Below are 44,328 nucleotides of genomic sequence, written 5' to 3' on the forward strand. Positions count from 1 at the left end.
CTTGTGGTTTTTTTATGGGCGATACTCGGCGAAGCGGCAACATTAAACGGATAAACGGCGTTTAGTTTTCATTAATTGGAATATTCAAAGTAAATGTTTAATCCCTCCCGCCTGACGAACCGAAAAATCCATACCAGATAATCGCCCCCTCCGGCAAATCCATCAAACAACCGAAAAACGCACCGCACTTTTTACTCAACATAAAAGTGCGGTGTGTTTTTAGCGAATTTTTTATCTGTAATTGTTAAAAAATTATAAAAAAGTCAGTAAAATAAACAACACTTATTTTCATTACGAAATTTAACAAGGAATTTATGGCATTATTAAATATACTCATTTATCCCGATGAACGTTTAAAGACAGTTGCCTCGCCCGTTGAGATATTTGACGAGGCACTGGATCAATTTATTGATGATATGTTTGAAACGATGTATCAGGAACAAGGCATCGGTTTGGCAGCAACGCAGGTTGACATGCATAAACGGGTGATTACTATCGATATTGAAGGAACGAAAGAAAATCAACTGGTGCTGATTAATCCCGAAATTGTGGAAAGCAGCGGTGAAACTGGGATTGAAGAAGGTTGTCTGTCTTTGCCGGGATTGCGCGGGCTAGTTCCACGCAAAGAAAAGGTTAAAGTGAACGCACTGAATCGAAAGGGTGAACCTTTTACTTTGGAAGCCGACGGTTTGTTGGCAATTTGTATTCAGCATGAAATTGATCACCTGAATGGAATCGTATTTGCTGATTATCTTTCTCCGTTAAAACGTCAGCGTATGAAAGAGAAGTTGCTCAAACTGCAAAAACAAATGGAACGACAACAATAAAGTGAAGAAAGTGCGGCATAATCAAGTGAAACAGACCGCACTTTTTTATGGCGCGGACGAAACCGATTGACCGCAGCCTATTCTCGGGTTACTTTTAAGCGCAGTAACTCTTACGACGCAGAACATTATGATGAAACCATTAAAAATTATCTTTGCCGGTACGCCGGATTTTGCCGCACAACATTTACAAGCTCTAATTGATTCCCCACATGAGGTTATTGCCGTTTATACTCAGCCGGATAAACCCGCCGGGCGCGGTAAGAAACTACAGGCAAGTGCGGTCAAAATATTGGCTGAACAGCACCATCTACCGTTATATCAGCCGAAATCTTTACGCCAACAAGAGGCGCAGCAACAGTTAAAGGCATTACATGCGGATGTCATGGTAGTCGTGGCTTATGGGCTGATGTTACCGAAGGCGGTGTTGGAAGCGCCGCGTCTGGGGTGTTTAAACGTACACGGTTCTTTATTACCACGCTGGCGTGGTGCGGCGCCGATTCAACGGGCGATTTGGGCGGGGGATGCGCAGACCGGCGTGACCATTATGCTGATGAATGAGGGGCTGGATACGGGCGATATGCTGCATAAGGTGTATTGTGATATTGCTGCTGATGAAACTTCCGCCAGTCTTTATCATAAACTAGCGAAAATGGCGCCTTCCGCATTGATTGCGGTGCTGAACGGCTTGGATGGCGGTCAATTTAAGCCGCAGCTACAAGATGAAGCGCTGACAAATTATGCCGAGAAATTGTCGAAAGAAGAAGCGAAGCTGAACTGGCAATTATCCGCGCAGCAGCTTGAACGCTGTATTCGTGCATTTAATCCGTGGCCGATGAGTTATTTATTAACCTGCGATGGACAAGGTAACGCGCAGTCTCTGAAAGTGCATCGGGCAACGGTACTGCCGCATCAGAATGCTGTGCCGGGCACTATTTTACAAGCGGATAAACAGGGCATCCAAATTGCGACCGCACAAGGCGTGCTGAATATTCTACAATTGCAGCCGGCGGGGAAAAAACCGATGTCGGCACAGGATTTATTAAACGGCAGAACGGATTGGTTTACTGTAGGTAAGGTGCTGGTATGACGCAGCGTTTAAAGCAAGCCGCGCTGTTGCGGGCGCGCCGCAACGAGAAATCTTCCGCAAAAAACACCGCACTTTCGGTTCGTGCTGTGGCGGCACAGATTGTTGTGCAGGTCCTTGATCAGAAACAATCGCTTGCCGTGCTGCTGCCGCACAATCAAGCTCATATTAATCCGCAGGACTTGCCTTTATTGCAGGAAATCTGTTTTGGTGTTTGCCGCGTGCTGCCACGTTTGGAACAAGTATTGCGAGCGCTGTTGGTCAAACCTTTAAAGGGGAAAGTTCGTATCGTACATTGTTTACTGCTGGTTGCATTGTATCAGCTTTTGTATATGCGAATCCCGGCGCACGCGGCGGTGGATGAAGCGGTTAATGCCACGGCTAAGTTAAAGGTTGAGCATTTTCGCGGGCTGGTGAACGGGGTGTTGCGCCGTTTTTTGCGTGAACAGGAGCAGATTCTGGCAAAGGTTGATCAACACTGGCAAACCTTACACCCGGAATGGTTGGTGAACCAACTGAAAACGGCGTATCCGAACTGGCGTGAGATTATTGATGCCAATAATCAAAAACCGCCGATGTGGTTGCGCGTGAACCCGCAGCGTTGCTCGGTCGCAGAGTATCAGGCGTTGCTGGCGCAGCAAGGTATTGAAAGTTACTGCCCACAGTCGGCGCAGGCGCTGTGTTTGGTACAGCCGCGAGCGGTCAGTGGGTTGCCGCATTTTGCCGATGGCTGGGTGAGTGTGCAGGATCTGCATGCACAATGGGCGGCACAGCTGCTGGCACCGCAGAACGGCGAATTGATTTTAGATGCTTGTGCGGCGCCGGGCGGCAAAACGACGCATCTTTTGGAATTGGCGCCACGGGCGCGGGTGGTGGCGCTGGATATTGAACCGCATCGTTTGCAGCGAGTGGCGGAAAATCTCACCCGTATGCGTCAACAGGCACAGCTGGTTTGTGCCGATGCGGCGACACCGGCGCAGTGGATTGCTCAGGTCGTTTCCAATGAAGGAGAAAGTGCGGTGCAATTTGACCGCATTTTGTTGGATGCGCCTTGTTCCGCCAGCGGCGTTATCCGCCGTCATCCGGACATAAAATGGCTGCGCCAAGAGACGGATATTGCGCAGTTGGCGACATTACAGGCACGGATTCTAGATGGATTGTGGGCAAAATTAAAACCGAACGGCGTGCTTGTATATGCAACCTGTTCCGTGTTGCCGCAGGAAAATTCGCAGCAGATTGCCGCATTTCTGGCGCGTCATTCCGATGCCGAATTGTTGCCGTTGCCATTTACGCCGCAAAAGAGTTGCATCGGTCATCAGTTTATTCCCCATGCCCAAGCTGGTGACGGGTTTTACTATGCAAAACTTAGAAAGTGCGTGTATTAGGCGGCAATGATACGCCGCAGTCAGCGCGCATCACCGCTGCGCGCGGATAACTTAACGGGCGTTAATTCGCGCGATGGTTGTGAGCGGCATTGAGATTGAGCCGGAATGTTTAGAGAACGAAGAAATGAAAATAATTATTTTAGGTGCCGGGCAGGTGGGTACCACGCTTGCTGAAAATCTGGTGAGCGAAGATAACGATATTACCTTGGTCGATAACGAATACGCACGTTTGGAAGCCCTACAGGATAAGCATGATCTGCGGGTAATCAGCGGCACCGCGTCTTCGCCGAGAGTGCTGCGCGAAGCCGGTGCGGCGGATGCGGACTTATTGGTTGCCGTTACCAATTCCGATGAAACCAATATGGTGGCATGCCAGATTGCGCGGACTTTGTTTAATACGCCGACCAAAATTGCGCGCATTCGCAGTTCGGCGTATTTGCGCGAAAAAGATAAACTATTCCAGCCCGATGTGATCCCCATTGATCATATTATTTCGCCGGAAAAACTAGTGACGGAAGAAATTTCCCGTTTAATTGATTATCCCGGCGCGTTGCAAGTTTCTCATTTCGCCGACGGGCATATCAGTATTGTGGTGGTGAAAACCTACTACGGCGGACCGCTGGTGGGCTACACCTTATCGGCACTGCGCGATCATATGCCCTATATTGATTGTCGGATTCTATCGATCCTGCGTCAGGATAAGGTGATTCGTCCGCAGGGTTCGACGATTATCGAAGCTGGCGACGAAGTTACCTTTATCTGCGCCACAATTCATATTAAAGCCGTGATGAGCGAATTGCAGCGGCTGGAAAAACCGTATAAACGGATTATGATCGTGGGCGGCGGCAATATCGGTACCGGTGTGGCGAAACGGCTGGAGGAACAATGTTCGGTCAAACTGATCGAACGTAACGCGGAGCGGGCGACGGTGCTGGCGGAGAAGCTGGCAAAGACGTTGGTGTTTTGCGGGGATGCTTCGGATCAGTCTCTGTTGTTTGAAGAACATATTGAGAATATTGATGTTTTCTTATCTCTGACCAGTGACGATGAAGCCAATATTATGTCGGCGTTGCTGGCGAAGCGTTTAGGCGCGAAGAAAGCCATGGTGTTGATTCAGCGTATGGCTTATATCAATCTGATTCAAGGCGGCACTATTGATATTGCGGTTTCTCCGCAGCAGGCGACGATTTCGGCCCTGTTAGGGCATATTCGCAAAGGAGATGTCACCAATGTGGTATCGCTGCGTCACGGTATTGCCGAGGCGCTGGAAATTGTCGCACACGGTGATGAAAGTTCTTCCAATGTGATCGGGCGTAAAGTGTCTGAATTAAAATTGCCGGTGAATGCGATTATCGGCGCGGTATTGCGCAACGGCGAGGTGATTATCGCCAAGAAAAATCTGGTGATTCAGGCAGAGGATCATGTAGTGGTTTATGTCAGCGATAAAAAACATATTCCGGAAATTGAGAAACTGTTTCAGCCGAGCGCGTTTTTTATTTAAAGATATGTAAAAGTACTGTACTTATTGTGTTTAATTTCTATAATGTGCGGTTTAGAATCCGCGCTAATATTTATCAATCGGATGAATCGTGGGTTCTAAATCACTTCGCTTAATTTAGGAGCATTTTATGAGTTTTATTAAAGAATTCCGCTAATTTGCCATGCGCGGTAACGTCGTTGATATGGCGGTCGGTGTGATCATCGGCGGCGCGTTCGGAAAAATCGTCAGCTCGCTGGTCGCCGATGTGGTGATGCCGGTGTTGGGTATTTTAACCGGCGGCGTGGATTTCAAAGATCTGAATATCGTATTAAAAGAAGCAGTCGGCGATGTGCCGGCGGTTACGCTGAACTACGGCGCTTTTATTCAGAACATTTTTGATTTCGTGATTATCGCGTTTGCGATTTTCTTAATGATTAAAGGCATTAACCGGCTGAAAAAACCAGAGCCGGCACCAGCGCCGGAAGAACCGTCCAATGAAGAAAAATTGTTGACGGAAATCCGCGATTTACTGAAAAAATAAGTGAATTTCCACATAAGAATCTTCTCGCATGAGAAGATTTTTTTTATCCGGAAATGCTACAATAGACCGATTACCGACAGAGGGAGAGTACAAATGACAGAGCTTGACGCATTACAGGCACAAACCCGCGAAATTATCGAGGATTTGCTCAGCGACGGCAGTGATCCGGCGGCGCTTTATATTATTGAACACCATATTGCCCATTATGATTTTGATAAATTGGAAAAAATTGCGGTGGAAGCGTTTAAAGCGGGATACGAAGTGTCCGAAGCGGAAGAATTTGAGGACGATAACGGACGGGAAATTTTCTGTTTCGATATTATCAGCGAAGTCGCGTTAAAAGCGGAAATTATTGATGCGCAGCAAAAAGAGTTACTGCCGCTGGTAGCGAAATTCGGCGGCATCTATGACGGCTGGGGCACTTATTTTGAAGATCCTGACGCCACTGATGACGAATATGGCGACGACGGTGAGTTTTTCGATGACGAAGAAATCGAAGAAAAGCGTTTGCATTAAAAACTTCAGCAAAAATGACCGCACTTTTTAAAGTGCGGTTCGTTTTTGAACTATTTTTCCCCGCGCTTGCCTAATCAATGATTATATTTAACCTAAGGATAAATTATGAAATTAAAATATGTTGCTATGCTGTGGGCGGCGTTGCCGTTTGCCGCTCCCGTTATGGCGGATAATCCGCTGGCATCGGATAATGTCGTCGTGTTCAGCGCTGAAGCGGAACAAGAGGTGGCGCATGATGCGTTACAGGTCGCCATGTTTATTCAGGTGGAAAACGCCAATTTACAGCAAGCCAATAACGCGGTAAACGAGAAAATAAATCAAGCGTTGGATATTGTGAAGCGCTATGAAGCGATAGAAATCCGTGACAATTCGCGCACGACCCATGTGCGTTACAGCGATTCCGGGAAACAGAACGGCTGGGTCGCGCGTGCGCAGCTGATGTTGCAAAGCCGAAATACTGAAGCGCTGGAAAAAGCCTTGGGCGAGCTGAGCGGTACGCTGGCTATCGAATATGTCAACTCTTCGGTGTCGTCGGCGGCACTTTCCGGCGTGGAAGATGAACTGGTTAAACAGGCGCTGCAAAAAGTCGAAGGTAAGGCTCGGATGATTCAGACTGCGCTACAGGCGAAAGGGTACAAAATTCTTGAGCTGAAAGTCATTACGCCGACAGGAAATAATGACTATGCGCCGTTGCCTTACGGCGTGATGGCAAAAGCCAATGGGTTTAGCGAAGGCAGTGACGGCGGTGTGCCGTTGGGAGGCGGTAAAGCAACCGTGCGCGCTCGTGTTGACGCGCGAATTGCGCTTATCAAGGATTAATGACAGTCTGTCATATTTCCTATACAATGAATGTGTTTTTTAACCGGCAATTGAGGTAATGAATGAAAGTTGCAAAAAATGTGGTTGTGAGTATCGCTTATCAGGTTCGTACCGAAGACGGCGTATTGGTGGATGAAGCGCCGGCGAACCAGCCTTTGGAATATTTACAAGGGCATAATAATTTGGTTATCGGTCTTGAGAATGCGCTGGAGGGAAAATCCGTCGGCGATAAATTTGAAGTACGCGTGAAACCGCAGGACGGTTACGGCGAATATAATGAAAACATGGTTCAGCGCGTGCCAAAAGAGGTGTTTGTCGGAGTGGACGAGCTGGTGGTCGGCATGCGTTTTATCGCCGATACTGATGTGGGTCCATTGCCGGTGGTGATTACCGAAGTGGGTGAAAACGAAGTGGTGGTAGACGGCAATCATATGCTGGCGGGACAGGAATTACTGTTTACTGTCGAAGTGGTGGCTACCCGCGAAGCAACATTGGAAGAAATCGCTCACGGTCATATTCATCAGGAAGGTGGTTGCTGCGGCGGTCATCATCATGACAGTGATGAAGAAGGTCACGGCTGCGGTTGCGGCGGTCACCACCATCACGGTCATCACCATGAGCATCATGCACATCATCACGCCCATGACGGCTGCTGTGGTGGCAAAGGCGGTTGTCAGCATTAATTAAAAACGATGAAAAATTATACCGCACTTTTGGCAAGCTGAAAGTGCGGTCTTTTTTTGCGTTGAATCTTTACATTGGTTTGCAGTGTAGTTATCGCCTTTTATTGATGAATTCTGTACAATTAAGCGTTTCAGTGATTATCGAGATTTTTTATGAGTTTAACCCCGAATATTGGTTTTGTAAGTTTAGGCTGTCCGAAAAATTTAGTGGATTCGGAACGGATTCTAACCCAGCTGCGCAGCGACGGATATAATATTATTCCGAGCTATGAAAACGCGGATTTGGTGATTGTTAATACCTGCGGTTTTATCGACAGCGCGGTGCAGGAATCGCTGGAGGCAATCGGCGAAGCGCTGGAAGAAAACGGGCGGGTTATTGTCACCGGCTGTTTGGGCGCTAAAGAAGATCGTATTCGTGAGGTGCATCCGAAAGTACTGGAAGTCAGCGGACCGCACAGTTATGAGGCGGTTATGACACAGGTGCATAAATATGTGCCGAAACCGCAATATAATCCGTATGTTAATCTTGTACCGGCGCAAGGGGTAAAATTAACGCCGAAACATTATGCCTATTTGAAGATTTCAGAAGGGTGCGATCATCGTTGTACATTCTGCATTATCCCATCTTTGCGTGGCGATCTGGACAGCCGCCCGATTACACAGGTGCTGGATGAGGCAAAACGGCTGGCAGATTCCGGTGTGCGGGAATTGCTGGTGGTATCGCAGGATACCTCGGCTTACAGCCTGGATCAGGGCAAAGAAAATCGCAATAAAACCGTGTTCTGGCATGGTAAGCCGATTAAAAATAATTTACTCAGCCTATGCGAACAGCTCGCCACCTTAGGCATTTGGGTGCGACTGCATTATGTGTATCCGTATCCGCATGTCGATGATTTAATTCCGTTAATGGCGCAGGGTAAAATTTTGCCTTATTTGGATATTCCGCTGCAACATGCCAGCCCGAAAGTACTGAAAGCGATGAAACGCCCGGGCTCAATCGAACGGACGCTGGAACGCATTAAAGCGTGGCGCGAAATCTGCCCTGAATTGACTTTGCGTTCTACCTTTATTGTCGGCTTTCCTGGCGAAACGGAAGAGGATTTTCAGCTGTTGTTGGATTTCTTGCAGCAGGCGCAATTGGATCGGGTTGGTTGTTTTAAATTCAGCCCGGTTGAGGGGGCGGCGGCAACGGATATGCCGAATCAGGTGCCGGAAGCGGTGAAGGAAGAGCGTTTTCACCGTTTTATGCAGCTACAACAGCAGATTTCCGCTCAGCGTTTGCAGCAAAAAATCGGCAAAACGCTGGCCGTTATCATTGATGAGATCGGCGAGCAAGGGATTATCGGACGTTCGATGGCGGATGCGCCGGAAATCGATGGGGTCGTTTATGTGGATAATCAATCGAATCTGGAAATAACGGTTGGTCAGATTATTTCCGTCACAATTACCGACGCAGATGATTATGATCTGTGGGGTCATTGCTAATTTTAAGGAACAGCTTATGTCAGACACCAAACAACCCAGCGTTCAGCGCTTTGAACACGCAGTCAGTGAGAAAGATTACGAGGCGGCCTGTGTCGAATTGTTAGAGATTTTAGGCAAGATCGACGGTAACTTCGGTACTTTACAGGGCATCGAAATTGATATTCCGGAACAAATCGCGAATTTAGAGCAGGATAAATCTGCCTATTTTTGTACCCGCATGGCGGTGGCGATCAGCACCTTATTTGCGGATCCTAAACTGGAGATTTCCGATTCCGGTGCGCAGCGCTTCTTCGGTTTTCAGCGCTGGATTGCCCTGATTTTTGCAACATCACCGTATATTAATGCCGATCATGTGCTGCGTACTTACAATAAAAACGAGCATGCAACGAATCCGAATGATATTCATATTGCGCCGACGAAAGCCGCGCTCATCAAATTTTGTATTCTGTATTTGCCGGAATCCAATGTGTCATTAAATCTTGATGCCATTTGGAATGCAGATCCCGAAATTTGCGCGTCATTATGTTTTGCCCTGCAATCGCCGCGTTTTATCGGAACCGCCGGCGCGTTTAATAAGCGCGGTACGATTTTGCAATGGTTTCCGGATAAACTGGCGCAAATTCAGAACTTAAACCGCATTCCAAGCAGTATTTCTCATGATGTGTATATGCATTGCAGCTATGATATTGCTGCCAATAAACACGATGTGAAAAAGGCGCTGAATCAGGTTATTCGCCGTCATTTGCTGGAAAACGGCTGGCAGGATCGCGAAATTTCGCAAATCGGTCAACGCGACGGTAAGCCGGTTATGGTGGTATTACTGGAACATTTTCATTCTGCTCATTCCATTTATCGCACTCATTCCACCTCCATGGTTGCGGCGCGTAAGCATTTTTATCTGATTGGTTTGGGCGGCGAGGCGGTCGACCAAGCCGGACGGGATGTGTTTGATGAATTTCAGTTGCTGGAAGGCAATAATATTTTCGAAAAACTGACTGCGATTAAAATGGTTTGCGAAAATAATCAGGCGGCGATCTTTTATATGCCGAGTATCGGCATGGATTTAAATACCATTTTTGCCAGCAACACCCGTTTAGCGCCGATTCAGGCCATTGCGCTGGGACACCCGGCGACAACGCATTCCGATTTTATTGAATATGTGATCGTAGAAGATGATTACGTCGGTTCACCACAATGTTTCAGCGAGACCCTGCTGCGCTTGCCGAAAGACGCACTGCCTTATGTGCCTTCCGCATTAGCGCCGAGCAATGTGGAATACAATTTGCGTGAACATCCCGATGTAGTAAATATCGGGATTGCCTCCACTACTATGAAACTGAACCCGTATTTCCTAGAGGTGTTAAAAGCTATTCGTGAGCGGGCGAAAGTGAAAGTGCATTTCCATTTTGCGCTCGGACAGTCCAGCGGAATCACGCATCCTTACGTGTCGCGTTTTATTCGCAGTTATTTGGGCGACAGCGCAACGGCGCACCCGCATTCGCCGTATCATCAGTATCTGGCGGTGCTGCAAAATTGCGATATGATGGTCAACCCATTCCCGTTCGGCAATACGAACGGCATTATCGATATGGTCACATTGGGGCTGGTGGGCGTGTGTAAAACTGGGCCGGAAGTGCATGAGCATATTGACGAAGGGCTGTTTAAACGGCTGGGACTGCCGGAATGGTTAATCGCCGAGACAGTGGACGATTATGTCGAGCGCGCCGTTCGTTTAGCGGAAAATCATGCGGAACGGTTGCAGTTACGTCGTCATATTATTGAAAATAATGGTCTGAACACCCTGTTCAGCGGAGATCCGAGCCCGATGGGCGAAGTCTTTTATGCAAAACTACAGGACTGGATGCAAGCTCATCAAATTGTCGCATCGCAGCCGATGTAGGCAGAAAAGTGCGGTGTAAAAAATAATCGTTTTTTAGTTGCAAAGCGCAATACGCAAAATCCCCGCATGGGGATTTTTTATCGGAGTAACTCATGTCACAAGGCATACCACACATTAAGCTATTGTTTGTCTGTCTGGGAAATATTTGCCGTTCTCCTATGGCGGAATATCTAATGCGCGAAAAGATCAAGCACGCCGGTTTGCAGGCATATATTTCCACCGACAGCGCCGGTACTGCCGGCTGGCATGACGGACAAGGCATGCACTGTGGCACAGCAGAGATGCTGGAGTTGCATCACATCGACGGCAAGGGCTTTGTCAGCCGTAAAGTGCGGTTGGAAGATTGGGCGCATTTTGATTATATTATCGCGATGGATAACGACAATTTGCGTGAGTTGGAAGCGCTGTTCGGTCGGCACAGACACAAGCTGTTTCAGATTACAACCCTGTGTCCGCATTTGGGCGTCGATCACATCCCCGACCCTTGGTACAGCGGCAATTTTCGGCAAACCTATGAATTATTGGATAAATGCTGCGACGCCTTGCTGATGAAAATTCGCCGCGAACAAGGGCTAAATTGAGTTTTTGTGATCTCAGCCACAGTCATTGACACGCGGTTTCGATAAGATAGTGCCGTATAACATCCGTTATACGGTTCTTTCTTATTGTAGGAGCTTCTTATGTTTCCGGAATTTCGTGATTTAATTACCAAACTCAAAGCCGAGGACTACCATTTTTCCCGTTTATTCGACAAACATAATGAACTGGATCAAAAGGTACAAAATATCGACGCAAAGATTGAATTCGCCACGCGCGAACAAGTGGAAAATCTGAAAAAGGAAAAGTTACGTTTGAAAGATGAAATCTATGCGATTTTGAGAAAACATGCGCAACAGCAGTAAGAGGCGATAGGTAAAAGTGCGGTTGGATTTTGGTGAAAAATCCACCGCACTTTTTGTTTACTATGCCGTTTTCAGGACTTCAAGAGAGGTGTTTTTCTACGACTTTTTACTGGAAGATTATAATCCCGGTGCTTTCCACAATGATGTAGTTAAACCGCTATCAACCAATTGTAATTGCTTTTTATAAATATCCGCCCACTGGGCTTTATGCGCTTGATAGAGGGTGTAGTTATCCGAATTCGGTTGATGTTGTCGTTCAAATTTCACCAGTTTTTTACCGGCTTCGGCTAGAGAGGGATAAATACCGACACCGACGCCTGCCGCAATGGCGCAGCCGAGAGAGGTCGCTTCTTTTACAACGGGAACATTCACCGTTAATCCGGTCACATCGGCTAAAATCTGGCTCCATAAGTTGCCTTTTGAACCGCCGCCGGCAAACACGATAGATGTGAGTTTTATACCGGAGAATTTTTGCACCTGATCTAAATTACAGGATGATACGATGGCGGCATTTTCTTCTAGAGCGCGGAATAATACGGCTTTGTTACACTTGTCGGGGTTAAGAGATAAATTAATAAAAGACGGAGCAGCGTGATACCAGGATTTAAAATGCATAGCATCGGAGAAAATCGGAATCACATCATTGGCACCGACAGGCACTCGAGCAGCCATTTGTTCCAGCAGTGCGTAGGCATCAGTACCTAGTTTTTCCGCCAGTCTTTTTTCCTCTTCACAAAAGGCATCACGGAACCAACGCATGGTTAATCCGGTGAAAAAGCTAATAGATTCCGCTTGTACTAACGGCGGGATCACATGTGGATTTATGCGCACATTCATTTCCGGATCGGTGATTGCCTGCGGCAAATTCACTACTTGCTGCCAGAATGTGCCGCCGATAATTGCTGCCTGTGCCGGTTCTGTTACACTTAAACCGACACAACCTAATTGAACGTCGCCTCCACCGACCACTACCGGCGTGCCGACTGCCAGACCGGTTTGTTGAGCGACTTCGGCAGTTATGCCACCTAAAGGCGTACCGGTTTCTTTTACCGGTGTCAGAATATCTGCATTTAAGCCTGCCATATCCAATAATTCTGGTGACCATTGACGTGTTTTCAAACTCAGCATGCCGGTAGTGCCTGCATTGGAAGGTTCTACCGCCAGTTCGCCACTGAGCATAAACGCCAGCCAATCGCTAATCATGGAAATGGCTTTAGTATTGCGATAAATATCGGGACGGTGATGGGCAAGCCATAATAAGCGGGGAACGGCACTTAGGGCTAAAGTTTGACCGGAGACAGAATAAAGCTGTTGTTCAAAAGTATAATTATCCAGTGTTTTAAGCTCTCTGACTTCTTCTACCGCGCGGGCATCTACATTGCCGCATGCCCAAATTGGTGTTTTATATTTATCGTAGAGTACAATGCCTTCACGCATGGAACAGGTAGAAATCGCTGCAATTTGTTGCGCTTGAATTTGTTCTTTATCTAATGCTTGGCGAATGCAACTACAGGTTAAGTGCCAGTTGTTAACAAGATCAAACGCCATTGAACCAGGAATATTCGGATCTGATAGATGGGTCCATTCTCGTTGTGCGGCGCTGACTTGATTGCCTTCCGGATCAAAAATTACCGCCCGAACACTGCCTGTCCCGGCATCTAATGCCATCAGATAAGTCGCTTGATTATTCATATTTCCTCCTTTTGCATGGGAAGAAAATAAGCCGGCTACCCCTACCGTTAAACCAACTGCGTCAACATCATTCGAGCCGTGTTTTCTTCCGTTACCAATGAATTAATATGGTTTCCCTGTAATGCGCTTAAAATCGCTTCTACCTTGTCCTCGCCGCCGGCGACGCCGATGACATTGGGTATTTTTTGCAGATTTTCTAAAGACACACTAATTAATTCCTCATGCAACGGCATATCCGGCTGTAAGCTGCCGTCTTTACGCATGAAATAACCCAGAATATCGCCCACCGCCCCTTGATTACGAATAATCTGCTGCTTTTCCTCGGTAATATAACCGGAACGGAGCAAGGTAGCTTGTCCTTTTTGGCGAGTTGCACCGATTCCGACAATTGCCGCATTGGCGCTGCATGCCGCCAGCATAATATCGCGTACACAGGCTTCCCGCTTGAATAACTTAGCCGCTTCAATTGACGAAGCCCTTAAAGGCGCAGGAATAATACTCACTGTGCAGGAACCGTCCAATTGCCCAATCCCTTTCATATAAGGTCCGACACCACCAGATAAGGTGATGAGTTTAATGGCGTTATGTGTAATAAACTCATTGGCATGTTTCAGCGTTTTCATAATGGTGTCACCGAAGCCGATAGCAAGTATCTGATTCGGCTTAAGTGACGACATTAACAGCTGTGCTGCTCCGATACCTAAGCGCTCATTGATTTCATGCCGCTCCAGTGTTGGCAGAATGCGAATATGTTTTAACCGAAAACGTTGTTGCAGTGCTTCTTCTAATTCCAAACAACCGGTAAAGCGAGAGTTGATTTGCACTTTAATGATGCCTGATTGTCGTCCTTTTTCCAGTAGTCTGGATACTTTTAAGCGAGGCAATTTTAGTTTGTCGCCGATTTCGCTTTGGGTCAGGTTATCGTGATAATAAAACCAGGCAATTCGCGCCAGCAATTCCTCTTCGCCAAAGGTTTGTATCGTTTCATGATTATCTGTTGTTAGCTCATTCATATTGTTTTATTCATTTTTTATAGTTTAGAGTATTATTCATTTGTTTTTATTTATTATCAATTGTTCTTTTGTTTTTTTTGTAAAAGCATGATGGAGATCACTTTTTTAAAAATAAAAGCAAATTTTTTATCATGATTATTAATATTTGTGATCTTCTTCGCAGAAATTTTATAAGTTCCCATCTAGTATTCTGAACAAATGTATTTTTATAAATATATTTGTTCATTCTATCTGGTGGGTAAAATATGCAAACTCAAATTTCAGAGCCGGAATGCTTACTTGCGGTAAAAAACATCGGTAAGTCGTTTTCCGGTGTGGAAGTACTGAAAACCATTGATTTTTCTTTATATGCTGGCGAGGTGCATGCCTTGCTTGGAGGTAATGGTGCGGGTAAATCCACGCTGATGAAAATTATTGCCGGTATTCAGCCGCAAGACGTTGGCGAGTTGGTGATCCACGGCGTGCGCCATGGTAAATTGTCTCCGAATAAAGCCCATCAGCTCGGTATTTATTTGGTACCGCAGGAGCCGCTGCTATTTCCGAACTTGACGGTAAGGGAAAATATTTTATTTGGCTTACCTGGCAGTGAAAAAACATCGGAAAAACTCACCGCACTTTTACGGGAACTAAACTCGCATTTAGCACTGGATATGCTGGCTGGCTCCTTAGAGGTTGCTGATCAGCAGCTGGTGGAAATTATGCGTGGGCTTATGCGTAAGGCGTCAATCTTGATTTTGGATGAACCGACCGCATCGCTAACACCGATTGAAACGGAAAATCTGTTTAACAAAATTCGTTCATTGTTGGAAAAAGGCGTCGGTATTGTTTTCATCTCTCATAAATTGCCCGAAGTGTGGCAAATCTCACATCGTATCAGCGTCATGCGCGACGGTTATATCGCTTTAAGCGGCAACACCGCCGATCTAAAAAAAGATGACGTGATTACAGCCATTACCCCGAAAGTGAAGAATGCTCAGTTAACGGAAAGTCAAAAATTGTGGTTGGAGCTGCCGGGACATAATCGGGTGAAATCCACCGATAAGCCGATTTTACAGGTGAATAACCTGACCGGTGAAGGTTTTAAGAATGTATCTTTTGCTATTTATCCCGGTGAAATTTTAGGTCTGGCGGGTGTTGTCGGTGCAGGCAGAACCGAATTGGCGGAAACGTTGTATGGGTTGCGCAAACAAAAGTGCGGTCGGATTTTTTTTGATAATCAGGAAATCAGCGCTTGTGACATTAAAGCCCGATTACATCAAGGCATCGTTTATTTGCCGGAAGATCGCCAGGCTTCGGGACTGTATCTGGATTCACCGTTAACTTGGAATGTGTGTGGACTAACCTATAACGACATGGGATTTTGGCTGGATACGGCAAAAGAAAGTGCCATTCTGGAACGCTATTATCGCGCCATCGGAATCAAATTCAATGACGAGCGACAAGCGGTCAGAACTTTATCCGGCGGTAATCAGCAAAAAGTATTGATTGCCAAATGCCTGGAGGCGGATCCGGCATTGCTGATTGTGGATGAGCCAACACGCGGCGTGGACGTGGGGGCGCGCGCCGATATTTATCAGCTGATTAAAAATATTGCCAAACAGAATGTAGCGGTGTTGTTTATTTCTTCTGATTTGGAAGAAATTGAGCAAATGTCTGATCGTGTGTTGGTTATGCACGATGGACAAATCGGTGATTCATTGGTGGGTGCGAAGATTAATACCAATAACATCATGCAAATGGCGTTCGGTGGCACGCATGCGTAAGGGGGCGATTATGGGGAAATTAATATTGAAACTGATTCAGGATAATCGTGAACTGACCATTCTCATTGCCATCGGCTTGCTGTTTTTATTATTAGGTTTTGTGGGAAATGGTCTTCATTTGCAAACCCTAAGCATGATTTTTAATTCTGCGCAAATTGTTATTTTGTTGGCAATCGGTGCTACTTTCGTCATTTTAACCCGCAACATAGATGTGTCCGTCGGTTCCACCATGGGGCTTTGTGCGGTGATTGTCGGCAGCTTGTTGAATGCCGGTTACGGGCTGACTTCCGCTTTTCTGATTACGCTATGTTGCGGTTTTGCGGCGGGCTTGTTGAACGGCATATTAGTCACCACGTTGCGTATTCCCGCTATTGTCGCAACACTAGGGACGCTGGGATTATACAAAGGCATTATGTTGTTAATCACCGGCGGAAAATGGATTGAGGGATTACCACAACAGTTAAAGACCTTGTCTGAGCCCATTTTTTGGCATATTTCACCTATCGGCTGGTTACTGATTCTGCTGATTATTGCTTCCTTCTATTTCTTAACCAAATTACCTGCCGGGCGCAATTTTTATGCGGTCGGCGATAACTTGCAAGGTGCGATGCAACTTGGTGTGCATATTGATCAGGTCAGAATCGCTGCCTTTGCTATAAACGGTATGACGGCGGCAATCGCCGGTATCGTCTTTGCTTCGCAAATCGGCTTTGTACCCAATTCCACCGGCAACGGTTTGGAAATGAAAGCCATTGCCGCTTGTGTGTTGGGCGGTATCAGTCTGCTTGGCGGCGCGGGGAATTTAATCGGTGCGGTGCTGGGCGCTTATTTCTTAATTCAAATCGATACGATTCTGGTGCTGCTTAAAGTGCCGGCGTATTGGAATAATTTTGTTGCAGGGATTGTGTTGTTAGCCGTGTTGGTGTTTGACGGTCGAATTCGGGTGATGATCGGCAATAATTTGAAATTACAACGTTATGCCCGTTTCCTGAAAGACGAGAGTCTGAACGATGCTGATGCAAAAGTGCGGTCAGAATAAGAGGAGAATCGTTATGACGTTAAAAAAATACGGTTGGGAATTGACGTTATTTTGTTTAGTCATTATTGAAATTCTTGGCTTCGGCGCTTTCAACTCGCGCATGTTGGATCTGAACGTGTTGTTATACAGCACCAGTGATTTTATTTATATCGGTATGCTTGCGTTACCGTTGACCATGATCATCGTCAGTGGCGGGATGGATATTTCTTTCGGTTCTACCGTCGGCTTATGTGCCATTACCTTGGGCGTATTGTTTAAATCGGATGTGCCGCTAATGTTAGCGATTCCGTTGACTTTTGTGGCTGGCATGTTATGCGGCTTAATTAACGCCGGCTTGATTCTTTATACTAAAGTAAATCCATTGGTGATTACGCTCGGTACCATGTATTTGTTCGGCGGTGGTGCATTACTTTTATCCGGTTTTGCCGGTGCGACGGGCTATGAAGGCATCGGTGGGTTTCCCGATACATTGCTGGACTTCGCCAATCAAACCCTTTTTGGTATTCCAACGCCGATTCTGTATTTTCTGTTCATGACGGTGATTTTCTGGTTATTAATGCACAAAACCACTATCGGCAGAAGTACTTTTCTTATCGGACAAAGTGAACGCACTTCCCGTTATAGTGCGGTGCCTATTCGTCGCACCTTAGTATTGCTTTATTCCTTCATTGGGATCATTGCCGCTTTTGTTGCCGTGTTATTGGTGTCTTATTTTGGCTCCGCCCGTTCCGATTTGGGCAGCTCGTTACTCATGCCGGTATTAACCGCCGTAGTGCTGGGCGGTGCAAATATTTACGGTGGCGCCGGTTCCATTATCGGTACCGCAATTGCCGCCATGCTCATTGGTTATTTGCAACAGGGGCTGCAAATGATCGGCATCCCTAATGAAATTTCCAGTGCGTTATCCGGCGCACTACTTATTATCGTGTTAATCGGTAAGTCCGTCAGTTTGCATTATGGAACTATTGTGCAATGGGTTCGTCGGCGAACCGAACGTCAAGCAGTAATTGATGAAAAACTCAATCAAAAGGAGACCCTATTATGAAAACGCGCATAAAACTAACCGCACTTTCTGTGTTACTTGGCTTATCCGTGGCGACGACAGCACAGGCTGCCGATCGTATCGCTTTTATTCCTAAACTGGTAGGGGTTGGCTTCTTCACCAGCGGCGGACAAGGCGCGACCGAAATGGGAAAAACCTTGGGTGTTGGTGTCACTTATGATGGTCCGACCGAACCGAGCGTATCCAATCAAGTGCAATTGATTAATAACTTCGTTAATCAGGGGTATAACGCCATTGTGGTGTCTGCGGTGTCACCGGACGGCTTATGTTCCACCTTACAACGCGCCATGAAACGTGGTGTGAAAGTGTTGACCTGGGATTCTGATACTAAACCGGAATGCCGTAGCCATTATATTAACCAAGGTACGCCGGAACAGCTGGGTGCCATGTTGGTGGATATGGCGGCTGGACAAATCGACAAACCGAAAGCCAAAGTGGCGTTTTTTTATTCCAGTCCGACCGTAACCGACCAAAATCAATGGGTGAAAGAAGCCAAAGCGAAAATTGCCAAAGATCATCCCGAATGGGAGATCGTAACGACTCAATTCGGCTACAACGATGCAATTAAATCCCTGCAAACCGCCGAGGGTATTTTGAAAGCCTATCCGGATTTGGATGCAATTATTGCACCGGATGCCAATGCGTTACCGGCAGCCGCCCAAGCGGCGGAAAACCTGAAAGTCAATTCCGTGGTTATCGTTGGCTTCAGTACACCGAATGTCATGCGTCCTTATGTGAAACGCGGCACGGTAAAACAATTCGGTCTATGGGATGTGGTGCAACAAGGCAAGATTTCCGTGGCTGCCGCCAATGCTTTACTGAAAGGTGAAAAACTCAATGTGGGCGATAAATTAAACGTGCAGGGTATCGGCACTATTGAAGTGTCACCCAACAAAGTGCAAGGCTATGCGTTCGAAGCGGACAGCAACGGCATTATTTTATTACCTGAACGCGTTGTGTTCACCAAAGACAATATCGATAACTACAATTTCTGATTAGCGAAGAGAGGAGTATTTCAATGGCAGATTTAGATGACATCAGAGACGGCAAGGATTTCGGTTTGGATCGAGCGCAAACCAATCAGACGTTTTATTTAAAAGGTTCAGGTGCACTGGATTGGGGCATGCAATCCCGCTTGGCGAATATTTTTAATCCGAAAACCGGCAGAACTATTATGCTGGCATTCGATCATGGCTATTTCCAAGGACCGACTACCGGATTAGAGCGTATTGATCTGCATATTGCGCCGCTATTTGAATATACAGATGTGTTGATGTGTACCCGTGGGATTTTGCGTAGTGTAGTGTCACCGGCGACTCGTAAACCGGTGGTTTTGCGGGCTTCCGGTGCCAATTCCATTCTCACTGAATTATCCAATGAGGCGGTGGCGGTATGCGTAGAAGATGCCTTACGTCTAAATGTTTCCGCAATGGCGGCGCAGGTGTATATTGGTTCTCAGTATGAACACCAATCCATCAAAAATATTATTCAACTGGTGGATCAAGGCACCCGTTACGGCATGCCGACCATGGCGGTAACTGGCGTTGGTAAAGATATGGCGCGAGATCAACGTTATTTCTCACTGGCAACCCGTATTGCAGCTGAAATGGGGGCGCATATCATCAAAACTTATTATGTGGATAAAGGCTTTGAACGCGTAACCGCAGGCTGTCCGGTGCCGATTGTGATTGCTGGCGGCAAAAAATTACCGGAACAAGATGCATTAGAGATGTGCTACCATGCTATCGATCAAGGAGCTTCCGGCGTAGATATGGGACGTAATATTTTCCAATCCGAGGCACCGATAGCCATGTTGAAAGCGGTACACGCTATCGTACACGGCGGCGAAAATGCAGAAAAAGCCTATCAGTTATATCTGCATGAAAAAAATGCCTAGTATTTCTCATTTTTTGCAATAAGGAGTTTGTTATGTTTGCAATGTTGGTAGAAATTAATATCAAGGAAGGTAAAGAGCAGGAATTTCTTGAGGTATTTGAACGCAATCATCTTGGTACTCGCCAGGAGCCGGGCAACGTACGGTTTGATGTGTTGCGCGATCCGCAAGTGCGCACGCGTTTTTATGCTTATGAAGTGTATATAAATAAAGCGGCATTAGAAGTGCACCGTGAAACCCCGCATTATCATCGTTGCGTCGCCGAGTTAGAGCCATTGATGACGGGTAAGAGAAGTAAAAAAATCTTTGAATGGGTGTTTACTGAAACAGTTAACTGAAAGTGAGGCAAAAGAGATCTGCACCTTACTCAGTTGGTTATTCAGTTCAACTTTTGGGGTGCAGATCAAATTTTGATAAAAACCCACCGCACTTTTATATCATGGGTTGCTAGATTAATAACGCGGCGGCTTTTACGCCGATTTCAATAGCTTTTTTCTCGGTTTGGTGGATAGTTTCCTCGTTTGGGATTTCCTGCTGGGTACGGTTTACGATTGCGCCGGACACCATTGCACCGCGCAAACCCAATGCCGAACACATGGTAAACAGGGTGGCGCTTTCCATTTCATAGTTCATCACGTTCAACTCCTGCCATTGTTTCAATGACCCCTGATAATGGCGCCAGACTTTACCGCTGTAAGTGTCGTAGCGTTCTTGTCCCGGATAGAAGGTGTCGGAGGAGGCGGTAATCCCGACATGCACGTTCACTTCCGGGTCTTCACTCGCCACTTTATGCAGCGCGGCGGTGCAGGTGAAGTCCGCCACTGCTGGGTATTCCAGCGGTGCGAAATGGCGGCTGGCACCGTCCAGACGTACCGCACCGGTGGTAATCAGAATATCGCCGACATTAATATGCGGCTGAATCGCGCCGGTGGTGCCGATTCGCAGGAAAGTGCGCACCCCGAGTTGCGCCAGTTCTTCCACCGCAATGGAAACCGACGGTCCGCCGATCCCGGTGGAACATACGACAATGGCTTTGTTTCCGATATAACCGAGCCAAGAAGTGAATTCTCGGGTGGAAACTAAAAATTTCGGATTATCCAGCAGGCGGGCGATGCGTTCAACCCGTTCTGGTGCGCCGGGAACAATCGCCAGCTGCGCCCCTTCTAACATAGCCTTGGTCAAGCCAAGATGAAAAACATCAGACATAAAATTTTCCTTATAGTTGTATTTATGGTTACGGTTTTATATCACGCAAAATCGGATTCTGCATGGAAATCAGAGTCTCCGTCGATTGAATTTCGTCAATCAGCTGGATTTTACTTGCCAGTACAGAATGCAATTCCGCAATGGTATGCGTCATTACTTTGATAAAAATGGAATAGTTGCCCGTCGTGTAATAGGCTTCCACCACTTCATCAAAGCTTTCTAATTTTTGAATTACCTTGTCATAATCTTTGGCGCTTTTCAGTATAATACCGATAAAACAGCACACATCATAACCCAGTTTACGTTCATCAATGCGAATTTTGGTGCCCTGAATAATGCCCGATTGGCGCATTTTTTCCACCCGCACGTGGATAGTACCGGGACTGACGCCGAAACTTTTCGCCATTTCGGCATAAGGCGTGCGTGCGTCTTTGATTAAAACACGTAAAATTTGTTGATCTAAGCTATCAATATTGTACATATCTAGTCCTGAATTAAATTTATTTTAAAAAATCGAATGTTTTTTATAAAAAATATAGTTGTGCTGTTGTTTTTACATTTAACTATTGAGTTACGTCATATTTTTATTAAATAATATGTAACCGAAATCGGAAACAGACATAAGGTCCATTATAACAATGAAAAAGTCATTTATTTTACAACAACAAGAAATCAGTTTCGCTAAAAATACATTCACCGACAAACTTTCAGAACATTTGGGACTTGTTGAAGTTCAAGGTCCTATCCTAAGCCAAGTGGGCAATGGTATTCAAGATAATCTTTCGGGTATTGAGAAAGCAGTTCAAGTAAATGTGAAACAGATCACAGATGCCACCTTTGAGGTGGTGCATTCTCTGGCGAAATGGAAACGTCATACGCTGGCGCGTTTCGGCTTTGCCGAAAATGAAGGGTTGTTTGTGCATATGAAAGCGCTGCGTCCGGATGAAGATAGCCTAGATCAAACTCATTCCGTGTATGTGGATCAATGGGACTGGGAAAAAGTGATTCCGGCAGGTCGACGTAATTTGGCGTATCTGAAAGAAACTGTACGCGCCATTTATCAGGCGATTTTAGAGACGGAAGATGCAGTTAGCCAAAAATTCGGTCTGGAAAAATTCTTACCGCAAGAGATTACTTTCGTACATAGCGAAGAGTTGGTGCAGCGTTTTCCGGGCATGAACGACAAAGAACGGGAAAATGCAATTTGTAAAGAATACGGTGCAGTGTTTTTAATCGGTATCGGCGGTAAATTATCCGACGGCAAACCGCATGATATGCGTGCGCCGGATTATGACGACTGGACTACGGTGTCGGAAGGCGAATACAAAGGGCTGAACGGCGATATTCTGGTGTGGAATCCAACGCTACAGCGTGCGTTTGAAATTTCGTCGATGGGCATTCGGGTGGATGAAACCGCATTGCGCAAACAGTTGGCGCTGACTAATGACGAAGAGCGGCTGAAATTCGACTGGCATCAGGATTTAATTAACGGGCGTTTACCGCTTTCTATTGGCGGCGGTATCGGGCAATCCCGTTTGGCGATGCTGCTGCTGCATAAAAAACATATCGGCGAAGTGCAATCTAGTGTTTGGCCGAAATCCGTAATGCAGGAATTTGACAATATCCTGTAATTCACAGATAAAAATTCAATATACAAAAAAGTGCGGTAAAAAATACCGCACTTTTTGCTTATTCGGTTTCTACAAAGCCCAGTGCAGTTTCCAGTACGTCAATGCCGGCGCCTGCTTTATGGGCGTTTTCGCTTAAATGCCGCCGCCATTGGAGTGCCCCTTTGCAATGTTGGAACGCGCCAAGCATATGGCGGGTGATGTGATTGAGATAAACGCCCTGACTGAGCTGTCGTTCAATATAAGGAAACATGCTTTCCACCGCCTCGCGCGGGGTGATAATCGGCGCTTGTGCATCGAATAGGGCGCGATCCACATAACCCAGCAGCGCAGGATTTTGATAGGCTGCACGCCCCACCATCACGCCGTCCACATATTGCAGATGCTGCTGCATGTCCGCGATGGTTTTAATACCGCCGTTGATGCTGATCATCAGCTGCGGAAAATCGCGTTTCAGCCGATAAACCCGTGCATAATCCAACGGTGGAATTTCGCGGTTTTCTTTCGGGCTTAATCCGGACAGCCAAGCCTTGCGCGCATGCACGATAAATTCCTGACAACCAGCTTGGTGTACGGTTTGAATGAAATCGCAGAGAAAGTCGTAGCTGTCAAAATCGTCTATGCCGATACGGGTTTTCACCGTGACCGGAATTTCCACCGCACTTTGCATTTGTTTGACGCACTCTGCCACTAACTTCGCATGCGCCATGAGACAGGCGCCGAACATGCCGTTTTGTACCCGATCGGAAGGGCAGCCGACGTTTAGATTGATTTCCTGATAACCACGCTGCTGGGCAAGCTCGGCACAATGACGCAACTGCGCCGGATCGCTGCCGCCGAGCTGAAGCGCAACGGGATTTTCGTGCGGATCGAATGCCAGATGATCATATTTGGCATGTAGCAGCGCGCCGGTGGTGACCATTTCGCTATACAGCAACGCATAGCGGCTGAAACGGCGGTGAAAGTAGCGACAGTGGCGGGTAGTCCAGTCCAGCATCGGCGCGACGGAAAAGCGCGCGCGATAAAAGTGCGGTGAATTTTCGATAAGTTTCATGAATTTTTGGTTTCTGGTTTATTTTCTTCCTGCACCCGTTGGCGAAAACGCCCGGCGGCGAAATGATAAAACGGTTTCGGGTTAAACTGGCGTGAAATAATAGAGGCGATTAAGCAGCAAATCAACAGCCAAAACAATACCGGTTGGCAGCCGGTCATTTCCATTACAATTACGCTGGCAGTAACCGGCGATTGCGTGGCGCCTGCTAGAAATGCCGCCATACACAGCAAGACCAACAAACGCTGATCCACCGCGCCGTCGCTTAGCGCCCAGATTTGTGCGCCGAGACCTGCACCGACGGTCAGGGACGGGGTAAAAATCCCGCCGGCGATGCCCGTCCAGTAGGTCGCGACGGTGGCAAACAGTTTGCTGATGCCTAAATCGGCGCGAGTTGCTTGCCCATCCAGCGCATTAGCGACTACCTGATAGCCGGTACCGTAAGTTTGCCCGTTGCCGTAGGTGCCTAGGGCGGCAAGCAGCAGGCCCAAAACTAGTGCGGTATAAATCGGGTGCCGACATATCCAGCCGCGCATGCGTGCGGGCGCAACGCCGGCGACGCCTTTTGTCAGTAGACGGGCGAAAATACCGCCACAAATGCCACACACCAGACCGCATAGCAGAATCCACAGTAACATATGAGGCACTTCATTTTCCCCTTGATATTGCGGGAAATAGGGATTGTTGCCCTGCAACGCCACCAGAATAAAACCTGCTGCCAATACGCCCAATAAAACGCGGCGTTCCCAGCGCAACATGACGCCGCGACCTAATTCCTCAATGGCGAAAACCACGCCCGCCAGCGGTGCGTTAAATGCCGCCGCCAGACCGCCAGCCGCGCCGGTTGCCATCAGTTCATTGGCGCTCAGACCGTTAAAGGCGACACCGTGTTTACGGCAAAAGTTGCCCCATGCCAGCATGACTGCGGCGCCGACCTGTACGGACGGTCCCTCGCGCCCGACGGAGGCGCCGAACAGCATTGCCAGAAAGGTTAGCGGAATTTTCCATAAGGTTTGCCCGAATGCCAGCAGCTTACTTTTATTGGTACCGTGCGGCAGGCTTAAAGAGGCGATGACCTGCGGAATGCCGCTGCCCGCCACATAGGGCGTATATTTTGGGGTAAACCAAGCCAGTAGCGCCAGTCCGAGCGGTAACACCAGCCATGCCGCCACCGGATATTTCGCACTCCACTGCGCATTCCATGCCAGTCCCAGATCAGCCAGTTTGGCGAAAGTGAGAGAAAACAGCGCAACCAGCGTGGCGCCGAGCAACAGGCAGGCAAATTCAATGCTTTTGCGGGAAATCCGATGGGTTTGGCGGAGTTTTTTATGCAGAATATAGCGTATTCGCGCTGTGATATGTTTCGATATTATCATAGCAACCGATGACTTGATTACAATTGGGCGGATTATATCAGGTTTACCAGCAGCGTTGTAGCGACAGCAGGAGATTGCCGGATAAAATTATGCCGTCGGTGCAAATTCAGGGCGCCGTGTGGCACCCTGAGCGGCGGATTATGCCTGATCGCCGATGAGTACGCTTTCAAGGGCGATTTCGATCATCTCGTTAAAGGTTGACTGGCGCTCTTCGGCGCTGGTTTGTTGATGAGTGCGGATATGATCGGAGACGGTACAGATAGCCAAGGCTTTGGCACCGAATTCCGCCGCCACGGCGTAAATGCCGGCGGCTTCCATTTCTACTCCTAAAATGCCGTATTTTTCCATGACGTCGAACATGTCCACATCCGGCGTATAGAATAAATCGGCGGAGAACAGATTGCCCACCCGTACCTTGATGCCTTTGTGTTTCGCCGCCTGTACTGCTGCTTGGGTCATGTCGAAATCGGCGATGGCAGCAAAGTCGTTGTCTTTAAAACGAATACGATTGACTTTGGAATCGGTACAGGCACCCATACCGATGACGACGTCGCGTACTTGTACGTCCATTCGTACCGCCCCACAGGAACCGACACGGATAATTTTTTGTACCCCATATTCGGTGATCAGCTCTTTGGCGTAAATGGAGCAGGACGGAATTCCCATGCCGTGCCCCATAACGGAAATGCGGCGACCTTTATAGCTGCCGGTGTAACCGAGCATATTGCGCACATTGGTGACTTCCTGCGCGTTTTGCAGGAAGGTTTCGGCGATATATTTGGCGCGCAGCGGATCGCCCGGCATTAGCACAACGTCGGCGAATGCGCCAGCAGGCGCGTTAATATGTGGAGTCATAATGTTGTCCTCTTAGTTGAAATCAATAATGGAAGTTCCGTAATCCATGGCGGATAAGCCAAAATAATGCGCAATGGTCTGTCCGATATCGGCAAAAGTCTGGCGTTTGCCCAGAAACTGTTTCGGTATGCGAGCGCCGTAAATCAGTACCGGAATATGTTCGCGCGTGTGATCGCTGCCTTGCCAAGTCGGATCGCAGCCGTGATCGGCGGTGAAAATTACAATATCGTTATCCGTCACCAGTTCCAGCAGTTCGGGAATGCGGCTGTCGAAATATTCCAGTGCGGCGGCATAACCCGCCACATCGCGACGATGCCCGTAATCAGAGTCGAAATTGACGAAATTGGTAAAAACGATAGTATTTTCGCCCGCTCTTTTTATTTCGGTCAGGGTTTTGTCAAATAATTCCGCAATGCCGGTCGCTTTCACTTTTCGGGTAATGCCGGTGTGGGCGTAAATGTCGGCGATTTTACCGATAGAGACCACCTCGCCGTGTTGTTCTTCCACCAGCTTTTGTAATACGGTTTTGGCCGGCGGTTCGACGGCATAATCTTTACGGTTGCCAGTGCGGCTGAATTCGCCGGCTTTCGCGCCGACAAACGGGCGGGCGATCACCCGACCGATATTATAATCCGCCAGTTCTTCGCGCACGATTTGGCATAGTTCATACAGTTTTTCTAGCCCGTAGGTTTCTTCGTGGCAGGCAATCTGGAATACCGAATCGGCAGACGTGTAGAAAATCGGTTTGCCGGTTTTCATATGTTCTTCGCCGAGCTTGTCCAAAATGACGGTACCCGACGAATGGCAATTGCCGAGATAGCCCGGGATGCCGGATTTTTGTACGATACGATCTAATAATTCCTGCGGGAAACTGTTTTCGTGTTGTGGAAAATATCCCCAGTTGAATAACACCGGCACGCCGGCGATTTCCCAGTGACCCGACGGCGTATCTTTACCGGAAGAGATTTCCTGTGCGTAGGCATAGCCGCCGATAAGCTCCGGCTGTGCCTCGAAACCGGCGGGCAGCTGACCGGCGGATTGCTGTGCCGCCAGCCCTAACCCCAGTTTTTCCAAATTCGGTAAGTGCAGCGGCCCTTGGCGCTCTGAATTATCTGCGTTTCCCGCCGCACATTGTTGGGCGATATGCCTGAGCGTATTTGCGCCCTGATCACCGAATTTGTCCGCGTCATCGCTGGCGCCGATACCGAAAGAATCTAACATCATGATAAATACACGTTTCATACTCACCTCTCTTACCTCTGTAGCAAACGTTTTCGTTGCCCTTATAATGACAACACCACGAACTGGGTCGTGGTGTCGTGATAAAACTGGTTAAAATAATACCGCACTTTATAGTGCTGCACCACTCAATCCGATAAATAATCCCGCAATCGTGGCGCTCATCAGATTCGCCAGCGAGCCTGCGATAACCGCTTTGATCCCCAAACGGGCGATGTCGCCGCGCCGATTCGGCGCCATACCACCTAAGCCACCGATCAAAATGGCGATAGAACTGAAGTTGGCAAAACCGCACAGCGCAAAAGTGATAATTGCTTTAGTTTTATCACCCAGCTGCACCGCCGCATCCGCCGCCAGATAAGGGGCGAATTCCAGATAGCCAACGAATTCGTTAATCGCCAGTTTGGTACCGATCATGCGTCCGGCGATTTGTGCTTCTTCCCACGGCACGCCGATAATCCATGCTAACGGTCTGAACACCCAGCCGAAAATTAGACCGAGGGAGAGATCCGGCATATCGAACCATGCGCCGATACCGCCCAGCATGCCGTTAATCAACGCGATCAATGCCACGAACGCCACCAACATGGCGCCCACGTTTAATGCCAATTGCATACCGGAAGACGCCCCGGCTGCGGCGGCATCCAGAATATTGGCAGGTTTTTCCAGATCGACTTTTTCAATATCATCGTTGAATTTCTGCGTTTGCGGAATCAAAATCTTCGCGAATAACAACCCTGCCGGTGCGGCCATAAAGGAGGCAGCGATCAAATACGGTAGCGGCACGCCCATGCCAGCATAGCCCGCCATTACGGAGCCAGCAATAGACGCCAGCCCGCCGCACATCACTGCGAATAATTCCGATTCGGTCATTTTGCTGATATAAGGTTTGACTACCAGCGGCGCTTCGGTTTGCCCCACGAAAATATTGGCTGCGGCGGACATGGATTCCGCTTTGGAGGTACCCAAAGCTTTTTGTAGCGCACCACCAATGACTTTAATCACCCATTGCATCACCCCGATATAATACAGCAGGGAAATTAACGAGGAGAAAAAGACGATAATTGATAATACTTTCACGGCGAACACAAAACCGACGGTCTCGGTATTCGCCAGTCCGCCGAAGACGAAGGCGATCCCTTCGTTGCCGTAGGCAATCACTTTACTGATCGCATCCGCCATGCCTAACAGCACGTCACGACCAGCCGGCACATAAAGAATAAGCGCACCCATCGCGATTTGAATCAATAAGGCGCCGAGTACGGTGCGCAGATTGATGGCACGACGATTGGTGGATAGTAATACGGCGATCGCCAACAGGGCGAAAATACCGATTACACTGATTAGGGTGTCCATAATCGAATTCCTCAAATTGAAATAACACGTTGATATAAAACAGCGAAATGATTTTATCTTTTTTTTCATTGAAAATCTTGTGTCAATATCAAGAAATGTGAAGGCAAGCGATTGCGATGCATGAAATCTAAACGATTTTTTAAATGATTTAGCTATATGTTATTGCCAATATCTTGTTGGGCGAATCGATTTTTTCCATTATTATTGCTGTAATCAATAAAAATGACGATATTATTATGAGACATAAGTTTAGGGTTTTGCCGAAAACCGCGTGGACGGCGACCGCTTTCTGGCGTCTGGAGCGGAAGCCGTTATCGGTGTTGCTGATGTCGCTCAGCGTTATCGGCATCGGTGAAGGATTTTTGCTGTTATCGAATCTGGGTTCCGCCCCATGGACGGTATTATCGCAAGGCGTTTCCTTGCAGGGCGGTTTCAGCGTCGGTTGGGCGTCGCTGATTGTTAGTTGTCTGGTGATGCTGGCGTGGTTTCCACTGAAACTGAAACCGGGCATCGGCACTTTGCTCAATGTGCTGGTGATTGCGTTGTGGCTGGGGCTGACCACCGCGTTTCTGGCGCCACCGCAGGCATTGTTGACGCGTGCGCTGTATGCACTGATCGGGATTTTACTGTTCGGAATCGGATCGGCATTTTATTTAACCTGTCATCAGGGCGCCGGACCGCGCGACGGGCTGATGGTGGGATTATGTCATCGTTTCCATTGGAAAGTCGGCGTTGTGCGCACTGTGATTGAAGTGAGCGTGTGCCTGCTCGGTTTTTTGCTCGGCGGTACGGTCGGTATCGGCACTTTGTTGTTCGCTTTTTCTATCGGCTGGCTTATGCAGCTGACCCTTTCTGTGATTGTACGCTGCCACCGCGCCGAGCGTGCCGCACCGTAATAAATGGAGGATAAAGTGCGGTGCTTTTTTGCCGACTTTCTTAACCTCGGTGAATCGGTTAAAATGAAGCCCGCGTTACCAACCGCCCTCATTATTAAGGATAAATTATGCCGACCATAAGCGTCGCGATGATTGTAAAAAACGAACAGCAGGATCTCGCCCAATGTTTAGACAGCGTGAAGGACTGGGTTAACGAGATCGTGATTGTAGATTCCGGCAGTACGGACGATACCGAAGCCATTGCCTTGCGTTACGGCGCAAAGTTTTATCGACATACCGACTGGCAGGGATTCGGCAAACAGCGCCAGCGTGCGCAGCAGTATGTCAGTAGCGATTATGTATTGTGGCTGGATGCCGACGAACGGGTCAGTGATGCACTGCGCCGTTCTATTATACAAGCGGTGGCGGAAAATGCGCGGAATACGGTTTATCAGATCGGTCGTTTGAGCGAAGTGTTCGGACGCGAAATTCGGCATTCCGGCTGGTATCCCGATTATGTGGTGCGCCTGTATCAAACCGATTTTGCCCGCTACGGCGACGAGCTGGTACACGAACGGGTGCATTATCCCGCCAGCGCGCAGGTGAAAAAATTAACCGGCGATCTGTATCATTACACCTATAAAGATGTGCAGCATTATCTGGTTAAATCCGCCAGTTATGCTGCCGCGTGGGCGCAGCAGAAAGCCGCTGACGGGAAAAAGGGGTCGTTGCTGCAAGGGATTACGCACGCACTCGGTTGTTTTGTAAAAATGTACATTCTCAAAGCGGGCTTTTTAGACGGCAAACAAGGCTTGCTGCTTGCGCTGCTTTCTACCCATTCCACTTTTGTCAAATATGCGGATTTATGGGTTAGAACCAAAGATCGCTGACATCGCCGAAATTACCAAAAATGACAAAGTGCGGTGAAAATTACCTCAATTTCCACCGCACTTTTGTTTTATTGCCATTGCCGACGGATAAAAGGTCGTATTTGTTGCAGCGCTTGATGAATATCGATTACGCTCAGATCTGTCTGAAACTGTTTTTGCGGCGGCGGGCAAAATGCCAAATGGCGCTCAGGCTGATTAATCGGCTGCCAGCGCAACGGAATCGCCGAACGGCGGCTCGGATAAAAACCGATGGTCGGAATATTCAGCGCGCCGCTGAGATGCAGCGGTCCGGTGGAGCCGGCGATAAACATATCGGCACAAGATAAAGAACGGGCGAAATCTGCCAGCCCATCGTTTTTATCGTAAACCACCACTTGCGGATGGTTGACCGCGTGTGCCAGGGCTTGTGCTTTTTCACTTTCATGTGGCCCCGCCGTTAAAACCACATAGCAATTGAAGGTTTGCAATACGCCTTTAATCAGCTGCGCATATTGCGCGGCGGACAGATTATTGGCGGAACCGCCGGAACCGCTGTGTACGAACAGCCATTTTTTATCGGCGCTAATCGCCAGCATGCGGCACAGTTTTTCTCGCTGATTTTGCACCGCACTTTGCGCAAAGGTTAAATACGGCGGTTGGGCTTCGCGCAGCGGTATTTGCTGCTCCTGCAAAAAATGACGCACCAGATCGCGGTTGTATTCAAACTCGGGTTTTGCCGATTGGGAACGGCGTTGCGTCAGGCGGCGGTTATATAAAAACTGAAATAATTTGGTGGCGGGCGCCAACCGGTATCTAATGCCGCTGCGCCAAGTCAACTTGGCGTTGTACCAATCGGACACAAAACTTATCACGGCGTCAAAGTGGCGGGCTTTAACGGCATTCAGTACCCGGTTAAATTCGTCCGCATCGGTTTTATCTTTGGCATCGATAATAATGTTATCAATATAAGGGCAAAGTTCCGCCAGTGGTGCGGTGTATGGCGGCACCAGCGCAGTAATTTCAATGTTCGGCGCCGATTGTTTGAGCGCGGCGAGGGCGGGAAAGGAAAGCACGAAATCGCCCAGTTTATCATTGCGGATCGCAAGTAATTTCTGCATAAATATGGCTCTTAATGAAATGGAATGCGATATTCTATCAAATCCGACCGCACTTTACAGCGCGGGGCGGCAAAAACCGAGTTTTACCTTGCTTTTTTCGCGAAAAAGAGTATGATCCCCAGGCTTTTTGTCTATATATACAGAGAAAAAAGTAAGCATTCCCACTCCTTCGAGGTGGGTCTTCTTTTCGCATTAAACATTTAGAGGAAGGTTATGGTAACCATTCGTTTATCTCGTGGCGGAGCTAAAAAACGCCCATTCTATCAAATTGTTGTGGCGGACAGCCGCTGCCCGCGCGACGGTCGTTTTATCGAGCGCGTTGGTTTTTTCAACCCGTTGGCAACCGGTAACGCAGAACGTCTGCGCATCAATCTGGAACGTGTTAACGCTTGGGTTGAAAAGGGCGCATCGTTATCCGACCGCGTTGCTTCTTTAGTTAAAGAAGCGCAAAAAGCTGCGTAATCGCAGATTTTAAGGTTATAGGTGAATAAAATGGAACGGCAGAGCATGGAAGTAGTTGGCAAATTGGGTTCAACTTACGGAATTCGCGGTTGGTTGCGTATTTATTCATCCACAGAGCAGACCGAAAGTATTTTTGATTACCAGCCTTGGTTTTTGAAAATTAAAGGTCAATGGCAGCCGACCGAGCTGGAAAGCTGGAAACATCATAATCACGAGCTGATCGTGAAACTAAAAAACGTAGATGACAGAGAAACCGCGCAGGCACTTGCCAATGTGGAAATTGGCGTGGACTTGAGCGTGTTTCCGGTGCTGGAGGAAGGCGATTATTACTGGCACGATTTAATCGGCTGTCAGGTCGTCAATCTACAGGGATACGCGATGGGAATCGTCACCGAAATGATGGAGACTGGTTCCAATGATGTTTTGGTGGTCCGTGCTGGCGCCAAAGACGCTTTCGGCAAACAAGAACGCTTAATTCCGTTCTTGTATGAACAAGTAGTTAAAAGAGTGGATCTCGCCACCAAGACTATTGAGGTGGATTGGGACGCTGGTTTCTAATCTCAGGTATGCCGTTAGGCTTATGCAGTAACATTTTGACCCAAAAGGTGACGCAAATGTGGATCGGGATTATTAGTCTTTTCCCCGAAATGTTTAAAGCTGTGACGGAATACGGGGTAACGGGACGAGCCGTTAAACACAATCTCTTGCAGGTGCAATGCTGGAATCCGCGCGATTTCACCGTTGACAAACATAAAACCGTGGACGACCGCCCTTACGGCGGCGGACCGGGTATGCTGATGATGGTACAACCATTACGTGATGCAATCCGGGCGGCGAAAGCGGCGGCAGGAGACGGCGTGAAAGTGATTTATCTTTCACCGCAGGGACGTAAGCTGGCGCAGTCCGGCGTGACGGAGCTTGCCAAAAATCAAAAAATGATTCTGGTATGCGGACGTTATGAGGGCATTGACGAACGGCTGATTCAAACCGAAATTGATGAGGAATGGTCGGTCGGCGATTACGTTCTAACTGGCGGAGAACTGCCGGCAATGACGTTGATTGACGCCGTCGCCCGCTTTATCCCCGGTGTGTTGGGCAAACAGGCTTCCGCACAGGAAGATTCGTTTGCCGACGGTTTGCTGGACTGCCCGCATTATACGCGTCCGGAAGTGTTGGACGATTTAAGCGTGCCGCCCGTGCTGATGTCGGGAAATCACGCGGAAATCCGCAAATGGCGATTAAAACAATCCCTTGAGCGGACGTGGTTACGACGCCCTGAGCTATTGGAAAGCCTAGCTCTGACTGACGAACAACGCAAGCTGTTGAATCAGATTCAATCTGAACACAGATAGCATCAGTTAACTCTAGGATTTTAGAAGGATTAATACAAATGAGTAACATCATTAAACAACTTGAACAAGAACAGTTAAAACAAAATGTACCGAGCTTCCGCCCGGGTGATACGTTAGAAGTTAAAGTATGGGTGGTTGAAGGCAGCAAACGTCGTCTGCAAGCATTCGAAGGCGTGGTTATCGCAATTCGTAACCGCGGTTTGCACAGCGCTTTTACATTACGTAAAGTGTCTAACGGCGTAGGCGTTGAACGTGTCTTCCAGACTCATTCGCCGGTTATCGACAGTATTGCAGTGAAACGTAAAGGTGCGGTACGTAAAGCGAAACTTTACTACTTACGTGAACGTTCAGGTAAATCCGCACGTATCAAAGAACGTCTCGGTGACTAATCCTCACATTGAAGACAAAGCTCGGATATTTTCCGAGCTTTTTTAGTTTAAGCGCGATGGCGTTCAGCGATTAATTTTTTCCTACTTTCGCCAATTTCGACCAGTTATAGTAACCGTACAGCGAGTTAAGCAGATAAGCACCGTACATCAGATACATCGCCGGGGTGTCCGCCCACAGTACAATAGACAGTACGTTAATCACAATCCACAGCAGCCATTGTTCGCTGTAACGCAGGATCATCAGTAACTGCGCTGCAATCACCAATACGGTTGTCACACCGTCCAGCCCGATAGAGTTGCCGTCGGTGGTTTTTAACACGGCGATAAAGGCCAGGGAACCGATAACCACCGCGCCGATTAATGCCAGCCAGCCTTTTGCCGACAGGAATTTGGCGATAACGGTTTCCGCTTTGTCGGCGCCGTTGCGCATGTTTTCTTTCCACAGGAAATAGCCGATGAATTGCGCCGGAATATATACGTATAATGCGGTGGTCATTTCACCGTAAAATTTGTTATCCAGCGACACATAAAAATAACTGTAAGCAAAAATCAAGCCGAAGAAATAATTACTGATTTTGCCCTTACCGACAAACACCACGCACAAAATGCCGGAAATACCGGCAATTACCTCCAGTAGCGAGACCGGATCTAGCACATAAGCGATAATTTGTGCCGCTAGAAAGATGCACAGCCAGAGCACTTCAAAAGATTTCCAGCCGCCGAAAAATTCGTTTTTTAGGGTTTGCGAGAGATTCATGCGTATTGCTCCTGTTGATGAGAAGGAAAAAATTCGTTTGATTTTTGCACCGCACTTTTCATATGTCAAGCAGCTGCATTCTTTGAAAACATTCTTATTATTGCAGCAAAATTGTAATATATATTTTCGTTTCTTTTTATCCTTAACCCCGCTAAAATAGCCGACCGTTTTTTTGACAATCAAAGAGAGTAAAAAGAGCATGGCATCCTTTGCGGTGGGGCAGCGCTGGCTTAGCGAAAGTGAAAATAACCTTGGGCTGGGAATTGTGACCGAAGCCGACCGGCGGACGGTAACGTTGTTTTTTCCGGCGGCGGATGAGCGCCGGATCTATGCCTTGGCAACGGCGCCTTTACTGCGGGTGCAGTATCAGATCGGCGATACGCTAACCCATGCGCAGGGCTGGCAGGCGGAAGTGCTGAATGTCGAGGCGCGCAATCAACTGTGGTTTTATTTGGTGCGGCGGCTTGATACTGTAGAGCAGTGCGTTGTCAGCGAAATTGAACTGGCACACCGCATCGTTTTCAGCAAACCGCAGGCGCGTTTATTTTCCGCACAGATTGATCGCAGCGTGCATTTTGCGATACGTTATCAGGCGCTGTGTCATCAGCAGGCGCAATATCAATCGCCGTTACGCGGACTGCGCGGCGCGCGCGCGGCGTTAATTCCGCACCAGCTGCATATCGCCAGAGAAGCGGGCGGGCGGATAGCTCCGCGTATATTGTTGGCAGATGAAGTGGGGTTGGGCAAAACCATTGAAGCGGGGATGATTCTACAGCAGCAACTGTTGGCGGAAAAAGCGGAACGCGTGCTGATTATCGTGCCGGAAAATCTTCAGCATCAATGGTTGGTGGAAATGCTGCGTCGTTTTAATCTGTCCTTTTCGCTGTTTGATGAAGAACGCTGCGCCGACCTTGACGCGACAGCGGACAATGCTGCCACCAATCCGTTTCACAGTGAAAATTTGATGATCTGTTCCCTTGATTGGCTGACAGCACAGCCAAAACGTGCTGCGCAGCTGTTGGAAGGTGCGTTTGATTTGTTGATTGTCGATGAGGCGCATCATTTGCGTTGGTCGGAGGCGGTACCAAGCCTGTCTTATCAGCTCGTAGCGCAGCTGGCACAACGTATTCCGGCGGTATTGTTGCTGACCGCCACTCCACAGCAGCTGGGGCAGGAAAGCCATTTTGCACGTTTACGGCTGCTTGATCCGGAGCGTTTTTATGATTACGACGCCTTTTTGCAGGAGCAGCAACAGTATCAACCGGTGGCGGAAGCAGTGCAATCCCTGTTGGCGGAGCAGCCTTTAACCCCCGCGCAGCAAAATCATTTAACTGAATTATTAGCGGAACAGGATATTGAACCGCTGCTGAAAATCATCAATTCTCAGGCGACCACGATGCAACGCGATGCGGCGCGACAGGAACTGATCGCAAGTTTGATCGACCGCCACGGTACCGGCAGGCTGCTGTTTCGCAATACCCGACAGGGTGTGAAAGGCTTTCCGTCACGCATTTATCATCAGATTAAGTTAAACATGCCGGCGCAATATCAGAATGCGATTAAGGTGCTGGCGCGATTTGGCGATACTGAGCCGGCAGATTTATTTTATCCTGAACAGATGTTCAGCAAAATGAATCCGCAGGCGGCATGGTGGGACTTTGACCCGCGGTTGGACTGGTTGATCACGTTCTTGAAAAGTCATCGGACGGAAAAAATCCTGGTGATTTGCCGACAGGCGGAAACCGCCGTTCAACTGGAACGCGCACTGCGTGAAAAAGAAGGCATTCGCAGCGCACTGTTCCACCAGAATATGTCGATTGTAGAGCGTGACCGAGCGGCGGCTTATTTTGCTCAACAGGAAGATGGCGCGCAGGTGCTGCTAAGTTCGAGTATCGGCTCCGAAGGGCGTAATTTCCAATTTGCCGCGCATTTGGTTTTGTTCAATTTGCCGGATAATCCGGATTTGTTGGAACAATGTATCGGTCGGCTGGATCGTATCGGGCAGCGGCAGACGGTGAAGATTTATGTTCCTTGTTTTGATGACAGCCCGCAATTATTGCTGGCGCAATGGTATCATCAAGGGCTGAATGCTTTTGAGGAAACCTGTCCGATGGGCGCAGCACTGTTTACAAAGTGCGGTGAAAAATTGCATAGTTTTTTACAAAATCCTACCGCACTTGACGGATTTGACGCTTTTATCGCACAAACCCGTGCACAACGCCAGCAACTGAAACAAGCGCTGGAAAACGGACGTGATCGGTTGCTGGAGCTGAATTCCAACGGCGGCGAAGCGGCAGTACAACTGGCGGAAGATATCGCCGCGCAGGACGGCAGCCCGCAACTGATGGATTTTGCATTCAATCTCTTTGATATTATCGGATTGGAGCAAGAAGATATTGGCGAGCAAACCCTAGTTATCCGCCCGAGCGGAACCATGCTGGTGCCGGATTTCCCGGGGTTGAAAGAAGAAGGCGTCAGCTTAACGTTTGATCGTCAGCTGGCGTTGGCGCGCGAAGAGTTGGAATTTCTCAGTTGGGATCATCCGCTGATACGTCATGGCATTGATTTAATCACTTCCGGTGATATTGGCAAAAGTGCGGCGGCATTATTGGTCAATAATGCGCTGCCGGTGGGAACGCTGTTGCTGGAAACCGTGTTTGTGGTGGAAACGCAGGCGCCGAAAGGGTTACAATTAAGCCGTTTTCTGCCGCCGACGCCGATTCGCCTGTTACTGGATGCCAACGGCAATGAGCTGGGCGAACGGGTGTCTTTCGACGGATTACAGAAACAGCTTAAACCGATGGGCAGAAGCATGGCGAACAAGCTGGTTAAAATGCTGCGCCCGCAGATTGAAAGTTTATTGACCGTGGCACAGCAGCATATCGAACTGCCGGCGCAACGCTGTATTCGACAGGCCCAAACGCGTGCCGAGCAGCAACTGAGCGCCGAGCTGAATCGTCTGCGCGCATTGCAGGCGGTCAATAAAAATATTCATCAGCAGGAAATTGACACGCTGGAACGGCAGCAAATGCAGATCGTCATGGAAATCCGCAGCGCGACTTGGCGACTGGATAGCTTGCGGCTGATCGTCAGTAATAAAGTATAACCAAGCGATAGCGCGACCGTTAAGCGCGCAAAGAGAGTAAACATGGCGTTAATCGATTATCGTCCGCCGACCGAACCTTGGCTGGATGTGGTGTATCATGATGATCATATTTTGGTGCTGAATAAACCGAGCGGGCTGCTTTCCGTACCCGGTAATCAACCGCAGTATTATGACAGCGCGATGTCGCGGGTGAAAGACAAATATGGATTTTGCGAACCGGCGCACCGTCTGGACATGGCGACCAGCGGCATTTTGCTGTTTGCCATGAGTAAAGCGGCGGATAAGGCGCTTAAGCGCCAGTTTCGCCAGCGCGAAGTAAGTAAATCCTATCAGGCGCTGGTGTGGGGACATCTGGCAAAAAATGAAGGCACGGTGAACCTGCCGTTGATTTGCGATTGGGAAAACCGTCCGCGCCAGAAAATTTGTTTTGTGCAGGGCAAAAGTGCGGTGACGCATTATCACGTTTTGGCGCGTCTGCCGGATAATCGTACGCGAGTGAGGCTGATACCAGTTACCGGGCGCTCACACCAGCTGCGTTTGCATATGTTAGCCTTGGGACATCCGATTCTGGGCGATAAATTTTATGCCCACCCGCAGGCGAAAGCTATGTCACCGCGGTTGTGTCTGCATGCCGAACGCCTGCAAATCAGCCATCCGCTGAGCGGTGAGTTTATGTGTTTTGACACGCCGGCGCCGTTTTAGCTTCAACTTATACCTGTCAGCGGCAGGAAAACATGGTAATTATAGTGAGAATTATCCGTTTGGATGTTACAATCCGTGATTAAATTTATAATTAAGAGATAACATTATGGCTCGTCAAAAGAAAACCCGCCGCATCACCGATATTATGCCGGCACGCAAAACGGATAAGCGTGCGGAAGAACAACCGTCCCGCCCGGGGCGCAGCAAAACCCGCTACGAGCTGGATGCTAAGGCGCGTGAGGAAAAACGCAAGAAAAAACATAAAGGCTTGGCTGCCGGCTCCCGCCATAGCGCGCAGGAAAATAATCGGAAGGCAGCGACAGTAGAACAGCGCGATCCGCGTTTGGGCAGCCGTAAAAAAGTGCCGTTGATGGTGGAATTTGTGAATAAACCGGAACAAGGTTTGCATCTGCACGCGCAGAAAACGGCGGTAAAACCACCGCACTTGGATCCGCAGCGCGAATTGGAACAGCTAGAAAATAATGAATGCCTGAATCAGTTGCTGGATGAACTGGATGCCGGTAAAACGCTCAGCGCCGACGATCAGCGCTTTGTGGACGACTGTCTGGCACGCATTGCTCAGTTAATGGAAACACTGGGCATTGAGGATGAAGAAGAAAACGACGACGATTTATACCGCACTTTTGAAACGATGGATATCAACCGATTCAGATAAGTTATGTGGAAAACCATTTTATTGTTGCTCGGTGTATTGATTATCGCCGGTTTGATCGCTTATACCGTCTATTTGCTGGCGGCGTTGCAAAAACAGAAAAAAGCCTTTGCGCAGGCACGCGCGGCGCGGATTGAACGTTTAAAACAGAGCATTGTGATGATCGCCGCTGCGATGCAAAACGGCGACTGCAATCATTCGGAAGGGGTGATCCGATTGAAAATGCTGCTTGAACCATTGGGTAAACCGTTAAAACAGTATGCCGCCATGTTTGCCTTGTATGAAGTGGTGATGGATATGCCGACCCACGAGGCGCGCCGTGCTTTGCCGAAAAACGAGCGTATGCGTTTGGATTTGCAACGCGAAAGCGCCGAGGCGGAGCTGGAACAAAAAATTATGTTGGAGTTACGGCAATTATTAGCCGATATGGAACAAATCCGGGGGGAACTTGAATGTCGGACATCACATGGGATTTGGCGTTAATTCAGAAATACAATCAGTCGGGACCGCGTTACACGTCTTATCCGACGGCACTGGAATTTAACCAAGAATATACCGAGGCAGATTTTGAAACCGCGGCGGCGCGCTATCCTGACCGCCCGTTATCGTTGTATGTGCATATTCCGTTTTGCCACAAGCTGTGTTATTTCTGCGCCTGCAATAAGGTGATTACTCGCCATCAGCACAAAGCGGATATTTATCTGGATTATCTGGAAAAGGAAATCAGCAACCGCGCCGGGTTATTTGCATCTCGCCGGGTAACGCAAATTCACTGGGGTGGCGGTACGCCGACCTATTTAACCGAACACCAGTCCGCCCGTTTGATGAATATGTTGCGTGAGCATTTCCACATCGACCCGCAGGCGGAAATCAGTATTGAAATGGATCCGCGCGAAATTGAGCTGAGTATGCTGGAACATTTGCGCAAAATCGGCTTTAATCGTATCAGCATGGGCGTACAGGATTTCAATAAAGCGGTGCAGAAAGCGGTTAACCGCGAGCAGGACGAAGCCTTTATCCGTGCCTTGTTAATCCGTGCGCGCGAGTTGGGTTTTACCTCAACCAATCTAGATCTGATTTACGGTTTACCGCTGCAAACCGTAGACAGCTTTATGTTTACCCTGCAAAAAGTGATTGAACTCAATCCTGATCGGTTGAGCGTTTTCAATTATGCGCATTTGCCGAGCCGTTTCGCTGGACAGGCGAAAATTAAAGATGCGCAGTTGCCGAGCCCGGAAACCAAACTGACGATTTTGCAGAAAACCATCGAAACGTTGAACGGCGCCGGTTATCGTTTTATCGGTATGGATCACTTTGCCAAACCAGATGACGAGTTGGCGATTGCCCAGCAAAACGGCGTGTTGCACCGCAATTTTCAGGGTTATACCACACAAGAAGAGTGTGATTTGCTGGGGCTGGGCGTGTCGGCGATCAGCCTGTTAGGCGACACTTACGCACAGAATCAGAAAGAGCTGAAGCATTATTATGCGGCGCTGGAAACACAGGGTATCGCCTTGCATAAAGGGTTGGTGCTGACGCAGGAAGATTGCCTGCGCCGTGATGTGATTAAGCAGCTGATTTGTAATTTCAAACTGGATTATCGCCCAATTGAACGGCAGTACGGTATTGATTTTAGTCAGCATTTTGCCGAAGATCTGGCGCTGCTACAGCCTTTGGCGCAAGACGGACTGATTGAAATCAACCCACAGGGATTACAGGTTTCATCTAAAGGTCGCTTATTGATCCGTAATATTTGCCTGTGTTTTGATACCTATTCCCGCCAACAGGCAAAACAGCAGCAGTTTTCCAGAATTATTTAGTCGGCGCACGGCAGTTGCGGTCGCGTCGTCGTTGTAATTGTTTCATTCGGCTTAAAAGTGCGGTGAAAATTTTTATTTTTTCACCGCACTTTTTGATTGTCGGATTATTCGCCGTCCTGTATCCGTCGTATTGCGCGCGCAATGGCATAAGGTATCGAGCCGCCGTGGTTTTGCCGTGCGATTAACTCAAATTCCACTGGATAGCCTTGTTGGCGCAACTGTTGGCTCAATTGTTCCGCCGTGAATATTTGTCGACGTTGCATGATTTTATCCAACCGTTGTGCAGTCATTGTCGGGTCTGCCGTCGGCGTTGCTTCGTATTCTCCCAACGTAATCAACATTGAGGCGGGCGACGGCGTGATCCAAGGTGTTTGGCGCGGCAAAAAGGCGGCGTTGTCCCACCACAGTGATGGGCTGGCGAGAATATAATGATCAAACAGTTGTGGTTGGTTGAATAGGATGTAAAGCCCGAATAATCCGCCGAAAGAATGCCCGAAAAAATAGCGTTGCCGGGTGGCAATCGGATACTGCGCCGCTATACGCGCAATGACTTTGCTACGGATAACGTGCAGAAATTCTGCCGCGCCACCGCCGGCGGAGAATGCGGCACCTTGCGCTGGAAATGTGTAATCACGGGTACGTTGATTCACAAAATATGCCTGTTCGCCGCTATAGCCGATCCCGATAATCAGCGGTAAAGTGCGGTCGGTTTTGACCGCGTTTACGGCAAGGGGAAACTGTGCGTTGGCGTCCAGTAAATATAACACGGGCAGTGGTGCCGACCATTGTTTCGGCGCGGCGATAAACAGACGATATGCCTTGTTTGCTACGCTGAGCTCTTCAGTGGTGATATTAAAGTGATCGTACATAGTTGGGTTTATCGGCTGGATTTGTTGACTCGGTGTGGCATTGCTTATCGCCGCGAGGAAAAACGCGACAATGTCGATTATCAGGTAATGCAATTTGTTCATCTGATTAGACCGTACCGCGCCTCGGGCAAGCAAGCGCGGTCTTCGTTTCGGCTTTAAAAGGTCAGTGTCGCGTTTGCCCAGTATCTGCGACCGTCTTCCGGCAACCAGTTGCCGCCGTCGGTATTGATGGCGTCGGCGCGCGCATTACCGATATTTAATACGGCGACATTCAGCAGGATATTTTTGCTGATTTGGTAATTTACGCCGACATCCAGCGTGTTGTAAGCAGCGCGGTAACGTGCAATATTTTTACTGTCGCCGTTACGCGGGTTCGCCCAGATTTGACGTCCCTGATAGTGCCAGCGGGCATAGGCATCCAGATTTTCGCGCAGTTGCCAGTTCAGTTTCGCCGTAGCCGAATGTTTCGGGGTGTTGTTCAGCGGATAACCTTGCAGTGATTGACCTGAGGCGGCGCGATCCTCATCGGTTTTGCGTTTCGAGTGCTGATAGGTATAGCTGAGATCCAACGACCATTGCAGGTTAAACGGAAGGTGCGCGGTCAGCTCAACGCCTTTGATGTTGGCTTTGCCGATATTGCTGTATTCGTATAGATTTGCGCCAGTTATTGGGTCGGTCGTCCCCAAGCCGTAGCTGGTCAGTTTGTTGTTAAAATCGGTATTAAACAGTGTGGCGGACAAATTTAACCCAGACAGGCGGGTATAACTAAACCCGATTTCCTGATTAACACTGGTTTCCGGCTTCAGATTCGGATTGCCATAAATCACGCCAGCACCGTTTTGCGTGGATGTGACGTAATCCGCGCTGGTTTCACGGATTCCCGGGGCTTTAAACGCTTTTGCCACGCCGCCTTTCAGCGTGAGTGCTTGGTTAAGGTGATAAACCAGATAGGCTCTCGGGTTCCAGTGCGTACCATAGGTTTTATGATGGTCCAAGCGTGTGCCGAGAGTCAGCAGCAAGTTATCAGTCAGGCTGATCTCATCTTCCACAAACAGCGCTTTTTGAATGGCTTTATTGGTTGAGGTTTTAAAATTGGCAATAGAACGGTTTCCGCTGCGAGTGACGCTGATGACCGAATCATCATGCAGTTCAGCATGTTGATATTGTCCGCCAAAGACAAAGAAATGCCGATTAACCGGCAGCATGAATTTAGCGTCAAATACCGTATTGGTAATTTCCGGTCGGCGGCTGTTATACCCGCTCGGCGTTTTAATTTGTCGTTTGGCTTTTTCCTGATACAAACTGAATTCGGAACTCATCGTACCCCAATCGCCGTAATGGCTTAACGCCCAATGGTTGCGGCTGACGATAGTTTCGGAAGCGGTGTTTTGGGTAATAACGCCAGCACGATTTGTCGTCGCGGCAAGGGATTTCCCCGGATGTTGCGCTTTTTGCTGTACGTTGCGGCCAGCTTCCAGGGTAAATTTTTGTTTATCTGTCGGGGTGAAAACGAGTTTAGTGTTGATGTTTTTATTTTCTTTTTTATTCAAACCGCCGACAAATTCGTCTTCCTGACGATAATCGCCGCCGCCGTAGAGCTGTATGCCAAGTTTGTGCGCAATTAGCGGACCGGACAGGAAGAAATTGCCCTGATAGCCGTTACCAGATTTGCCGTCGTCATGTATGATTCCGCCGGAAGACAGCGAACCTGTCCAATTTTCGCTGACATCCTTGGTGATGATATTCACCACGCCCCCCATTGCATCGGAACCGTAAAGCGAGGACATCGGTCCGCGAATGACTTCAATACGTTCGATGGCACCAATAGGAGGAATAAAACCGCCTTCAAAGCCACCGTTGCCGTTGGGACGTGATTCACGAGTGTTTTGACGTCTGCCGTCAACCATGATCAGGGTATAATCGGCGGGGAGTCCGCGAATTGAAATATCCTGAGTATTCGCACTTGAACCACCGGCGCTTACGCCCGGCACATCTTGTAGGGCGTCAGTTAAATCGCTTATTGGTTTGCTGCGCAATGATTGCTGATTAACCACCGTCACGCTTGCCGGCGCGTCTTTCAAATCCTGAACCGCACCTGAAGCGGTCACAACGATAGCGTTCAGTTCCTCAGTTTGAGATTGTTCGGCGGATACTGTTGCTGCAAGACAACTCGAGACGACCGTACTGTAAATTAATGTCTTCTTCATTAGTGGCGGATTTCCTGTGAATTTTAATGTTAATGAGAATCGTAATAATTTAACATGCAAAACATGGATTGCAAGTTAAAAGTTAACGGTGGGAAAGGTTGGGGCAAAATAACAAACCGCACGTAAAACGTGCGGTTTTTAGACTACCCTATAGGGCGTTATTACTTCACATGCCTCTCAAGAGGCATAGGAAAAACGGACAACTACATGATGACGCTATAGTTTACTCCTTGAGAGGGAGTATGGCCGCACTTTTATCCTTGACTTTGCTGTAAATTGCTTGCGAGATTTCTTCGTAAATCGGTTCATCAGCAGATTTTGATCTCGGTTTA

43 protein-coding genes are annotated in these 44,328 nt (G+C 48.3%); 30 read left to right on the top strand and 13 right to left on the bottom strand.

Annotation, left to right across the window (positions count from 1 at the left end):
* The first annotated feature begins 314 nt into the window (after positions 1-314).
* The 12 genes from def (at position 315) to BN3349_RS10280 (ending at position 11,622) form a co-directional block, all read left to right on the top strand.
* Positions 315-827, top strand: coding sequence for a peptide deformylase (gene def, locus BN3349_RS10225; protein WP_040977267.1), 513 nt, complete (start codon positions 315-317; stop codon positions 825-827).
* A gap of 130 nt (positions 828-957) precedes the next feature.
* A complete protein-coding gene (fmt, locus tag BN3349_RS10230; protein ID WP_040977268.1) occupies positions 958-1,914 on the top strand; it encodes a methionyl-tRNA formyltransferase in 957 nt (318 codons plus the stop codon).
* Positions 1,911-3,296 (top strand): 16S rRNA (cytosine(967)-C(5))-methyltransferase RsmB, encoded by a 1,386-nt coding sequence (gene rsmB / locus BN3349_RS10235; protein ID WP_040977269.1) that lies wholly within the window; start codon positions 1,911-1,913, stop codon positions 3,294-3,296. Before fmt ends, rsmB begins: the two co-directional genes overlap by 4 nt.
* A 124-nt stretch (positions 3,297-3,420) precedes the next feature.
* Positions 3,421-4,797, top strand: a complete 1,377-nt coding sequence (trkA, locus tag BN3349_RS10240; RefSeq protein WP_040977318.1) for a Trk system potassium transporter TrkA — start codon at positions 3,421-3,423, stop codon at positions 4,795-4,797.
* Positions 4,798-4,957: 160 nt separating this feature from the next.
* The gene (mscL, locus tag BN3349_RS10245) at positions 4,958-5,317 is read left to right on the top strand and encodes a large-conductance mechanosensitive channel protein MscL (protein WP_245853812.1); all 360 of its coding nucleotides are present in this window, start codon (positions 4,958-4,960) and stop codon (positions 5,315-5,317) included.
* A 93-nt stretch (positions 5,318-5,410) separates the two neighbouring features.
* Complete coding sequence (gene rraB / locus BN3349_RS10250) at positions 5,411-5,833, top strand: ribonuclease E inhibitor RraB (RefSeq protein WP_040977271.1); 423 nt, start codon at positions 5,411-5,413, stop codon at positions 5,831-5,833.
* Between the two features lie 105 nt (positions 5,834-5,938).
* Positions 5,939-6,652, top strand: a complete 714-nt coding sequence (locus BN3349_RS10255; protein WP_040977273.1) for an SIMPL domain-containing protein — start codon at positions 5,939-5,941, stop codon at positions 6,650-6,652.
* A 62-nt stretch (positions 6,653-6,714) separates the two neighbouring features.
* Entirely contained in the window at positions 6,715-7,335 is a 621-nt protein-coding gene (gene slyD, locus BN3349_RS10260; RefSeq protein WP_040977274.1) for a peptidylprolyl isomerase, read from the top strand.
* A gap of 153 nt (positions 7,336-7,488) precedes the next feature.
* Positions 7,489-8,820, top strand: a complete 1,332-nt coding sequence (rimO, locus tag BN3349_RS10265) for a 30S ribosomal protein S12 methylthiotransferase RimO (protein WP_040977275.1) — start codon at positions 7,489-7,491, stop codon at positions 8,818-8,820.
* A gap of 16 nt (positions 8,821-8,836) precedes the next feature.
* Positions 8,837-10,720 carry a UDP-glucose:protein N-beta-glucosyltransferase gene (locus BN3349_RS10270; RefSeq protein WP_040977277.1) on the top strand — a complete coding sequence of 628 codons (1,884 nt, stop codon included), beginning with the start codon at positions 8,837-8,839 and terminating at the stop codon, positions 10,718-10,720.
* A gap of 92 nt (positions 10,721-10,812) precedes the next feature.
* Complete coding sequence (locus BN3349_RS10275) at positions 10,813-11,301, top strand: low molecular weight protein-tyrosine-phosphatase (protein WP_040977278.1); 489 nt, start codon at positions 10,813-10,815, stop codon at positions 11,299-11,301.
* A gap of 99 nt (positions 11,302-11,400) precedes the next feature.
* On the top strand, positions 11,401-11,622 hold the full coding sequence (locus BN3349_RS10280; RefSeq protein ID WP_032108081.1) for an HP1242/YdcH family protein: 222 nt from the start codon (positions 11,401-11,403) through the stop codon (positions 11,620-11,622).
* A 117-nt stretch (positions 11,623-11,739) separates the two neighbouring features.
* Here the strand turns inward: BN3349_RS10280 and lsrK are convergent, their stop codons facing one another.
* Together lsrK and lsrR are read right to left on the bottom strand one after the other, a co-directional pair.
* On the bottom strand, positions 11,740-13,314 hold the full coding sequence (gene lsrK / locus BN3349_RS10285; protein ID WP_040977280.1) for an autoinducer-2 kinase: 1,575 nt from the start codon (positions 13,312-13,314) through the stop codon (positions 11,740-11,742).
* 47 nt (positions 13,315-13,361) lie between these two features.
* Complete coding sequence (gene lsrR / locus BN3349_RS10290; RefSeq protein WP_040977282.1) at positions 13,362-14,327, bottom strand: transcriptional regulator LsrR; 966 nt, start codon at positions 14,325-14,327, stop codon at positions 13,362-13,364.
* 245 nt (positions 14,328-14,572) lie between these two features.
* Between lsrR and lsrA the strand changes: the two genes are divergently transcribed.
* From lsrA to lsrG, 6 genes are read left to right on the top strand one after another with little or no spacing between them, the layout of a single operon-like run.
* Positions 14,573-16,090 (top strand): autoinducer 2 ABC transporter ATP-binding protein LsrA, encoded by a 1,518-nt coding sequence (gene lsrA / locus BN3349_RS10295; protein WP_040977283.1) that lies wholly within the window; start codon positions 14,573-14,575, stop codon positions 16,088-16,090.
* A 10-nt stretch (positions 16,091-16,100) separates the two neighbouring features.
* Positions 16,101-17,129, top strand: a complete 1,029-nt coding sequence (lsrC, locus tag BN3349_RS10300) for an autoinducer 2 ABC transporter permease LsrC (RefSeq protein WP_180334847.1) — start codon at positions 16,101-16,103, stop codon at positions 17,127-17,129.
* Positions 17,130-17,142: 13 nt separating this feature from the next.
* Positions 17,143-18,174, top strand: a complete 1,032-nt coding sequence (gene lsrD / locus BN3349_RS10305) for an autoinducer 2 ABC transporter permease LsrD (protein ID WP_040977284.1) — start codon at positions 17,143-17,145, stop codon at positions 18,172-18,174.
* Positions 18,171-19,187, top strand: coding sequence for an autoinducer 2 ABC transporter substrate-binding protein LsrB (gene lsrB, locus BN3349_RS10310; protein ID WP_040977286.1), 1,017 nt, complete (start codon positions 18,171-18,173; stop codon positions 19,185-19,187). The genes lsrD and lsrB overlap by 4 nt, the downstream gene beginning before the upstream one ends.
* A gap of 23 nt (positions 19,188-19,210) precedes the next feature.
* A complete protein-coding gene (gene lsrF, locus BN3349_RS10315; RefSeq protein ID WP_040977288.1) occupies positions 19,211-20,089 on the top strand; it encodes a 3-hydroxy-5-phosphonooxypentane-2,4-dione thiolase in 879 nt (292 codons plus the stop codon).
* Between the two features lie 32 nt (positions 20,090-20,121).
* The gene (gene lsrG, locus BN3349_RS10320; protein ID WP_040977290.1) at positions 20,122-20,424 is read left to right on the top strand and encodes a (4S)-4-hydroxy-5-phosphonooxypentane-2,3-dione isomerase; all 303 of its coding nucleotides are present in this window, start codon (positions 20,122-20,124) and stop codon (positions 20,422-20,424) included.
* A 109-nt stretch (positions 20,425-20,533) separates the two neighbouring features.
* On the opposite strand, the gene udp is transcribed toward lsrG, so the two are convergent.
* The gene (udp, locus tag BN3349_RS10325; protein ID WP_040977291.1) at positions 20,534-21,292 is read right to left on the bottom strand and encodes a uridine phosphorylase; all 759 of its coding nucleotides are present in this window, start codon (positions 21,290-21,292) and stop codon (positions 20,534-20,536) included.
* Between the two features lie 28 nt (positions 21,293-21,320).
* The gene (asnC, locus tag BN3349_RS10330) at positions 21,321-21,773 is read right to left on the bottom strand and encodes a transcriptional regulator AsnC (RefSeq protein ID WP_040977292.1); all 453 of its coding nucleotides are present in this window, start codon (positions 21,771-21,773) and stop codon (positions 21,321-21,323) included.
* Between the two features lie 157 nt (positions 21,774-21,930).
* On the opposite strand from asnC, the gene asnA reads away from it, so the two are divergent.
* The gene (asnA, locus tag BN3349_RS10335; RefSeq protein ID WP_040977293.1) at positions 21,931-22,923 is read left to right on the top strand and encodes an aspartate--ammonia ligase; all 993 of its coding nucleotides are present in this window, start codon (positions 21,931-21,933) and stop codon (positions 22,921-22,923) included.
* Positions 22,924-22,981: 58 nt separating this feature from the next.
* On the opposite strand, the gene dusA is transcribed toward asnA, so the two are convergent.
* The 5 genes from dusA to BN3349_RS10360 all read right to left on the bottom strand — a co-directional run bounded on the left by dusA (position 22,982) and on the right by BN3349_RS10360 (position 28,797).
* On the bottom strand, positions 22,982-23,974 hold the full coding sequence (gene dusA, locus BN3349_RS10340) for a tRNA dihydrouridine(20/20a) synthase DusA (RefSeq protein WP_040977294.1): 993 nt from the start codon (positions 23,972-23,974) through the stop codon (positions 22,982-22,984).
* On the bottom strand, positions 23,971-25,347 hold the full coding sequence (locus tag BN3349_RS10345) for a chloride channel protein (RefSeq protein ID WP_040977296.1): 1,377 nt from the start codon (positions 25,345-25,347) through the stop codon (positions 23,971-23,973). The genes dusA and BN3349_RS10345 overlap by 4 nt, the downstream gene beginning before the upstream one ends.
* 138 nt (positions 25,348-25,485) lie before the next feature.
* Positions 25,486-26,202: a purine-nucleoside phosphorylase gene (gene deoD / locus BN3349_RS10350; protein WP_040977297.1), complete on the bottom strand. Its 717-nt coding sequence runs from the start codon at positions 26,200-26,202 to the stop codon at positions 25,486-25,488.
* Between the two features lie 12 nt (positions 26,203-26,214).
* Positions 26,215-27,444 (bottom strand): phosphopentomutase, encoded by a 1,230-nt coding sequence (locus BN3349_RS10355; protein ID WP_040977298.1) that lies wholly within the window; start codon positions 27,442-27,444, stop codon positions 26,215-26,217.
* Positions 27,445-27,552: 108 nt separating this feature from the next.
* A complete protein-coding gene (locus BN3349_RS10360) occupies positions 27,553-28,797 on the bottom strand; it encodes a NupC/NupG family nucleoside CNT transporter (RefSeq protein WP_040977299.1) in 1,245 nt (414 codons plus the stop codon).
* A 236-nt stretch (positions 28,798-29,033) separates the two neighbouring features.
* On the opposite strand from BN3349_RS10360, the gene yczE reads away from it, so the two are divergent.
* Together yczE and BN3349_RS10370 are read left to right on the top strand one after the other, a co-directional pair.
* Positions 29,034-29,693 (top strand): membrane protein YczE, encoded by a 660-nt coding sequence (gene yczE / locus BN3349_RS10365; protein WP_040977321.1) that lies wholly within the window; start codon positions 29,034-29,036, stop codon positions 29,691-29,693.
* A gap of 107 nt (positions 29,694-29,800) precedes the next feature.
* A complete protein-coding gene (locus tag BN3349_RS10370; RefSeq protein WP_040977300.1) occupies positions 29,801-30,562 on the top strand; it encodes a glycosyltransferase family 2 protein in 762 nt (253 codons plus the stop codon).
* A 68-nt stretch (positions 30,563-30,630) separates the two neighbouring features.
* On the opposite strand, the gene BN3349_RS10375 is transcribed toward BN3349_RS10370, so the two are convergent.
* Entirely contained in the window at positions 30,631-31,659 is a 1,029-nt protein-coding gene (locus BN3349_RS10375) for a glycosyltransferase family 9 protein (RefSeq protein ID WP_040977301.1), read from the bottom strand.
* 213 nt (positions 31,660-31,872) lie between these two features.
* On the opposite strand from BN3349_RS10375, the gene rpsP reads away from it, so the two are divergent.
* The 4 genes from rpsP to rplS are packed head-to-tail and all read left to right on the top strand — an operon-like array spanning position 31,873 to position 33,862.
* Positions 31,873-32,121 carry a 30S ribosomal protein S16 gene (rpsP, locus tag BN3349_RS10380; RefSeq protein WP_040977302.1) on the top strand — a complete coding sequence of 83 codons (249 nt, stop codon included), beginning with the start codon at positions 31,873-31,875 and terminating at the stop codon, positions 32,119-32,121.
* A 30-nt stretch (positions 32,122-32,151) separates the two neighbouring features.
* Positions 32,152-32,679 carry a ribosome maturation factor RimM gene (gene rimM / locus BN3349_RS10385; protein ID WP_040977303.1) on the top strand — a complete coding sequence of 176 codons (528 nt, stop codon included), beginning with the start codon at positions 32,152-32,154 and terminating at the stop codon, positions 32,677-32,679.
* A gap of 56 nt (positions 32,680-32,735) precedes the next feature.
* On the top strand, positions 32,736-33,473 hold the full coding sequence (gene trmD / locus BN3349_RS10390; protein WP_040977305.1) for a tRNA (guanosine(37)-N1)-methyltransferase TrmD: 738 nt from the start codon (positions 32,736-32,738) through the stop codon (positions 33,471-33,473).
* Positions 33,474-33,511: 38 nt separating this feature from the next.
* Positions 33,512-33,862, top strand: coding sequence for a 50S ribosomal protein L19 (rplS, locus tag BN3349_RS10395; RefSeq protein ID WP_032108105.1), 351 nt, complete (start codon positions 33,512-33,514; stop codon positions 33,860-33,862).
* A 70-nt stretch (positions 33,863-33,932) separates the two neighbouring features.
* Here the strand turns inward: rplS and pnuC are convergent, their stop codons facing one another.
* A complete protein-coding gene (gene pnuC / locus BN3349_RS10400; protein ID WP_040977308.1) occupies positions 33,933-34,619 on the bottom strand; it encodes a nicotinamide riboside transporter PnuC in 687 nt (228 codons plus the stop codon).
* A 199-nt stretch (positions 34,620-34,818) separates the two neighbouring features.
* Between pnuC and rapA the strand changes: the two genes are divergently transcribed.
* From rapA to hemN, 5 genes are all read left to right on the top strand, one after another.
* A complete protein-coding gene (rapA, locus tag BN3349_RS10405; protein WP_040977310.1) occupies positions 34,819-37,725 on the top strand; it encodes an RNA polymerase-associated protein RapA in 2,907 nt (968 codons plus the stop codon).
* A 42-nt stretch (positions 37,726-37,767) separates the two neighbouring features.
* A complete protein-coding gene (rluA, locus tag BN3349_RS10410) occupies positions 37,768-38,427 on the top strand; it encodes a bifunctional tRNA pseudouridine(32) synthase/23S rRNA pseudouridine(746) synthase RluA (RefSeq protein ID WP_040977312.1) in 660 nt (219 codons plus the stop codon).
* Positions 38,428-38,533: 106 nt separating this feature from the next.
* Positions 38,534-39,103, top strand: coding sequence for a Der GTPase-activating protein YihI (yihI, locus tag BN3349_RS10415; protein WP_040977313.1), 570 nt, complete (start codon positions 38,534-38,536; stop codon positions 39,101-39,103).
* Between the two features lie 3 nt (positions 39,104-39,106).
* Entirely contained in the window at positions 39,107-39,583 is a 477-nt protein-coding gene (locus BN3349_RS10420) for a DUF2489 domain-containing protein (RefSeq protein WP_048736656.1), read from the top strand.
* Positions 39,553-40,920 (top strand): oxygen-independent coproporphyrinogen III oxidase, encoded by a 1,368-nt coding sequence (gene hemN / locus BN3349_RS10425; RefSeq protein ID WP_040977314.1) that lies wholly within the window; start codon positions 39,553-39,555, stop codon positions 40,918-40,920. Before BN3349_RS10420 ends, hemN begins: the two co-directional genes overlap by 31 nt.
* Positions 40,921-41,024: 104 nt before the next feature.
* Here the strand turns inward: hemN and BN3349_RS10430 are convergent, their stop codons facing one another.
* On the bottom strand, positions 41,025-41,891 hold the full coding sequence (locus BN3349_RS10430) for an alpha/beta hydrolase (protein WP_048736658.1): 867 nt from the start codon (positions 41,889-41,891) through the stop codon (positions 41,025-41,027).
* A gap of 53 nt (positions 41,892-41,944) precedes the next feature.
* Positions 41,945-43,996, bottom strand: a complete 2,052-nt coding sequence (locus tag BN3349_RS10435; RefSeq protein WP_040977315.1) for a TonB-dependent receptor domain-containing protein — start codon at positions 43,994-43,996, stop codon at positions 41,945-41,947.
* Positions 43,997-44,328 lie beyond the last annotated feature (332 nt).

It is taken from the genome of Necropsobacter massiliensis (genome assembly GCF_000827595.2).
GTDB lineage: Bacteria > Pseudomonadota > Gammaproteobacteria > Enterobacterales > Pasteurellaceae > Necropsobacter > Necropsobacter massiliensis.

Coding starts and splice junctions, on each gene's coding strand:
- def (WP_040977267.1), top strand. CDS start 315: ATGGCATTATTAAATATACTCATTTATCCCGATGAACGTTTAAAGACA.
- fmt (WP_040977268.1), top strand. CDS start 958: ATGAAACCATTAAAAATTATCTTTGCCGGTACGCCGGATTTTGCCGCA.
- rsmB (WP_040977269.1), top strand. CDS start 1,911: ATGACGCAGCGTTTAAAGCAAGCCGCGCTGTTGCGGGCGCGCCGCAAC.
- trkA (WP_040977318.1), top strand. CDS start 3,421: ATGAAAATAATTATTTTAGGTGCCGGGCAGGTGGGTACCACGCTTGCT.
- mscL (WP_245853812.1), top strand. CDS start 4,958: ATGCGCGGTAACGTCGTTGATATGGCGGTCGGTGTGATCATCGGCGGC.
- rraB (WP_040977271.1), top strand. CDS start 5,411: ATGACAGAGCTTGACGCATTACAGGCACAAACCCGCGAAATTATCGAG.
- BN3349_RS10255 (WP_040977273.1), top strand. CDS start 5,939: ATGAAATTAAAATATGTTGCTATGCTGTGGGCGGCGTTGCCGTTTGCC.
- slyD (WP_040977274.1), top strand. CDS start 6,715: ATGAAAGTTGCAAAAAATGTGGTTGTGAGTATCGCTTATCAGGTTCGT.
- rimO (WP_040977275.1), top strand. CDS start 7,489: ATGAGTTTAACCCCGAATATTGGTTTTGTAAGTTTAGGCTGTCCGAAA.
- BN3349_RS10270 (WP_040977277.1), top strand. CDS start 8,837: ATGTCAGACACCAAACAACCCAGCGTTCAGCGCTTTGAACACGCAGTC.
- BN3349_RS10275 (WP_040977278.1), top strand. CDS start 10,813: ATGTCACAAGGCATACCACACATTAAGCTATTGTTTGTCTGTCTGGGA.
- BN3349_RS10280 (WP_032108081.1), top strand. CDS start 11,401: ATGTTTCCGGAATTTCGTGATTTAATTACCAAACTCAAAGCCGAGGAC.
- lsrK (WP_040977280.1), bottom strand. CDS start 13,314: ATGAATAATCAAGCGACTTATCTGATGGCATTAGATGCCGGGACAGGC.
- lsrR (WP_040977282.1), bottom strand. CDS start 14,327: ATGAATGAGCTAACAACAGATAATCATGAAACGATACAAACCTTTGGC.
- lsrA (WP_040977283.1), top strand. CDS start 14,573: ATGCAAACTCAAATTTCAGAGCCGGAATGCTTACTTGCGGTAAAAAAC.
- lsrC (WP_180334847.1), top strand. CDS start 16,101: ATGGGGAAATTAATATTGAAACTGATTCAGGATAATCGTGAACTGACC.
- lsrD (WP_040977284.1), top strand. CDS start 17,143: ATGACGTTAAAAAAATACGGTTGGGAATTGACGTTATTTTGTTTAGTC.
- lsrB (WP_040977286.1), top strand. CDS start 18,171: ATGAAAACGCGCATAAAACTAACCGCACTTTCTGTGTTACTTGGCTTA.
- lsrF (WP_040977288.1), top strand. CDS start 19,211: ATGGCAGATTTAGATGACATCAGAGACGGCAAGGATTTCGGTTTGGAT.
- lsrG (WP_040977290.1), top strand. CDS start 20,122: ATGTTTGCAATGTTGGTAGAAATTAATATCAAGGAAGGTAAAGAGCAG.
- udp (WP_040977291.1), bottom strand. CDS start 21,292: ATGTCTGATGTTTTTCATCTTGGCTTGACCAAGGCTATGTTAGAAGGG.
- asnC (WP_040977292.1), bottom strand. CDS start 21,773: ATGTACAATATTGATAGCTTAGATCAACAAATTTTACGTGTTTTAATC.
- asnA (WP_040977293.1), top strand. CDS start 21,931: ATGAAAAAGTCATTTATTTTACAACAACAAGAAATCAGTTTCGCTAAA.
- dusA (WP_040977294.1), bottom strand. CDS start 23,974: ATGAAACTTATCGAAAATTCACCGCACTTTTATCGCGCGCGCTTTTCC.
- BN3349_RS10345 (WP_040977296.1), bottom strand. CDS start 25,347: ATGATAATATCGAAACATATCACAGCGCGAATACGCTATATTCTGCAT.
- deoD (WP_040977297.1), bottom strand. CDS start 26,202: ATGACTCCACATATTAACGCGCCTGCTGGCGCATTCGCCGACGTTGTG.
- BN3349_RS10355 (WP_040977298.1), bottom strand. CDS start 27,444: ATGAAACGTGTATTTATCATGATGTTAGATTCTTTCGGTATCGGCGCC.
- BN3349_RS10360 (WP_040977299.1), bottom strand. CDS start 28,797: ATGGACACCCTAATCAGTGTAATCGGTATTTTCGCCCTGTTGGCGATC.
- yczE (WP_040977321.1), top strand. CDS start 29,034: ATGAGACATAAGTTTAGGGTTTTGCCGAAAACCGCGTGGACGGCGACC.
- BN3349_RS10370 (WP_040977300.1), top strand. CDS start 29,801: ATGCCGACCATAAGCGTCGCGATGATTGTAAAAAACGAACAGCAGGAT.
- BN3349_RS10375 (WP_040977301.1), bottom strand. CDS start 31,659: ATGCAGAAATTACTTGCGATCCGCAATGATAAACTGGGCGATTTCGTG.
- rpsP (WP_040977302.1), top strand. CDS start 31,873: ATGGTAACCATTCGTTTATCTCGTGGCGGAGCTAAAAAACGCCCATTC.
- rimM (WP_040977303.1), top strand. CDS start 32,152: ATGGAACGGCAGAGCATGGAAGTAGTTGGCAAATTGGGTTCAACTTAC.
- trmD (WP_040977305.1), top strand. CDS start 32,736: ATGTGGATCGGGATTATTAGTCTTTTCCCCGAAATGTTTAAAGCTGTG.
- rplS (WP_032108105.1), top strand. CDS start 33,512: ATGAGTAACATCATTAAACAACTTGAACAAGAACAGTTAAAACAAAAT.
- pnuC (WP_040977308.1), bottom strand. CDS start 34,619: ATGAATCTCTCGCAAACCCTAAAAAACGAATTTTTCGGCGGCTGGAAA.
- rapA (WP_040977310.1), top strand. CDS start 34,819: ATGGCATCCTTTGCGGTGGGGCAGCGCTGGCTTAGCGAAAGTGAAAAT.
- rluA (WP_040977312.1), top strand. CDS start 37,768: ATGGCGTTAATCGATTATCGTCCGCCGACCGAACCTTGGCTGGATGTG.
- yihI (WP_040977313.1), top strand. CDS start 38,534: ATGGCTCGTCAAAAGAAAACCCGCCGCATCACCGATATTATGCCGGCA.
- BN3349_RS10420 (WP_048736656.1), top strand. CDS start 39,107: ATGTGGAAAACCATTTTATTGTTGCTCGGTGTATTGATTATCGCCGGT.
- hemN (WP_040977314.1), top strand. CDS start 39,553: ATGTCGGACATCACATGGGATTTGGCGTTAATTCAGAAATACAATCAG.
- BN3349_RS10430 (WP_048736658.1), bottom strand. CDS start 41,891: ATGAACAAATTGCATTACCTGATAATCGACATTGTCGCGTTTTTCCTC.
- BN3349_RS10435 (WP_040977315.1), bottom strand. CDS start 43,996: ATGAAGAAGACATTAATTTACAGTACGGTCGTCTCGAGTTGTCTTGCA.